The following is a 57671-nucleotide window of genomic DNA, read 5'->3' as shown; positions in this document are numbered from 1 at the left end:
TGGCGCGCATATTGCTTCGTGTCATCCGACCGACTTCATGCGGAGAGCGTCGACATGTGCACAATGATTTCTGCCGCCGCGACATCCGGCGTCCTACAGCATGACTTTCCAGATGCAGAAGAAGAAAGAGGCCGTGATCGTCACGTGTGATCGGGCGTTGAGAATTCCCTGATTGTAGGCATCGAAGATCCCTTATTGGCGCGGACGCCGACTCTGGAATCGGTCACCCGACCAGTTCCTGGATGTTCTCAAGGAACTCTCTGTGATGATGACTGCGGCCCTGCTGCACCCGCCTGGAGGCTCTCCTCCAAGGCGACTCTCGGCGGTGCTGCGGACCGGCGTGAGAAGCCAAATCCAAAATGCGTATTCCGAAAACCGAAAGAAGTAAGAGACATGGACGAGATTGGCGCTTTGACCCTCGGGCTACTGGTTCAGCGGGCATCGGGATCGGCAACCACTCAGACGCTGCCCAACGGTTCGAACGGTGCACATTCCCCGCCAGCGCCGGCCGATTTTGAGCGGGCACTTAACATAAACGACCGCTATAGCGGACTCACTGTCAATCTCCCAGAAATGCCTTTCTGGCTGACGGGGGGTGAAGCCTTCGTCTACCGCCTGACTAGCCACGGCAAGCGCCAGTTCATGCTGGTCGATGTCGCCACGGGCGTGAAGCGGCCGCCCTTCGATCAGGCCCGTCTGGCGGCGGCGCTAAACGGGGCGAGCCATAAGCGGTATCAGGCCGACGATCTTCCCTTCGAGCGTTTCGACCTGACCGAGGATGGTCGCAGGCTCGACTTCCAGATTGAAGACACCTGGTGGAGCTGCGACCTTGTAAGCTATGACTGTACCAGCACCACATTGGATTCGGACGACCCGGAACTTTGGCCGCTCGGCCACCTATACACGCCGCCGGCGCAGAACGACCCCGACAACTGCAGCGCGTCGCCCGACGGCAAATGGATCGCCTATATCAAGAACCACAATGTTTTCCTGCGCAGCAATGACGGATTGCAGAATGTTGCGCTGAGCCGGGATGGATCAGAGGGCAATTACTACGACTTTTCGACACTGAGCTGGTCGCCGGACTCGCGCCACCTCGCGGCCTACCGTGTTCGTCCCGGCTTCAAGCGGGAGCTCCACTACCTCGATTCGTCGACGGACCAGTTGCAGCGCGAACATTCAACACTGGTCTATCCCAAGCCGGGCGATGTCCTTCCGCTACCCCAGCCGGTCCTGTTCGAGATTGCCGGCCAGCGCCAGGTCGCGATTGACGACGCCCTGTTCTCGAACCCCTTCGAACTTTCCCCTCCCCGGTGGTGGGCGGACGGTCGCGGCTTTACTTTCGAATATAACCAGCGCGGGCATCAGCTCTATCGGCTGGTCGAGGTAGACGCCCGCACAGGGCGCGCACGCTCGCTGATCGAAGAGACCAGCACGACCTTCGTTGATTACCGGCTGCTGGTGATGAACCAGCACGGTACCGGGAAAGTCTTTCGTTACGATGTCGACGACGGGAAGGAGATCATCTGGGCGTCCGAGCGCAATGGGCATGAGCACCTGTATCTGTTCGACGGCCAGACGGGCGCGCTCAAGAACCAGATCACCTTCGGTGAGTGGGTGGTCCGGGGGGTCAACCATGTCGATCCGGTCAAGCGCCAGATCTGGTTCGAGGCGAGCGGGATGCACCCGGGGGAGGATCCCTACTTCGTCCATGGCTACCGCATCGGCTTCGACGGGAAGGGGCTGACTGAGCTCACGCCCGAGCCGGCCAATCACCATATCGAGTTCTCTCCCGACGGCCGCTATTACGTCGATCTCTGGTCACGCATCGATCTACCGCCCCGCATGACGCTCTACCGCGCCGGCGACAATGCCAAGCTCATGCAGGTGGAGACCGCCGACATGTCCGAGCTCGTCGCCGCCGGCTGGCAGCCTCCACTCAGCTTCCACGCCAAGGGGCGCGACGGCAAGACTGACATCTGGGGCGTGATCCACCTGCCCGCCAATTTCGATCCGAAGAAGAAGTACCCGGTGGTGGAGAATATCTATGCCGGGCCCCAGGGCTCCTTTGTCCCAAAATCCTTCTCAAGGCGGACAGAGCCGCTCACGCAGCTGGGCTTCGTCGTTGTGCAGATCGATGGCATGGGTACCAACAACCGCTCGCGCGCCTTTCATGACGTTGCCTGGAAAAATCTGAATGACGCAGGCTTTCCCGATCGCATCCTATGGCACAAGGCGGCCGCCGCGAGGTATCCGTGGTACGATATCTCCAATGTCGGCATTTTCGGCGGGTCCGCAGGCGGCCAGAGCGCGGTGGGCGCGCTGCTCTTCCATCCCGAATTCTATAAGGTCGCGGTCGCCAACAGCGGCTGCTACGACAACCGGATAGACAAGATATGGTGGAACGAACAGTGGATGGGGTGGCCAGTCGGCATTGAATATTCCCAATCCTCCGCCATCGACAATGCTTACAGGCTGCAGGGTAGGCTGATGCTCGTCGTCGGCGAAATGGACCACAATGTCGACCCGTCCTCCACGTTCCAGCTTGCCGACCGGCTCATCAAGGCGGGCAAAGATTTCGACATGGTCTATGTGCCTGGTGCCGATCACGGCGCGCCAGGCATCTATACTAAGCGCAAACTCCTGGACTTCTTCGTTCGCAACATTCTCAGGCAGACCCCACCCGACTGGAACGCCACACCAGTCGAGCTCGAATAAGACAAATCGTTACGATCGATGGCGCCGGTAGCTTGTGCCTCTTGCAATTGTTCGCTCGCCTTCATGGCTGTAATCAGGGGGACGCGCGAGCAGATCGTCCCCGCTCGACGAGCGTGTGCGTCTAACACTTGCGCTGCGTAGCGAGGATAGGCTCGCCGCGACAATATCGACGCGTTGGGTCGGCAGCACAATCTATCTGGGCAATACAGCACGTGGTTTGCCGAAGCATTCACAGCACTACACGCGACTTTGCCAGGCTCTCGTCCCGGCGACGCGGACCCTCAGGAGAGCCGTTCGGCTCGCACAAATCCTCATCTCCTATGCCATCACTGGCAGCCTTGCTGAACGGAATTCGGTAGCTTCCACCGACATGCGATGGAGCACGATGCCCAACTAGCGGGCAAGGGCCACCTTGGCGCGCTCCATGCGCCCGACGTTTCGCCACGGAGAGCGCCCAGTCTTTCAGGCTCGAGAAGCGGGTTGCCCGCTTTGAGCATGATGTGCGCCGCTTCAAAGCGCCCGGTTCGCACCATGGTATCGCCGACCTTGCTACACCACCGTCTCGATCGGTTTCACCGGATTGATATTTTGGGCGTAAGCCCGAAGTAGGCTCCGACCGTATTGGATTTTCCAAAGCGCATCCGGTCGTCCACCGCCGCGCGATAGGTCAGTGCGACCAAGGCGCCGACGCGCCAGGTGTGCGCTATCAGCGCGCAATCTTCAGCGGTCGGAGAGGTCAGTCGTGGAAAGTTTGAGGCGCGCATCCTGGAACCAACGGCAGGGCATGTCCAAAAGCTGACAGCGACAAAAAAACATGTCTGGTCCAAAAAAACCGGCCGCCTTGGGCGAGAGGTTTCTCGAAGCCTACTCATGCAGTTGCTGCGGCTAACCGCGCTGGCACGGCCTTTGCTGGAGATGCGGCACCATTGAGTGGGGGCTGACCGCATGAGAACGCGCGAGACGATTGATGGTCTGCTACGCCATCTCGGCGGCGCGCCCGCTCAACGGTCACTGCTACACCTTTGGCAATGGCTGACGCGCGACATTGCGGTTGCGCCGCGCTGCCGCGCCGATGTGCCCAAAGTTCGTTGATAGTTCGCTCGGCAGATTGAGGAAGCCGGCCGTTGACTGCTGCCCAGTCGGAGATGGCTGGGTTCATTCGGAACGTATTGACCGTCGGTGTCATGAAGCCAAAGACACCATGCTGGACGTTATGCATGACCAGACGAGTGGGAGTCAGTAGCAAATGATTTTACCGGAACTGCGCTCTGCTATCCCAGCCGGCAGAGTTTTGGAGATAACGACGACCACAGGATGCATCGTGGGATGTTCATATTGTCCGCAGGACAAGTTCGCTGACCGGCAAAGAAAAGTATCTGATACGAAGTATCTTAGTCTTGGAGATTTCAAGCGCTGTCTGGCGCGCGTACCAACCTCCGTCGACATTAGTTTTGCCGGGTATTCTGAGCCATGGCTCAATCCGGATTGCACCGAAATGGTCGAGCACGCTTCCGCTAAAGGCCATGGCATCAGGATTTTCACGACACTTGTGGGAATGAAGGGGCGGGATCTACAACGCTTGCAGGCGCTGCGGTTGGGGGTATTCGTGGTTCATGTTTTTGATGATGGCGCCCACATGAATAGCCGCCTTGTTGGAGACAAGTATCGCGATTTTGTTGGGCAACTCGTCGACGCCGACATCCCATCAATTCGATTCGTGGTTTTGGGCGAGGCCCATCCCGATATCGCCGACATTATCCCTGCCGAAGCCCTAGTTCGCGCGCGACCGGTGAGCAGCAGGGGTGGAAGCGTAGATCCTAAGATTGTAGAACCACGGCAGCCAGTCGTCGGAGGGCTGATATGCGTGGACGAACGACAGTATCGGAATGTTCTCCTTCCAAACGGCGAGGTTACTCTCTGCTCCATGGATTTCGAGCGGCGTCACGTACTGGGCAACCTTCTATGCGACGAATACGGCGATCTCTTTAAAAGCGCAGTCTTTTGCGAAATCGTCGATCGCATGAACGGAGCGGATGGTTTTCTGCTCTGTAGGATGTGTGAATTTGCCGATCCAAACGACCGGGTGCTGACTGGGTGCCGGCCGACCGCCTGAGAGAGGCGGGCCGGCGAATGCTGCTTTGGACTGCAAATGCCCGGCGAAATCACTGCGTTTTTCGAGTCACGCGAGCGTGATCCCGTACGCGCGGGAGTCGGCCTCGATCATTTACGAGGCGAGCTCATCGAAAGTAGTCGTCGGCTTCCAATCGAGCTTGATGGCCGCCTTGAAGGCATCACCGATCAGCAGGTCAACCTCGAATGGCCCGAAACAACGTTTGTCTATTTGGATCAGCGCCTGGTTATTCCGGCGTTCGCGGCCCAACTCGTCAACACCTGCGCGCCTTCCCAGAATATCTCCTTCCCGACCCGCCTGGAGGCAGCCTCGACAAGGCTGCGGACCGAATGCGTCTCACTGGTCGCGAGCACCGTCAGGCTCGTGGTGCTGCAGGATGGGGCACGGCCTCGACATAGCTGTGTGACCGTCTTTAGCTGGATTCTGCGTCTCAAAATCCGGATCTCGCCTCCATCTTCCGCAAGACGGGAGAGACCTCCTGCGGCCCCCGGCTTCCGAAGGCGTCTTTTCAGATTTCCGCCGCGAGGAGTGGCAAGAGCCTTTTTCCGCGCCACAGTCCATGAACCTGGGTTGCTGGCCGTCCTAAGAGAAAATTCCGATGCGGAGCTGCCCTATTAGCTACCGGCTCCTGGCGAGAGGACGGCGACGCGGCAAATCGACCACCGGCGCAAGGTTTCCCCCTCATTGTCGGATACCCGACAGGATCACAAACCCGCTAACCGTTGTTTCATGAAAGTTTCCTTCTGGCACGTTTGATGCAGAGGATCTTCCGAACACATCAGCGGATGCCCTCCTATGAGCAGGCTCAGGGAAAAATGCTGTCGCCGCATTCGAGACCGCGCCCTCGCTGATAGCCAAGTCGGTCAAAGGTCGGCGCATCATGGTGGAGGCGGGCGACTTCGCCCGATTAAAACACGGAATAACGTCGGAAAGCATCTCGCTGACTGAGACGCGATCATCCAAGGCGGGCGGAGATACGTCGATCCCGTCCACGCTCACAAGTCGTGGACATGAGTGTCGATCTCATCACTTGGCCGGGATCCATGGTGCTTCATACCCGACAATACGAAAGCGCGATCAAACTCTAGCAAATCCAGCAGCACCGAGGTCGAGAATGCCCGCATGGACAGTAAGCCCAATGGCCATGGCCGATATTCGCCGTGAACATCGCCTAATTGGGAAACACCTATAGGAGCAAGGCAAGTGGAACTCTCTTGCGTTGGAGTGGGGGCTGGGCCGTCTAATTTGAGCCTTGCGTGCCAGATGCACGAGCAAATTGGGCAAGGGGCACTGTTCTTGGATCGGCAAGTCGACTTCCGCTGGCACCCAGGCAGCGCATTCGATTTCTCGGAGCTCCAGGTCAGCCACTTCAAGGATTTGGTCACGCTGGTAAACCCGCGATCAGCCTACACTTTCGTGAACTACCTGCATGAGAACGGGCGTCTGTACCACTTCCTGAATGCACAGTTCGAAGCCGTGCTCAGAGCTGAGTTCGAGCAATACCTGAACTGGGCCTTCTACAGGAACCCGCTTGTCCGCGGCGGCGAGACGGTGCGCGAAATCCGCTTTGACGGCGAGTTTCGGGTGCGCACCGATAAGGCGATTCTCGGCGCCAGAAACGTCGTGGTCGGCATTGGCAAGCAGGCGCATATTCCGCCGCAGTTTCAGGGCTGGACTGGACGCAATCTGTTCCACTCATCTGAATTGCTGCACATTCATCCTGAGGTGCACAAAAAGCATGTCTGCGTGGTCGGCGGGGGACAGTCCGGAGCCGAGGTGCTGTTGCACCTTGTTGGTCTGCCAAAAGAACGGCGGCCTGTCTCGATAACCTGGGTCTCGCAGCGCGAAAACTACCTGCCCATCGACAACAGCCCGTTCACAAACGAGTTGTTCATGCCCTGCTTTTCGGATCGTTTCTCGGCAATGAGCGAGCCGCAGCGCAAGCTGTTCCTGCGGCGCTTCGTGCTTGCTTCGGACGGCATTTCGGAAAGCATGTTGCGCGCGATCTATCAGGCGCTATACCGCCACGCGTTTCTAGAGCCAAACCGATGCGATCTCACACTGCGGCCGGGCTGCACTGTCTCGCACTGCATCAACGCCGGCGCGGGCCACAGACTCACCCTGCAGCACGGCATGGAGGAGGTCGAAGAAGTCACGGCCGAGATCGTCATCCTGGCCACCGGTTACGAGAGCGCGGTGCCAGGCTTCTTGGAACCGATGGCGAACCGGCTGGAAAAGAGCGACAACGAATTGGCTATTCGCGAAGATTTTTCGGTGTGCTGGGACGGACCGCGTGACAGACGCATCTTCGTACAAAACGCGAGCCTAGGACAGCGTGGGCTGGCTGATCCGAATCTAAGCCTGCTGGCCTGGCGAGCGCGTCGCATCCTCGACAGCCTTCTGGGGCGCGCGCCGCGCGCCAACCCCGAGCATCCCAGTTTCATCAGCCCTACCTCTGTAAAGAGCTGGTCCGACACCGTAGCAGAAGAGATGGGCAGCGGGATATGACGGACGGCGGATCATTGGCGGTGGCATCCAAGTAGTGATTCTGGCTTCGCTGCAGCGAAGGCCAGCCTTCTCCCAAGTCTCATGACTGAACCGGCGCACTGCATAATTCTGCGAGGGTGCATTTGCGCTACGGCGGTAAAGGCCGTGTTACGTTGCTCACTCCGAATTGCGCAGTGGTCTTGACGCCCATGGATGGGTCGGTGGAGTGAAGGGCTCCCGCCCGTGGCGATGCGTGTCGTGTTTGGATCGGGTGAGGCAAGTGATTGGGACTAGTTCAAGGAAACTCGGAACCCGGCTCGGGGCGCTGACCGTTCCTGCGGGAGCAGAGGCGAATGCCTGAACTGCGTACCACCTACCAGAAACCTTCCCAAGCTCGCTCACGAAAAATATGGGACGTGCATGCGGCGTCCGACGTCTAGGCAAACAGCTTACGCAGCACCCGCGGCAGCTCGAACTCGATGGCCTGGCCCTCATGACCCCGGCGCTAGGAGAAGAGGTCAGCCATGAGCCGGCCGGCAGGCAGTCGCATGCGCGAGCCAGTCGTGGGGTTACCAGCTCTTCGAGCCGGGCGCCGAAGTGCTGCTGCTCCACTAGGCGAGGCCAATCTTACAGTCGGCAATACAGCGGACGTCTTCGCTGTCCTAAAGCGACTGACACATGAGTGATGCGTGTCCAAAAGCTTACAGCCGGCTGAAAACATGTCGGGTTCGAAACATCGCCGTGTTGGGCCTGTTGGACTTTTGAAGCCAATAAAGCATTTGCTGCGCGCCAGGCGTGCTGGCACGGCCTTTGCTAGTTGAGGTGCGGCGATGGTGGGTGAGCTGACCCGCATGAGAATAAGCAACACGAGTGATGGGCTCAGGTGTGTTCCGTTCCTGAGGGTAGAGTCAGATTGCTCATAGACGCCAACAAGGTGTGGGAAAAGCTTTGGAGAATAACATGGTGTTGCGGATTGAATCCCCCGCTCCTCCGATCAAAGTCAAAGGCTGGCTGCGTGGCAAGCCCCTCACCAACTTTCAACCCGGCAAGGTGTACCTTGTTGAGTTTTGGGCGACTGCGTGCGGACCTTGTGTGGCGGCGATGCCCCATTTGATGCAGCTACAGGACAAATATCAAACCAGCGGATTTGCGGTCGTCGGAGTCGCGGCTACCCCCTTGCTCCAAGCCTTGGCCAACTACACGGGTGAGAACGCCTGTTCCGCGGATCTTTGCGTGGTTCCGCAAAATAAGGCTCCGGAAAGTCAAAGCGCAGCCGCCTGATGAGCAAAGATCACAAAGGAACCACACCTGGAATTGAACCCTCAATCCCAGTTTTCTGCGGCGGCGCGCCCGCAGGAAGTATGCCCAGGCAGCAGAGGGGGGGATCGTTTGCTGCAAGTAAAGGCTCAGACATTAGTGACCAACAAGCGGATACGGCGCGGAGGAGAAGTTCGAGCCGAATTTGGCATGTCTTGGAAGTCAACACAGTCCAGGAAGTGTTCGAGATCGGCCACGAAGACGTCAATTGCGTGGAATGGGGCCTCCCACGCCAGCCCGCGGTTGCGCAGGTGTGCCCGAACCCGGCGTACCCGAAAGCAGAAATCCTCGGTTGCGGACGAGGATTGGAATTGAGGAAACGAAATCTCTCACGCAGCGCCTGGCCTGCCGTAAACAAGGACGGCGAGCGTCTTGCCCCTGTTTGACCAATGCCTCCTGCGGCTTATCCGATGCTAAATCGGGGACCGAGCTGCTGGCGGCTTTACCGTCACCAAGGAACTGCGGCGTGAGATCCAATCATGTGCGATCCGGATCGGGACGTGATGGAGGCTCTACGTTTTCACCGCAGCAGGGTTTGCTCAGGCCTGATGAAGTGCCCGCAAGGTGAAAGTTTCTGGGCTTCGGGCGCGTGCTTTTCGCGGGCAGGCAGTTGCTCATTCTGTCGAGGCGTCCGCCGCTTGGGCCTCGAGACTTTCCGGAACTGCGGATTCCGGAACCAAACTGGTCGATGACGCGACTGCAGCTATGCCTATTGCCATGTCGTGCGAGCGTGAAAAGACCGATTTTCAAGGAAGGATCATGTCAAACTTGGATCAGATGGTGAAAAAGGTCCGAAAGCTTCAACTGCGCGCAGCAATTGCTAAGACGAACTTGCGCGACCTTGCCGAGGGTCTTCCGGTGAAATGGACTGAGATAGAGGAAGTGGCCGAGAAAGCGCACGCCGTTTATGCGGAGTTGCATGGTGCCAGGAGAGAGCTCGCGAAAATGAAGACTTTACGATGAAGGGCGAATTCATCACCCGCGACGGCTCCAGATGGGTGCCGGAATATCTGATGACTATAGATGGCAAGATCTGCATCGGCTGCGGGCGCTGTTTCAAGGTCTGCTCGCGGGAGGTCATGCACCTTTACGCCGTAGATGACGCGGGTGAAATCCTCGGCGCCTGCGACGGCGGTGACGACGACTTCGATGGTGAGCTCAATCGCATGATTATGGTGGTGGACCATGCTGGCCGATGCATTGGCTGCGGAGCCTGCGGCCGTGTCTGCCCAAAGAACTGCCAGACTCATGTCGCGGCCGACCAGATCTCGGCCTGAGCTGCATGATTGACGAGAGAAATCAGGAGAACGGCATTGCGCTTAATCATCTTTTGTCGGCTCCTGGGGATGGTCCTATGCGGCAACGCTGTGACGGTTTACTTAGCGTCGGATTCCATCCGTCTGGCCGTCTTCACGACGCTAGCCTTTTGGCTGGTTCTCCAGGTGGCCTATTTTGCAAACCTTCTATTTCTAATCTGGCGGTCCAGCGGCGTTCGCGGCGAGCAAAGGGCTGAGCTTTTCGTTAGCTCCCAGAAAGTTCAATTCCGGTCATCAGACAGTGATGAGGTGAGGAATGAATCTTCAGATGTGCGCCAGCGCAATCTAATGCTCGGCATGGCAATGCTCCTTCCTTGAGGCGCCGTGACAAGATAAAGCACAGGTTCCTATAACTTCGGGGCAACCATTATCGAGGTGATCATCGCGTGCGACAATCGGATGCGACCGCGTTCTGGTGATGACCGGCATCGAAGCAGGTTTCGCTCCATAGCTATCGTTCGGACCACAACAGCGCCCGGGTGCTTCGTCTCGACCGCGAACGAGGCGCCGGATAGCATTAACAGCGGCCTCTTTTGAAAACATCCGAACGTGCCGGCTCACAGTCAAACGCATCTCTTAGAAGCGCTCGTGCACCGCTAGTTTCCGGGCAATCACGTACCACTGGAGAAAATATGCTGAAACGGTTCGCACGCTACCCGCTCACCTTCGGACCCACCCCCGTCGAGAAGCTCGACCGGCTCGGCAAGCATCTGGGCGGCAAGGTGGAAATCTACGCCAAGCGCGAGGACTGCAACTCTGGTCTCGCATTCGGCGGAAACAAGCTGCGCAAGCTTGAATACATCATCCCCGATGCGATCGCGTCAGATGCGGACACGCTCGTCACCGTCGGCGGCGTGCAGTCCAACCACACCCGGATGGTGGCAGCGGTCGCCGCCAAGGTCGGCATGAAATGCCTCCTGGTTCAGGGGAGCTGGGTTCCACATGACGATGCCGTCTACGACCGGGTCGGCAATATTCTCTTGAGCCGCATCTTGGGCGCAGAGGTGCACCTGGTCGACGAGGGCTTTGACATCGGCATCCGCCAAAGTTGGGAAAAAGCCCTTGATGAGGTCAAGGCAAGGGGCGGCAGGCCCTATGGGATACCTGCCGGTGCCTCTGTCCACAAATACGGCGGCCTTGGTTATGTGGGGTTCGCCGAGGAGGTGCGTGCGCAAGAGAAACAGCTTGGGTTTGCCTTCGACTACATTGTCGTTTGCACGGTCACCGGTTCAACGCATGCCGGCATGATCGTCGGGTTCGCCGCGGACGGTCGACAGCGCAAGGTGATCGGTGTCGATGCCTCTGCGACTCCCGCCAAGACAAAGGCGCAGGTGCTTGGCATAGCACAACGTACAGCGCTGCTCGTCGAGCTCGGAACGGAACTCATCGAGGCTGACGTCATATTAATCGAGGACTACGCGTACCCGCGCTATGGCATTCCATCCGAGGAAACGAAGGAGGCAATCCGGCTGTGCGCGCGGCTCGAGGGCATGATTACCGATCCCGTCTATGAGGGCAAATCAATGCATGGAATGATCGACCTCGTGAAGAGAGGCTTCTTTCCAGAGGGGTCTAAGATCCTCTACGCGCATCTCGGCGGAGCGCCTGCGATCAACGGGTACGGTTACGCCTTCCGCAATGGCTGACGCGCGACAGACGCGCTACGCCATGCTGCCCTGTGGGCGATATGAACCAACTGGAATTCCCATAAGCTAACGTGGCAGCGTTCAGGAAGCGCCGTCGGGTGTGCGAGCAGCGATGCCTGATGGCGCGCGCACTAGACAGCTCTCGGCTCCCGCTCGAACACGGTAAGCAACTGCCGCAAAGTCCGGCGTTCGCCGGCCCTGTTTCGAACCCCATTGTCGAAGCCGGAATGCGGAACCGGCGCTTGAACTCCAGTTGATCTACCATCTTGCGGACCGACTTGACGCCGGCGACGTCGGGTCGATTTGGATGGCGTGCAGCGGCAGCTAGGCATGTTTTCACGCAACTGCCTGGCGCAGACTCTCGATCAGTTCCGTGCCGAAGCAGTCGGCCCGGGCCTTTTTGGTCGTCCTAGCCACCGCTAATTGCGTTCTTCTGTTCGGGCGTCCGCTCTGCCGTGGGGCGTTTGCGTGGGCACAGATCATGGTCGCCACTCCTGTGACAGCATGAGGTCAACGGCCCGCAAACCGCTATGCCTGCCCCTTCCGGGATAGCAAAAGCGCATCTTCCGTAAGGCCACCGGCTTGATGCTGCAAGACCATCGCCACGGTCTGCCCGATACCAGAGCCGACTTGAGGAGTTCTCGCACGGCAAATGCGTCAACTACCAGATGCCGTAGTTTCGGCGTTCAGCCGAAAACCTTAGACAAGATCGCGTCAACCCACTCTCTCATTGACGCTCGCCTAGATCAGGGACTCATCATGAATACCGACGCTTTCGCCACGTATGAATCTAACGTTCGTCGTTATTGCCGGTCGTTTCCGACAGTATTTACGAAAGCTCTCGGGGCGACAATCTGGGACGAGTCCGGTAAGCCTCATATCGACTTTATTGTTGGGTCTGGCGCACTTAACTACGGACATAACAACCCAACTATCATTGCCCCAGCAATAGAATATATGATCGGTGAGAACATTCTTCTGTCGCTTGACATGTATACGGCGGCAAAGCGTGACTTCATTGAAGCGTTTGTTGAATCGATCCTGAAGCCCAGAGGCCTTTCGTACAAGATACAGTTTCCTGGGCCGACCGGCACAAACGCCAATGAAGCGGCACTGGCCCTGGCGCGAAAATATACCGGTCGCTCGAGTGTCATGGCCTTCACAAACTCATACCACGGCATGTCGCTTGGCTCTCTGGCGGTGTCGGGCTCGGCGTCTACGAGAGAGCTGGGAGGCGTCGCACGCCACGATGTGATCCGTGTGCCTTATGACGGCTATGCAAACCAGGCTTTCGATTCTGCCAGTTACATCGACCGCGTTTTGGGCGATCCGGGAAGCGGCATAGAAAAACCTGCCGCAATCATTTTGGAGCCTATCCAGGCAGAAGGCGGCATGAACACCGCATCCGCAGCTTGGCTCACAGAAATTCAGCGCATCTGCCGCAAGCACGGTATGGTTTTCATCGTTGACGACATTCAGGCAGGATCGGGTCGGACCGGTGATTTCTTCTCGTTCGAGTTCGCAAAAATCGAACCTGATATAGTGACTCTTTCCAAGTCCCTAAGCGGTTCAGGTAGTCCGTTGTCCATCGTTCTGATTAGACCCGACCTGGACATATGGAAACCCGGAGAACATAGCGGGACTTTCAGAGGCAACAATTTCGCCTTTGTGACGGCAGGGGCCATGTGCAAAATGTGGTCGGACCTCCGGTTTACTGATGGCGTCGAGCGGACAGCGGTCAAGCTGCAAGCGCACCTTGACCGCCTTGTCGCTAAGTTTCCCAAGTGCATTGAACAGAAGCGCGGCCGCGGTCTGATGGCCGGCCTCAAGTGCAGTTCATCGGCCGCTGCGAGCCGTGTACACGATATCGCGTTCGAAAACGGTCTGCTTATCGAATCCTCAGGGCCAGATCGCGACGTTATCAAAGTTCTCCCGCCGATAACCATCACCGATGACGAGCTCGATCATGGCATCGCCGTCCTTGATCACGCACTACAGGAGCAAGACAATGTCTAGTCAGATATCTCAACCGCCGGCCATCTCCCCAGTTACTGTCAGAGAACGCACTGGCTCCATCAGCACTGCTGACATCATCTCAGTCATGAAAGGCGAGACCACCGCTCTGCACATGAAGCAAGCTTTCAGCACTGAGGTCGCCGAGGAGATCACCGCCAACTTCAGTGGCAGCACCGGTCTCAAGGAGCGAAAAGATGGAGTGCCCGGACAATATGTCGGCGCATCGCACTACAGGAAGGACGCAGCCACGTATTTCGCAGAGGCCGAAAATGCGCGACCGTACGTGGAGGCCCTGTTTAAGAATTTGGTTGACCCGGTCCGAGCAATATTCGGCGCGTTGAAGCGCGAGCTTGACAACCAAGGCGTTGAATTGCGACTGGCCCGTTCAGAACACGGTCAGGCCAATGTTTGTCGTGCTATCAGCTGGTCCGGCAGCGGCACATTTTCCTTGGATCCCCACGACGATGTCGCTCAAGTCTTGCGTGCTGGGGACGGCTATGAGCTTTCTTCGGTGGCGCAAAACACTGTCGCAGCACTCAACTTCTATCCCAGCATGCCGGAGGAAGGCGGCAATCTGAGGCTCTGGAGCCATAAACCGACAGTTGCGGACCGAATAGCGCAGGGTGTGGAGACCACTGGCTATCCCTATTCAGCAGCCTATCTCGATGGCCTTCCTTGTCGCGAATTTGAGATCAAAGCGGGGGATATCGCCCTGATCGATGGCGGCTTCGTTCACGGGGTCACCGGTCAATCAGGTAACGGAAAGCGACGCCTTGTGCTGAACAGCTTTTTCGGCTTTGCGCGACCGGATCTTGTTGTCTGGTGGACCTGAAGTGGGGTGTCACAGCTATGCTGCCTGGCTCCGCGCCGCCTCGTCGGAGGCTGGGGCGGTTGCCGCGATGACGCAGCCTGGGATCGTTGGTTTCCTAGAGCGCGACCGACTGCCTGAAGGCGACATCGCGGCGAAGTTCCTGAACTCGGTTCTGGCCCGGCCTAAGGTGAAGAAGCTTCTGTCCACGGAGCACTTGTCGGTCAACGGATACTGATCGAGGCGTGAACGCCGATGAACGGCGTCAAGCCGAAGGACGGCCCAAGCGGTGGTCATGGCGAACCGCCGGCAAACGGGCGGGCGCAATACGGAGGCAGACTTCTGCGGCCACAGCGCTCGGAAGAGACGCATGCCTCGATCACCGACCCCGAAGCCAGGCTCTACCGCAAGGGCGGGGCAAGGAGGCTATGCTGTGCTTCATGGGACATGATGGAGAACCCGTCATGGCCAGCATTGGCGCGAAACGATTCTGAGCGCATCCGTCAACTACGAGTCTCCGCAGTATCGTTGCTTGCCAAAAAGTCTACGAGCACTGCAGAGCGCAGTAAGGTGACATCGAATGCAGTGCAGTGGGACACCCCCAGAAAGTATTTCTGCGTGGCAGACGAGCTGTGGCTCGGATCGGACACATTCGAATGTGCGAAGATTCCATCGCTAGCCAAAGTCTTTCAGGTAGCTTCTATTCGAGTCCGCAGCACGGGAGTCAAATTGATGGGCCCACCAAGATTGAATTTCAGCTTGGAAGAATATTCAACGCGGCTCCGCAAAACGCGTTCTGAAATGCGGAGGCGGGGCATTGATACCCTGTTCGTTAGCGAACCTGCGAACATGGCTTGGCTGACCGGCTATGACGCTTGGTCCTTCTACGTCCACCAGGGGGTCATCGTCCCCCCTGAGGGTAACCCGATCTGGTGGGGTCGAAACTCGGATGAGAACGGGGTAAAGCGAACGGTCTATTTCTCCCATGACAATATTGCCACCTATGCTGAGAAGTACGTCCAGACGCCCGACTGTCACCCGATGGAACAGCTTTGTAGGCTCCTTGTCAGCCGCAAGCTCGACAAGGGCGTCATCGGTGTCGAAAAAGACAACTACTGGTTCTCCGCGGCTGCCTGTGAGAGGTTGATCGCAGGACTGCCGAATGCCAAATTCGTAGATGCGACGGTGCTCGTGAACTGGCAGCGAGCGGTCAAGAGCCCGCAAGAAGTTGAGTACATGCGCAAGGCGGGACAGATCGTGACTCTCATGCATGAACGAATCTTCGAAAAGATGGAACCTGGCATACGCAAGTGTGACCTTGTTGCGGAGATCTACGATGCATCACTTCGTGGGACCGCCGAGTTCGGAGGCGATTACCCGTCTGCAGTGCCGATGCTTCCTTCAGGCGACCAAACATCCGTGTGCCATTTCACGTGGGACGATCAGCCCCTTCGGAACAATGAGGGAACCTACTTCGAGATCGCCGGTGTCTACAAGCGCTACCATGTCCCGACGGCGCGGACCGTTTTCCTGGGCAAGGTGCCGCAGCAGATCTTGGATGCGGAGATGGCCACGCTTGAGGGTATGGAAGCGGGCCTCGATGTTGCCAAGCCAGGCGCAACTTGCGAAGAGTGGGCCGTGGCCTTCTTTGATGTCTTTGAAAAATATGGACTGAAAAAAGATACCCGGACGGGCTATTCGGTTGGGCTCTCCTACCCCCCAGATTGGGGCGAACACACGATGAGCTTGCGGCGCGGGGACAGGACCGTTCTTGAGCCCGGGATGACTTTCCACTTCATGACTGGCCTCTGGCATGACGACTGGGGCATCGAAATCACCGAGACAGTTCTCATCGCACCGGACGGGAACGAGTGCCTGTCAAAGGTACCAAGGAAGCTTTTCGTCAAGGACTAGCATCCACCGACTGGTTTGCACTGCTCCGATCCCTGAAAACCGGATCGTTCGAAAGTGGAGCTTTCCGCGGTAACATCCCTTGGCTCGGAGGAGCGTAGACGATGAAGGATCGAAGTTCTCGGGCGCAGAAGGCGTTCATTCTGAAGCAGGGATCGGACGGAATCCCGTCGCGGAGGTCTGTCGTGAGCCTCCGATTGAAGCGCTTTCGCGCGCAATAACTGCTCTTCTGCTGTCGAGGCCAATGAGATGGAACCAGGTCTTACCGACATGCCAAATCTCCTCCATTTTGCCGCACCGGCTCTAATAGCGCGGCGCTCGTGGGGCGGACCATCCCACTAAACGGAGATGAAGCGGCTGAAGCAGCTTGAAGACGAGAACGGCAAGCTGAGGAAGCTGGTGGCCGATCTCTCCTTGGACAAGCAGATGCTGCAGGACGTCATTCGCCGAAACTGTGAGGCCCGGTCGCAAACGCGAGCTGACGGCGGAGACGTATGATGAGTGGAACGTGTCGATCCGGGGGGCATGCAGGTTCTGGAGTTCGACACGTCCGACCTATCACTACAAGCCCGCCGCCGTGACCAGGCCGGCATCGAAGCTCGGATCAAGAACATCTGCGCCACACGGGTCCGCTACGCAGATTAGCGAGCACGTCCTCGCCCACCGGATCCATCAGGGGCAGGAACGAGCAGGATTGCGTCTTGCTGTAACGGACACGGATGGCTTTCGGTCCGCCAATCGATATCTTCGATCCGCAGGTTGCGGATTTCTCCAGCCCGCAGTCCATTGGTGGCAAGGATTTGCAAGATCGCGTGGTCACGCAGCCTTGCCTGCGCATTGTCCGTCCTCGCGGTTCCCAGCACCACGGCGATCTAACCCCTCTCCAGGATCGAGGCACTCCTTCGTAGGGGTAGAGCAGTGGCGTGATGATACGTGGTGACTGGTCGGTCGCAATGTGGCCTGTCCTGTGGAGATACCGCAACAACGAGCGAAGCCGCTCCGCTACAGATTTCAGCGAGCAGCGCGTCAGCTTCAAGGCACGCAGGTCCATATAGCGGTCGATGTCGCCGATGCTTAGGTCCATCAGGCCTTCGACACCGCATTCTTCGAGTTGCCAGGCAAGGAAGTGTCGAGCCTCCCATAAGAACGCGTCGATCGTGGCCGGGCAAAGCCCCGCTCCTCGTGACGCCAGGTCTCGTATTCGTTGCAGATCGTACATCGCAGTGCATTGGCGGCGCAGGTCGCCTTCGGGGCTGGTGGCCACTGCCCCTGCACAAGCCGAAGCAGCGCGTGATGCCGGCGCACGGAATCTGATGCCAGCGCGGACCAGGACGCTGCCGGAAAAGGGTCGAACGCGCAGACATCGCTCCACTGGGGCTTCGGTCACATCCGTGACCAGGATATTCGCCGCGCAAGATGGTCGAGGAACCCGCGCGCATAAGCACAATAGTTTCCTACCACCACTGGGCTGTATTGTTGGCTGGTCAGTACGGCTTTGAGCTCGGTGATCAGTTCGCAATCGGATCTCGACATCAATGGCTCCTCTGCTGGTCAAACGACCGCAGAGTTCGCCGGATAATAAAGCGGAGCAAATCCCTCGACGAACGGCAGAATTGTGCGGATTTCACGCGTTCCTTCACATTCCTGCGACCTCGCGATTTTGCAGAGCGGGTGGCGAGAGCGCGCTGAGGTGGATCGCGACGGTGAGCTAAAACGTGTTGGACTAAGCCGCCGGCACGGGGGGCCACCATGGGTTTTCAATTGGGGCCGCACCCCTGAACAGGCATCGCGCGGCGGTGCGGATGCGGTCGCGACGCGACGCTTGAAGGCGTGGCGTGCGCTGAAAGCGGCACGGATATCGTTCCGCATGTCAGGATCGGCGCTGCGCCCTGCCTGGAAAAGGTTGCCGGTGATGAGGGTACAAGGCACGCCCCTGCTTCATGACGTGTCCTCTATGGCGGGCGTCCGGCGACGCCTCGAATGTTTCGATGATGATCATCTGCCCGCGATGGCACGCCGGGCATTGCCTGAGGGAATGCCCGGTGAAGGTCCTCATAGCGGTCGCGATAATCCTTTTCGGATCGGCCTGCCGGCTCGGGAACCGGCATGCCGAGCAGGTCGCGGCACTGGGCGAGCTTTTGCGCGCGATAGCGATTGCCGAGGAAGCCGTAGTAGCGGATGCGATGGAAACCCTCGGGCAGGACGTGTAGCAGGAAGCGGCGAATGAACTCGTCGGCCGCGACGGTCATGACCTTCTGCCGACTGTCGTGCCGATAGTCTTTCCAGAAAGGCAGGCGATTGTTGGAAATGGCAATGCGGTGCGCATAGCGGCCGACGTAGTCGAGAACCTGTTCGGGTCCGGCGAATGGCGGCTTGGCATAGATGACCCACTCGGCCTTTCGTAGCGGCGCAAATTAGCGTCGGAAGGCATCGCGCTCGCTCAAGGCCTGCAAGTCGGAGAAGAACTTCAACTGGCTGGCGTCGAAGGCTTTACAAGGTGTTCCAGGAACAGTCGTCGGAACAAGCGCGAGAGCACCCGGACGGGCAAGAAGAAGGGCTTGCAAGCGATCCATCGATGGCCGTCGCGGGACAAGCCTCCGCCGGCGACGACGCAATGCAGATGCGGATGATGAAGCAGGGTTCGGCCCCAGGTGTGCAACACGGCGAAAAAGCCGATCTCGCCCAAGTGCTTGGGATCGGCGGCGATGATGCGCAGGGTCTCGGCGGTGGCGCGGAAAGCAGGCAATAGACGAGTGCCTTGTTCTGATGGGCAATGGCGGCAATGGGCTCCGGCAGGGTGAAGACGACGTGAACGTATTGGGTGTCGAGAAGCTCGGCGCGACGATCCTCCAGCCATTGTGCGCGGGCCAGCGATTGGCAGCGGGGGCAATGCTGTCGCGGCAGCTGTTGAAGGCGATGCGCCGGTGGCCGCATTGATCGCATACTTCGACGTGCCCGCCGAGCGCGGCGGTCCGGCACAGTTCGATCGCCGTCATGACGCGGCGCTGGGCGGTCGACAGCGATGCGTCATGCTGGGCGCGATAGGCTTCGCCGTAGCAGCGGAAGATAGACGTCTGGCTCAAACTGGCCAAAGGTCATGCAGCATTTTTGGAGTGGCGGCCTTGGCGTCTTCGACCCCTGCTGCACGCAAACGGTCCGCAATTTGGGCTAGGACTGAGCGGGCAACCTCTTCTGGATCCACCGCGGGGTCACCGTGGACGCCGTCGTGGATCCGCTCGAGAAACGAATTTCGGTTGCTGTTTATGGCGCGATGGCCGGGACGCCAGCCCTCGTAATAGAAGCCGCGCAGCAGGGCTGGCAGCTGTGCACCGATATAAACGGCCTCGTCGCGATCCAGGCAATCGCGGAGGGCGTGCAGCGTCGCAATCAGGGCTTGGTAGACTAGCTCGCGATCATGCCAGCGAAGTCTCCACGTCAGATCGCTGATCCGATTCTGAGTTGCTTGAATTGTCTTATTGAAATCATCGCTCGCGCACATGAGCATTCTCGATGGAGCTTGCCGGGATCGGCGCTTGCTTGAAAGGTAACCGCGTGAATCTCACGCGGCCACCATCCAAACAACGTGACAGCCTTTCATCCGACACGTGTTGCGGACCGCCTCGTTCTACGCGCGTGGCGCGACGATCAGCTTCTGAGAGAGTTCTTCCAGCGCACCGTGCCGAGGGGCGTTTCCGCACTTGAGAGAGAACTTACTGCAACTCTCCCGCGCGCCCGGCGCCTTTCCCGGTTTCCCAGATTGACTCCATATTGCGCAGAAGCATTTCCGCAACACTGAAGGCGTGCAGCCCCTGCCGCGAAGTCAGACGAGCGTCGATGTCGGGATAGACAAAGAAAGGTAACGAAATTCGGTCAGTAGGACCACTGTGCGCGACCTGATGTGGCGTACTCTTGAAGCGGTCGTCGCTCAAGGCCTGAAGCATGTCGCCCAAATTGACCACGAGACTGTCGGGCAGGCTCGGCACCGGCATCCAGCGCCCACGGAACCACACCTGCAGCGAGCGCGTGGGGAGTTCCTCTTGCAGCAGTAGCGTGAAGAAGCCATGGTCGGTGTGCTTGCCGGCCGTGCCGCCGGCCGGATACCGGATCACGCGGTGCAGGAGCGTCGGCGGGCTGAAATGGCGTTGGAACCAGCCCTCTTCCATATCGATCAGGTCAGCAAGTGCGTTCCCGAGCTGCGGGACAACCGCGTTGAGCACGGTTGCCTGCAAAGCAAGCAGGCTTCGCGCGAAGCCAGGAGCCACGACGTCATCCGGAAAGCGCGTGGTTCCGGCAAACGGACGCCGGTCGCCTTTGTTCTCCATTCCGAGGTCGAACACTTCCTTTGGATCGTGGCCCGCCTCTGGATGTAGCATTTCGCCCTGCAACGGACTGTATCCACGGGCGGTAGTGGGGTACACGTCTTGAAAAGCGTGACCGTAGCGCTCCTTGACCGACTGTGGCAGCGCGAAGAAGCGCTTGGAAGCCTCAATGGCTTGTGCGATCTGTTCCTTTGGAATGCCGTGCTCGACAAGGTAGAAGAACCCGTACTCCTGGCAGGCCATGTTCAAGCGCTGGCGCTCTTCGCGTTGCGTTGCATCGTCTGCCAACTTCGCCAGTGAAATTTGCGGTAGCGTTGTCATATTCGTTCATCCCTTAGTGCTTTGGCCTTGTGAGGCTCTTAGAAAACTTAGGCCTGCTTGTCCGCGATGTACCTGCCGTCGTTGAGACAGTATGCCGGCACAGGGATGCCCGACATCCTGCAGACGCCGCATCTCGCACGACAATGCAATCGTGCCGCGAGCCAGCGCGCGAGCCCTCCGGGCGGACCTGCCCAAGCGGGAAGACGCCGCAGAGAACAATGATGTCACAGTTCGCGCAGGAGTCTTCGGCGAGAGGCCAGGTAAGGTCGATCTTGCCGGGAGGTGACGACAAAGGCGGACTTGCCGGACCTTAACTCTCATCTCCTGCACGACGGCTCCTACAGCTTTTGAGACAGACACGTGACTTCCTCTGCAATCAAATCCATGATGTGGCAGGCCCACTTCTGGAGAGAATTAGCTAAACATCTAGTACAATTTATTGTTGGTAGCAATTCAGAATAGAATAAGAATACGTGACGAAAATGTTAAATTGAGCCAACTTATTTCCAGTTTTGACGAAACACTCATTTTTACATTGCGGGGACAACAGTCAATACGGCGTCCGCGCCAGTTGAGCGGATGAGCGCACGCAGCACGAGCGGATTGCTTAGGCACTCGCGCGCCTTTCGGATTGCATCTGAAGGGCACATTGCCTTGGCCGCTTCGTGCCGCCGGTTACGACGCTGGTCGCTTGGCTGGCCTGCTGCCACAGAAAGCCCAGCAGGTTCTCGATACTTGCTATCGGAGCACCACAAATGGGGCTGAGGACGTCGCTGACGAAATGAACTTCATCAGATGCGCACCCTGGCCGTTACGATGTCATGTCCGCCGGCTCACCCAACCGTTGCTCAAAAGTCTCTGTGGGTTAGGCTCGGCTTAAGCCGCGCAATATGGCTCGTCTCGAGAGACTTCACTTGCTCGCACCTTTTGCTTTCCTCGGGATCTTGCCCTGCCAATCAACAATGCAGGCATTGGAGCATTTCAGTGACACATCAATCCCCGGCAGAATAGTCCACGTTCGTGGATCCTTGATGCTTCGTGCTGGCCTAGGCCATGGCGCTGCCGTTCCCGCCCTCTAAGAGAGGACCGCCTCGACGAAACGCCTTAGTCGCCGGCACCAGAGGCCTGTAACTCGTCTGCGCCATGTCAACTACCACCCTAGATAGTATCCTCTATGATGACCGTCTTTTACCATTTAGAGGGAATTATTAACTTGCGGAGGTAGCTGGGTGAATTGCAAGAATTTGACAAGTCTTGATGTGTCGAGGTACATTAGCTCATTTGATGAGATGGCAACCAGACATGGTATTCGATTTATAATTGGGGAGGATTTCGAAGCGTACATTAATATTACTGAAACTCTTCCTGGGAAGACGCCGAGTTCTCCGAATTTCCGACCGGATTGTTCCTGGCTTGAACCAGGCCGCGCATTCTGGATAGTCGGGCAAGATCAATCTGGCCAGGTAGCGCATGTTCAGGCGCTCCGTGTGGACGATCTCAGAACGACCTGCTTGGCCGAACACCTGGAGTCACTGAACGCCTGCTACGCACATCCAAAGAGCCTGGCCGGCCCCGATTCATCATGTGCTTGCTACGCACCAACCGCTCGGGAAATAACAGGGATCGTAGCTTATCACGGCGACTTATGGCTTCGAAGTGATTTCAGGGCACACGGGTTTCCGAGGATGCTGGCAGGCATTGCTTTTGGCCTGGCGTGGGCGAAATGGTCACCCGACTTCATTTACGCCCTTGTTCCGACGTGGATCATCGAAAAGGGAGTAGCCGATCAGTATGGTTATCTTCACAGAGAATCGCAGGGCTCGATTTTGAGCTTACCGGACCGAGGAATCAAGGATGATGATTGGCTTGTTTGGCTAACGCAGGGCGAACTGTCCGAACTCATTAAGCGCACGGTGAGTGACACAATGGTGCCGAGCCCTTTTTGATTTTCCCACGCCACGCTTGCCGAACTTGATCGTCAGCGTAGGCTTGCCTGACGCGGGCCGTCCGAAGTGTTGGCACGATCAGCTCTTAGCGTATTTATTGGCACGCAAGACTAACGCGATACTGCCGAGGGCTCCAGCAGCCGGCGATCGCTGGCAGTTGACTCATTCCAGCGCGGTCGAGCGGGCAAGGTGCGGCCTTGTCGCTTACTGTGGTGCGGATCGGCTTGCCGCGGATCGCCCCTTCAAGGCCCATCTCCGCCATCAGCCGGGAGACGGTGCAGCGGGCAACGTCGAAGCCTTCAGCCGCAATTCCGCCAGACCTGCGCACGCCATAGACGCGGAAAATTCTCCTCGAAAACGCGCCGCAGTTCGACCTTGCGCGCCTCGACCCGCTTCGCCGGGAAGGTAGTCGAAAGGGATCGCGCCTTGGCGACAAGGTCGTGGTAGTCGACCGGGCGAATCGGCAGCGCGTTGCAGATCGGCTCGACCCCATGCTCCTCGCGCTGATGGTCGATGAACGCGATCATAGCTTCAACCGGCGGTCGAGCTCCGCCTGGGCAAAATACGCGGGCGCCTTGCGCGGGATCTCGTTGGCCTTCCTCAGATCCCGGTTCTCTCGCTCAAAGATTTTCAGCTTCTCGGCGACCGCGGTGGGAAGGCCGGCGCGGATGCCGCTATCCACCTCCGCTCTTCTTCACCCACTCATTGAGCGTCTGCGCCGTGCAGCCGATCTTGGTATCCAAGACACCGCCGCCCAGCGCGCGCTGTCCAAGCCAACGACGTGGAAGATGTTCTCGCCGATATCGAAGCCATAGACGGCCGCAGGGCGCGGCGCACTGTGTGGGGACATTGCAACCTCCTTTGCTTGACTGACGGATGATTAGAGGTGAGGACGGGGCGGACCATCCCATTAATGATGGCCGAGGAAACTGTGGCGGTGAGAATTTCGTTGAGTCTTTCAGAATGCGGTCCGATCCGCCTGGTGCGTCGCATTGGAGCCGCCGGGCTCAGAAGACGCCGGTCCTGGATCGCATCGTCGAACTCCCATGCCTGCCCCAGCCTCGGCCCCTTGAAGCGACGCGACACGGCAGACCGGGAAAGGCCAATATTCGAGCAGGCGCTGCACTGGACCTGGCTGGCATTCTCGACGCTGGCAAGGGTTCCGCGGACTCAAGCCGCACAAAGCAATGCCGATCTTCAAGGTTACTCTCGGCACGCGAATCAGCCGCCCCGATTGCCGCTCGGAACAGAACAATGGTGATTTGGCGCGGCGTTACTGATGACGCTCCCTACAAATGGATAATTCCGAAGTTTACAGCTTTTATGGCCGCGACCGTTCTGCTACCTGTGTCCAATTTTCGCATCACGTTTTTTATGTGGAAATTAACTGTATTCATAGAAATGCCCAAAATATGTCCTATTTCCCACGACGATTTCCCTCTTGCTATCCACAGTAGACATTCTTTTTCTCTTGCGGAAAAGTCAGGAGCTTCCTCGATGCCACTCGAATTCGCGAATCTCAGATGGAAATGAAACGCGGCAAGTTCCAAGTATGTGACTGTTCTGCTTTGGAATTCGCGGTTTCCGGGTTGAGCAAAGCTCATGATCGCAAAGTTACCATCGGGACCATGCAATGGAACGCTGATGCCTGACCTTAAGCCGAACGTCGCAGCCTCATCGAAAACGCGCCGTTCGTCGTCAGTCGTGCTTGCGTCGTTGTACACCTCGCTCCATCGAAAGGCGCCTGCGCGCTTCCGACTGGTCTTGATGATCGGGTCTATTTTGTCATAACTCATTTCGAAATAGCGCTCCTGCCATTCATCAGGATAATTCAGCATGACCGTTGGATCGCGTCGGACCGGCTTAAAAATTCTTTGGTCAGGGGTAAAGGAGCCATAGGCTATCCATTGGCAATCAAAATTCAGGGCAAAACTAGATAACAGGTCGAACAACTGCTCAGATTGAGCGATGCCATCAGTCTGGCCGAGATATCGGCCGAACTCGACGGCAAACGCCTCCCCGGCTGTCGTCGGGAAATGCAGCGACGGAACCAACGAAAACTGGTCGGACGCTCTGATTGCCAGCCGTCGAAGTTGAGAGACCGCAGTCATCCGCGGGCGTTCCATAGTCTCCCTCCGTAGCCTTTTGCGCTGAATGTGGTCACTGGCACCGTAAAGCCGCCGGTTGCTAGGCTCCCCTAGCCTTCATCGGCAGATCAGCATCGCCAAAGATCTATCACTTGGTCGCAGTGCAGAAAGTTATTTTGGGTTAAGAAAACGTTGCACCATATTAGGTACAATTTAACATTATAAAAGCCATTCTAGAATATTTCGTCGGCTGACTCGCTGAAAAATGCCCATATCTGTGTGCCTTCTCCAGACTGCGTCAGTTAGTTTGGAGAGGTTCCGGCGGTTTTGGACGGTGGCCGCAAGGTGGAACTCGCCGCGGGCACCGCTAGGGTCCTGGTACTCGGCGTGGATCGAACTTCAGAATGCGTCTGAATTGCGCAAAATAGCATTCCGACTTTTCCGCTCGCGGCGAGATGAGATTAGGCCTCGGCGGCGATGTCCCGTGCCAAGTGGCCCGCGCCTCATGGAAGCATCGCAGAATATTGGGGCAGCACTGCGTTCAGCATCAGCCGTCGCCCCTACGAGATCAATGACTCGATTCGGTTCAGCTCGCTGAACGCCTGGCCCCTTTTCGGATCATGACGTTTGTCTGATGCTCAGAGCCGACCTGGCAAGAGGAGATCGGCATGAGCGTTTATGCAGGGCTGGATACTTCACTCGACGCTGTAGCTATTTGCGTTGTCGCCGAGACCGGCGAAATGCTGTGGCAGGGGAAGTGCTCGGTGACTCGCATGCCATGACGGCTGCACTTCAGCGATGGCGGGACGATCTCGTTCGCGCAAGGCTGCCGTCAGGGCGGTCACTGCCAACGAGTAGGTCATCCGAGGCTTGTTGCGTCCCCTCAGGCTAAAGATTGGCGCCGTCACAGGCGTACGTTTCGAGGCAAGGGTTCGACAGCTGGTCGGAGCGGATCGGCTGTTGCTGGGTATCTTTGAACCGCTCTTGCAGATGCACAGGTGTCTGCGCGAGAACCTGGCGGATCTGTACCGGCTCGTCCTGAGAGCGGTTCGAGTGGATCCCATCTGCCGTCGCCTCATGACCAATGCCTGGCAGAGGTGCAACAACTTCATAATGCCGCTATCAATCGGGTGAAGCGATTACCCGCTATCGATTTCATCCCCGTTACGGGGAAGCGGTTATTGTTGCCGGGCGCAATCGCCATGGTGACGAGGTCGCTCTGATCATCCGCCAGCCTGACGGTACCCTGGTGCAGTTGCCGATCTGGAGGACGGAGGATCGTGCGGAGGCGATGATGGTGACGGAGAGTTCCCGTCTGTCACTGACGAATCTGCGCGAACTTCGCCTGAAGCTCGAAGCATCGCGTCACCGCCAACTCGATCTCTTCGTGGCCAAGACCCACCGGCACCGATAGCACCGGCCGAGCATACGAAGCTGTTGCCATTGGTGAGTGCGCTGCTGTCGGAAGCACACGCGGCGCGCGGACGGAGGCCGGCGATGAAGATCACGTCTGGCCACCTAGCGCGCGGCGCCCTTATCTACCTCCGACAATCGACCGTCGACCAGCTTGCCAACAATCATGAGAGCCGGCGTCAATATGGTCTTGCCGAGCGTGCCGTGCTCTTGGCTGGACGGATGTGACAGTTATCGAGGGCGACCTTGGCCGCTCGGGTTCGGGCGTCAGTCGTCCGGGCTTCGAGAAGCTGCTGTCGGCGATCTGTGAAAGCCGTGTCGGTGCTGTGTTCGCAATCGAAGTGTCGCGTCTGGCGCGCAACGGACGCGACTGGCACACGCTGATCGAATTTTGCGGCCTGGTTGGCGCGGTGATCGTCGATGAGGATGGCATCTACGAACCCCGCCATCCAAACGATCGGTTATTGCTGGGCATGAAAGGGACGATGAGGAGCTCGAACTGTCGCTCCTGCGGGCCCGTTCGATGGAAGCCTTGAAGCAGAAAGCACGACGGGGCGAGCCCTTCTTCACGGTCGCCGTCGGCTATGTGAAAGTGGGCCGTGACGAAATCGAAAGGGATCCCGATCTGCGCTGCGCGAGGCGATTGGGTTGGTCTTAAAATGCAAAGCATCCGCCAAGTGTTCTTATCGCTTCGCAGTGACCAGATAGCGCTGCCGTACAACCCCAGGATCTCAGGACAGCAGCAAGTGCTATGGAAACCTCTGGTCTACACGAGGGTGAGCACCCTTCTCACCAATCCGATGCTGGGGCTTATGCCTTTGGCCGAACCGGAAGTCGGACGATAATCGAAAAATGGCCGCAAGGGAATCGTGCGCGGCCGTCGCAAAGCTTGCTCAGATTGGGCAGTCTTGCTCGTTGATCATCACGAAGGCTATTCGCCCTGGGCAGACTTTGAAGGGAATCAACGGCTGATTACTGACAATGCCAACGGCAAGGGCATGATGGTGCGCGGGCCGATGCGCAAGGGAGAGGCCTTGCTCGCCGCGCTATGCGTTGCGATCATTGCGGTCGCCGGCTGCTTGTTGTCAGCGGCCGGCCGCTTTGAGGGCCGAGGAGCGCCAGCGCCTATTGCAAATGGGGCCGACCTGGAAGCCGCGTGGCATCATCCGGCGGCCACTGCCATCATGCGTAAGCGCATCATGAGGGTGACCTCCATGACGACCGCAAAGCCACCGCTCGCTCGCTTGTATGGGGTGATCTTGTCAATGTGATCTTTCAGTCGTTCCGTCTCCTTGTTCAGCCGTGGAGCCCATTTGTTCCTGCTTTGGCTCCGGGGTCCATTGGGCGCCGCGCGCAGTGACGGTCAAGGGTCGGCCTTTGGCCATCGCGAAGCGGCTTGCCCTTGATGGTCACGAGCACTGCGGCAGCGTTGCATCGAGCCGGCAGGTGCTGTTTGTAGAGGTCTACAACTCAAACCGAGGGGGAGCGCGCCCTCAGGCGCCCGTAAACGCGCCGCAATCTTGTATGCGGTTGATCCTCGCGGATCAAAAACCATGATGCAGCCATACGCATCGGCGGCGAAGCTCCGGGCGGTGGGCCCATTCTACAGCGCGGCGTCGTAAGCCATGTGAGCGACCGGGATCACCACCCCCTCGGATCGTTATCGGCAGACGCTATTGCAGCTGCCAAACCTCAATCTCGTCCTGTCGAACGCTCCTCCATGTTTTATACCGGACGCAGGGCTACTCCCGTCGGGCTCTCGCCGGTTGTGACAAGGCGCCAGAATGCAATCAGTAGCTTGCGCGCCAAAACCACGATCATTGTCTTGCGCGTACCGCCACGGCCATCGGCGGTTCTCGCGAAAAACCAGTGCGCCAGCGCGCTGTCCTTTTGGAATTGGAGGAACTGCCAAGCCAACAGGATCATGCCGTGAGCCAGTGTACCGTGGCACCTGTCAGAGATGATCGCGGCGGACGCATTCCGAGAGGATGAGCAGCGGCTTATCAACTATCAGATAAGGTAGTTTCGCTGCCTGCGCGGAAACTGTAGCAACTTTGTTGTTTCACGCTCCGACTAGGAGGAATAGGCATGCAGAGCAAAATGACCAGGCTGGAGTATCAAGGTACATCAGTGCAGCAGACGAGCTTTATATCTGTGCGTCAGACGAAATGGAGTGCTAGTTCGGTCACAACACTGCTAATGCGCGACAGTTTTGAGAAGCATATCGAGATCACGAAAACAACATTATCGTCACTTCTTCGCACGTTATTATCGGTATCCCCCTTCGACGGCTACCCGAACCAGTTTTTCGATTCCGTGAGTAGTAACATCTACTACTTTCTGGCGACAGAGGAAGCAGTCGGCGCAAGGAGGGCACTGTCTGAACTAGCGTATTAACACCTGCGCCCCTGTAGGGGCATACGGATGGGAAGGGGCATTGCCTTGGTTTTCGACTATATCATCGTCGGTGGCGGTTCCTCTGGATGCGTCATGGCGAGCAGGCTCTCCGCCAATGCAAATCGCGTGCTGCTCATCGAAGCCGGTCCTGATACGCCGCCGAATGCCGTCCCTGACGACATCCTCGACGGCAATCCAACGCGCGCTTATTTCAACCCTGATTACCAGTGGCAGTCACTCGACGCGACCACGGTACGCGACGGCCGGAAGCCCATTCATTACGAGCAGGCCCGGGTCATGGGCGGCGGCTCCAGCATAAATGCCCAGGTAGCCAACCGCGGTGGTCCCGAAGACTACAATGAGTGGGCCTCAGGCGGTGCAACGGGCTGGGGTTGGCACGAAGTTCTACCCTACTTCCGCCGCCTCGAATGCGATCTGGATTTCGATGGCGAATTTCACGGCAAGAGCGGCCCCCTGCCGATAAGACGTGTGCGGCAATCAGACTGGTCCGGCTTTATCCGAGCGGTATCGAGAGCTTATGAAGATACCGGTATTCATTTCAGGCCGGACTTCAATGGTGCATTTGGCGACGGGTATTCCGTTGTTCCGTTGACCAACCGCAAAGGTCGCCGGGTTTCCGCTGCGATGGCCTACTTGTCCGAAAGTGTCCGCTCTCGGCCCAATTTGACAATCCTGTCGGAAACGACGGTTGTGCGGCTGACCTTTTCAGGATGCGCCATAGCGGGCGCCGAGACGGAAAATAAGGCCGGTCGGCAGTCGTTTCATGCTTCGACCGTGATCCTCTGCGCCGGAACCATCCATTCGCCGACCATATTGATGCGGTCCGGAATCGGCCCGGCCGAGCAACTGAGAAAGCTTGGTATTCCAGTTGTCAGAGACTTGAAAGGTGTGGGCCAGAACCTTCAGGAGCACCCGGCGATCTGCATTTCGGCTTATTTGAGGCGGGGGGATCGCATGGCACACAATGTGAGCGGCCATATCCAGATGCATGCTCGTTACTCGTCGGGCTACGATGGGTGCCCTTCGACGGATATGGCAATGTCGGTGGTTGCCAAATCAGCCTGGCACCCACTCGGCAAGCGCCTCGGGTCCCTCTGTTTGTGGGTCAACCGCACTTATTCGACAGGAACCATCGTGCTCAAGGATCGCTCTCACGCGATAGAGCCGGAGGTGGATTTCAACTGGTTGAGCGACAAGCGGGACGCCGAGCGATTGAAGCAGGGCTTCCGTTTCATGGCTTGCCTCCTGCAGCACGCTTCACTGTCGGCGGTGGCACTCGACCCGTTCCCGTCAGCTTGGAACGGACGAGCGAAGCAGGTTAGCAAGGTCAATCCCATTAATTACGGGCTTACCTCGGCGCTGGCCGTGCTCATGGACAGCTCTCCGCGCCTGCGCCGCGGGCTCATTAAGCACGTCATAACCGATGGTCATAGCATTTCAGATCTGATTTATGACGAGGAGCATTTGGACCGGTTTGTCCGCCAGAACGTGATCGCCAGTTGGCATCCGACGTCGAGCTGCAGGATGGGGGTAGCCTCCGATCCTGCCGTGGTGACGGATCCGTCGGGCCGCGTTCGTGGCGTTTCCGGCTTGAGGATCGCCGACGCTTCGGTAATGCCTTTCTGCCCCCGGGCCAACACAAACATTCCAACGATCATGGTGGCTGAGAAGATGGCTGACGCGATTTTGAAAGAAGACCGGAATGGCTAACGAAGAAGAGGTCCTCAAAAGCTTCATCGACGGGGAGTGGCAGGATTCGTCTTCCGGCAGGCGGATCGAGGTCGATGACCCGTCAAATGCCGAGACGATTTCCATCGTCGCGGAGGCAGGGCCCGAAGAGATCGAGCTTGCCGTTGCTTCCGCTCACCGGGTTTTTCGGGATCGCGTCCTTATAGACATGCATCCGTACGATCGTGGACGCATGCTTTTCCGCGTGGCCGACGCACTGGAGGCGCGTAGCGATGAGCTGGCGGCTGTCGTGTGCACGGACACGGGCAAGGCGATAGGTCTCGCCCATGAAGAGGTTCGGACCGGGATCCGATACCTGAGGTACTACGCGGGCCTTGCTGACAAGCTTGAAGGCCGCTCGATTCCCCGTGGCGCCAATCTCGTCGATTACACTGTCAGGAGCCCATTTGGGGTTTCCGCCCAGATCGTGCCCTGGAACTTCCCGCTGGAACTGACCGCCCGTTCGCTCGCCTGCGCTATCGCGACCGGCAACTCGGTGGTGGTGAAATCGCCGGAGCTGGCGCCCCTGTCGGGAATTGAAATAGCCCGCGCCTGCGAGACAGCGGGGCTGCCAGCAGGAGCAGTCAATATTCTCACCGGCTATGGCCAGTCGGCAGGTCAGGCGCTGATTGAAAATTCCGACGTTCGCCAAATCGTCTTCACAGGCTCGATGGCTACTGGCCGCGGAGTTCTCAAAACCGCGTCGGAGCGCATCGTGCCCTGCATCATGGAATTGGGCGGCAAGTCGGCTGCAGTGGTCTATGCCGATGCGGATTTTGATTGCGTCGTGGACGCAGTGCGCAGCGGTTCATTTCTGAATGCGGGCCAGAGCTGCAACGGCCTTTCACGCCTCCTTGTGGAGCGACCCATCGCGGACGAACTCATTGAACGGATAAAGACTTGCGTCGAAGGGCTTTCCGTCGGACCTGGACGTGAGAACTGCGACATCACTCCGCTTATCTCCCAAAAGCGACGGTTAGGTGTGGAGCAGGCCTGCCAGATGGCACAGTCGCAGGGTGCGCGGCTCATGGTTGGTGGAGCAGCACTTTCCGAATTGGCCGGCTATTTCATGGCGCCGACGCTGTTTGTCAGCGTCGGACGGGACAGCGATCTTTTCCAGACGGAAGTATTCGGGCCGGTTCTGGCCATCACGACGTTCGACAATCCTGCGATGGCGGTCGAGCTCGCAAACAGCACCGAGAAGGGCCTGGCTGCGGGCGTGTTCACAAGGGATTTAGATATGGCCCTGTGGACCGCCGATCGCCTCTGGGCTGGCCAAATTTATGTCAATGGCTGGTTTGTCGGCGGCGTGGAAACTCCGTTCGGGGGGGTTAGGCAGTCCGGCTACGGCAGGGAGAAGGGACAGGAAGCCCTTGACGGCTACGTCCAGACCAGAAACGTCGGCATCCGAATTTCGCAGCCACCGTCGAGCTCCATTAAAAATAAGCAAGCTTGAGGGGACTGTTATCGCAGCGGAGGCAGTATTAGGGTTAGCCGCGTTTGCGATAGTTGCCGTCAGCTGAAGTGCATTCGTTTTGAGGTGCATCCGTTGACAACCCGTCGGTAGGGCGAGGTTGTCTTCACAAACGTCAGTAGCGCATTGACTCAGCTAGAAAGTTCGGCGATGGGTTTGACGACGCAGATCATTAGGCAGGTTCTCCACTCTCGTGTCCAGACAATACCTAAGCAGGCGATTGAACGTGCGAAGCTCTCCATTCTCGACACGCTTGCCAGCGCGATCGGCGGATCGGATGACCCGATCGCGCACTTTGCTCGCCAACTGGGCGCCTTATCCGGTGGCAAGGCGGAATGCACGGTGTGGGTTTCCGGAGAAAAGCTTCCGGCCTGCTTGACGGCCCTTGTCAACGCCACGACAGCTAGGGCCATCGACTTCGACGATACCTACGAGCTTTGTATTAACGGCTGCCACGCAAGCGCGTATGACGTGCCGCCGGCGCTGGCACTCGCCGAACGCGATCCCTCTATCACCGGAAGCGAATTGCTGGCCGCCCTGGCGATGGCTATGGATCTGCATATGCGTCTTGCGCGTAGCGTGACTACCCATTCTCTAAAAACTGGCCGCGACAATATGGTCGCTGTCTGGGGGACGACCGCGGTTAGTACCAAGTTGCTACGGCTCGACGAAGAGAAAACCCGGAATGCGTTCGGTATCGCTTACGCCCACGCCGCCGGGGAAGTACAGATGTACGAAGAAAGCGCCCACACCGTGTCGCTGCAGCAGGGATTGCGCGCCCGATCTGGGCTGGAGTCGGCGCTTTCAGCCATGGTGGGCCTCAACGGGCCGCAGGAACCCTTCTTTGGGAAGTATGGCTTCTACAAAGCCTTTGAACCTGATTACGACCTGGATCTGCTTATGGACGGACTAGGTTCCAACTATGTGAACACTTCGATTAGTTTCAAAGCCTGGCCGACCTGCAGGGCTATGCATCCGGGAATCGACGGACTGCTGCAATTGCGCGAAAAGTACAACTTCACGGGCGAGGATATTGTTTCACTTGAGCTCGGGGTGAATCATCTCGTCGCTGAGAGTTATGTGGTTAAACCGCGAGAGAAAAAGTGGAACCCAAAGGACCCGGTCGTAGCGCGATTCAGCCTGCCTTATGTCATCTCTGTCGCGGCGCAACACGGAAGAGTCGCAATCGGCGATTTTCGTCCCGAAGCACTTGAGGACCCTGCCGTGCGGCGAATTATGGCTGCCACCAAGATCGAAGTAGATCCCGACATCGATCGGACCCACGGTCTGTATCAAAATTCGCCGACAGCAGTTAAAGTAAAGCTGAAAGATGGAGCAGAGCATTTCATTCGTATCGACAAGCCGTTCGGACATCCGGAGAACCCGGCGTCGCTTGTCGATGGCATGCAAAAACTTAGAGCTTGCGCCGAAATGTCTATGTTGCCGTTCTCAGATAGACAGCTGGGATTGATTGGGGAGTTCGTATGCGATCTTGATAAGCGACCCACGCTGGCACCGCTATTCGAGCTCCTTGTTGGCGGTAAGTAGTGGCATCCCAACAATCCTCCCATCTTGGCTCAGCCATTGTTAAGCGCGAAGCTGAGGCCGTTCAGCGCTGGTAGTTCGATGGCAGAGAGCGTCATATCGGGCCTGGGTAGGCCAGGCGTGCGGATCGACCTGATTCATCTTGGCGCTGGCCAGCAGCCTGGCATTTACCCATGTCCGTCAGCCGCCGTCGCTGCCAGCGAAGCGGCTATTCTTTCGGTAATTGTCTGCGGCCCGATGCTCCCTCGACGGTGTTGGACCCGAGCTCTATGCGGCCGTCGGTGAGAAGCGCTCGATTGCGGCACAACGCAAAGAGAGCGGCGGACGATGATGGCGGATTTCTCCTGACGCGCCGTCACCCAGGCTGCAAGGTCGTATGTCCGCTTCTGCCGGTGAGGTGGCTCGCCCTACACTGTGCGTCCGAGGGTTACTCGGGCGGGCCGAGCCGATCCTCATCACAGGAGGACGAGCCCTGGCAGATTACAGGGAAGCATTTGTCGGAATTGATGTTGGGAAGCAGAGGAATGCCGTCGCAATTGCGGAAGCCGGCCGGGAAGGAGAGGCTCGCTTCTTCGGGAAGGTCGACGCATCGGATAGAAGCAGGCGCCGTGTTATCCAGCGGATCGCCGCCAAGTCCGATCGGATCCACCTTTGCTACGAGGCAGGCCTAACCGGCTATGGCCTCTATCGGCGGATCCATTTCCCTAGGCCACGAATGCACTGTGGTGCGCCGTCGGCGATCCGCTAAGCTCGGCGTGTCGCACGTCAAAATCCGCCGCTTCCGCCGAGCAGGTCATGCGCGGCGCGCTCTACCAGATCCGCGCTAGCGACCTCGAAGACGAACGGATCAAGGCCGATTTGGCGCGCAATACTCCGCGTATCATCCACGACGACAACCAGGAATCGCTGTCTTCCGCCATTTGAAATAGAGGTGCATAATGAATCGGTCTTCGCAATCGGCCGGATCGATCGCTCGACGACATTGCTGTCGGTCTCGATGCGAACCATCGTCAAGGAAGCGCGTGAGCCCTTCCCAACGGGAGAGCGTGTAGCGGATGGCCTCGGCTAGCTTGGTCTTCTGGCTGGTCAGACCGAGCTTCTCGCGCAGCCACGGATCGAGTTCGGCGATCATCGGCCGGCTCCTATTCTAGCGGATGGCACGGCGCTGCTCGGCCGATCGTCCACGGACGTTGTCCTCTATTCTGTAGAGATCCGCGATCCGGTGGAGCGCCTCGCTGGCGATCGGCACGGGACCGGCCGCAGCGAGTTCGTAGAAGCGCCGGCGCACATGCGCCAGCAGAAGGCGAGCACGACGCCGCTCTTGTCGGCCAGCACACGATAGCGCCATAGCCGTCGACCTGCAGGATTCGTTGGAGCCGGCAAGATGGGCAATCGGTCGCTCGGCCTTTCGGTTCGGCGCATAAACATAGGCGATGCCAGGTGGGTCGTTCCCTGCCAGAGCCGGTCATCGCGCGCGTAGGCCCAGAGTTGGCCTCTCTTCGCCTTGCCGCGGCCCGGATCGAGCACCGGTGCCGTGGTCTCGTCGGCAAGAGCTTGGGCGAGGCCTTCAGCTTCTTCAGCAACCGGCGTGAACGGGCCACAGATGCCAAGCGGCGCGGCCGACCCAGTCGGCGAGTGTCGATGCCGGCTCAATACTCCCCAGAAGTGCCGTTTGAATCTTCCCAGTTTAGCGCTGTCGCCGGTCTTCCGGAGGCGCGCTCCGGGAGACTGGCGCGCGTGATCGTTGATGCTTCTCCTGATGGTCGGGAGTGGGATTTCGGTGATCAAGATCGGGGAGATGATGATGATACTGGATTTGCATCGGCAGGCCTTTAGGTGTCGGCGATCGCCAGGGAGAGCGGGATCCACCGCAAGACGGTGCGCAAATACATTGCGCGCGGGCTCGAGGCTCCGGCCAACGGACCGCGCAAGCCGCGTCAGGCGGTGATCGATCCATTCGCAGCCTATCTTCGCGAACGCGTCACGCGATATCCGGGCTCACCGGCAGCCGGCTTTTCCGCGAACTGAAGGACCTCGGCTATGGCGGCGGCTACACACCGTTACCGACTTCCTGCGCGACGTCCGTCCTGCCGCGGCGGAGCGTGGATACGAAGTTCACATCGAGACCCTGCCCGGCGAGCAGGCGCAGGTCGACTTCGCCCAGTTCAATGTCGTCTTTGCCGATGAGCCGACCACGCCGAGAATCGTCTGGCTATTCTCCATGGTGCTTGGCTTCAGTCGCCTTATCTGGGCACGCTTCGTCGTCAACCAGGATCTGCCGACTGTCTTGCGCTGCCGTGCTGGGGCTTTCGAGGCGCTGGGCGGCGCTCCTCGCGAAGTGCTTTACCACCAGCAGGCCGGGAGAAGAAGCGAATGCGTTCCTGCAGGCGGCCTTTGCGTTCGGCCCTTCTGCTCTGCTCGTTGGGCTGGGCAACCCGAAGCAACATGTCGACGTCAACCTTCGCGTAATGGGCGGTCGTGTCGACCGACCGATGGCGCAGCACAGTTCCGATTACGTGTGGCACCGGCCCGCAGCATGCTGGTGGCTGCCGAGTGCCGGAGCAGATTGGCGCCCCGGGAAGGCGCGTTGTCGATGCCCCCCTCGCAAGCGCGAGGCTGACGATGATTGAGACACTCGCGCTTGCCAATGGCCGAAATGGTGCAACGGTCCGCAGGAAAATCTGCTCACAGGCGGCAGGCGGACGGGCGTCTCGCAGATAGTCGATAATCGCCTCACCAGCATCCTGGGGCAGCGGAAGCTGGACCTCGCGGCGTCCTTTGCCGTGGACACGCAAGAGGCGCGCGCCCGAAATGTCGCCAGCGCGCCGCCCAAGGCGGGCAAATAGCAGCAGCACCGCGCGGTCGCAGATCCCCGGGGGGCGTCGTGACGTCGCACGACGCAATCACCCGGTCGACCTCCGCGGTGGCGCGATGTAGCGCGGCAATGCCGACAGTCGCCAATGGGGAACCGTAGGTATGGCCTGATCGAGCCCCGGGCGGCCAGGTACTTGAGATAACCGAGCAGCGCCATCGTCATCGTCTTGAGGTCTGCCCACGAACTGCGCTGCGCTTCCCCCAGGATCACTTGCCGAATAAGACCGGCATCGTAGGGCTTCGGATCAGGGCCCAAAATGGGAAGCAGCCGCATGACCATTCGGCCATGGCGACCGACGGTGCGCTTAGAGATGCCTCGGTGCCGTCTCAGCCAAGTCTGGAATGAAATGACTTGGTCACGTGGGCGCGCGACCATCCTGCGTCAAGGGCGCACGACCCCACATTCCGCCAGAAAGCTCACGAACCGCCGCGCCCGGTTCACGTATTTGGCCAACAGGCGATCGGCTCGTCTGGCGCCGGGACAGCGGCATCGATGCCGCGCAAAGCGGCGAACCGTATACATGTTGATCTCCGCGACAGGGATATTCGTCTTTGCAGCCGGTCTCGAAGTGACGAGCCGAGGCTTCGTAGCCTGACACCGTCAGGCCAACGTATCCTAGGCTTAACAGTCGGCTCGTGAATGCTTCCACAAACGGGGGCAAGGTCGCCCGGGCCCATCAATTGACTGTATTCGAGCAGAACTTCCTCGACTTTGACACGTTTGGTCCCTCTCGAGGTCAAATAAAGGTCGAGAGATGACAACAATCATGTCGAGCAAGAAAGTGGGTTGATAGTTGTGAGTTATTGAAGTCAAAGACCACGTTGCTTTGATTGTTGCCTACTCACAATCCGGCGTTCCACATAATTGCGGTAGTCGACCGGCTTCGTCGCCACCATGACCGTGACCGCTCCCTTTGGCCCGATCACCACGTGCCCTCAGTGCGGGGATCACCGCAGCAAACCTCTTCGAATCCGCCCCACGACCCACCCGCATTGCGATGCCGTCGATTCGAGCTCGATCACACCAGCATATCAAGCCAGCTCCCCCTTCCTTAGCTGTGGCGGATGCTTCGCGGCCGGCTTCGGAGGCGCCGCCGTCACCACCGCCGGCACGAATCGCCCAATATGCCTGCGCTGAGTACGCTGCACGACTTGCCGCATCGCATCCAGCCGAGCATGAGCCGGGTAGGCAACCCTTATGAGATGCCAAGGCTGAGGGCTTCATGCGAACGCTGTAGGACGAAGAAGTTGATGGCCGAGAGCAATGACGGGAATTTAATTCTGTTTCACCCGTCCCGTTCTCTCAATTGGACCGATCTTCAGCGTCGATCACCTGCGCTGGTACGGAAAGGTCAGAGCCTGCTGATTCCCGTTCGATGGGAAATGGTACGATTGACCAATCAATTAAGTCTACGGCACGCTGAAGTATCATCTCGGTCCGAGCACGGCTGGGGGAAACCGCCAGGACATATCCTATCGAGTCTCTGTAATCGCCTTTCCTGATGATCGGCGTGTTGAGTTTTACATGCAATTTGACCTCGGCGACTCCTGGTAGAGCAGCTGCCCGTCTGTCTCCACTGATCCAATCGAGGATGCCATCGCGATCAGGAAGGAGGTACCGCCAAGCCGTGACATGCGAACGGCTTCTGCGCAAATTCCATTCGCCCCCGATGACAAGCTTGGTGTGTTCGGTTACAAGATCGATACCGTAAGCCAGTAGAAGCGGTCGAGGAATGCCAGTAAGGCGCGGATTGGCTTCAATGACGACTGGCCCACGCTTGGTCCACCGGAGTTCGACAGTCGTTGGTCCCCAACCAAGGCCGAGAGCTCGCAAACAGCTTAGCGAAACATCGGCGACACGGTTATACTCGTCATCAGTCAGCGGGGCCGGGAAGATGCCCTCACGAAAGACGAAATGCGGCGGCGGGCCGAAGTCAGCGGCCGCAACCCCGAGGACCTTATTTTGCATAGTATAAACAGCATAAAAAGGGCCCTGCGCGAATTCTTCGACCAGTATCCTTGGCGAAGACTGCCCGCAAAACAGATGTGTCGTATGTTCGGCCAGCTCATCGACAGTGCGGCACAATCGCACACCGATGCTGCCGCTGCCAACCGCCGGCTTAAGGACTACCGGTAAACCGATCTCTGCGGCAGAGCTTTCAACCTCTCTCGCATTCTCTGCCGCACGATAAGCAGGCACTGGAACGCCGGCTTCGGCGAGAAGCTGACGTTGAACGAATTTGTCGCAGCATCGTTCAACCGATGCGGGGTTCGGTCCCGGCAGATCGAAGTGCCGGCAGAGCTTACCAACTGTCACAGAGACGGACTCATCGTCGCCCGCAAAGCCGGTAATGCCAGCAATACCATACGAAGCACGCAGTCGGGAACATTCGCGGATCAGCGCATCGAGATTGGCTGTGTCAATACGAATTACCTCAACGCTTTGCGCCTGGAGATATTCGTACCGAGTCGGGTCAGCCGATAGGGTAATTGGTTGAAGGCCAAAACGCTCAGCTGCTTGGATGTAATGCGGGCCGTTACCCATATGCCCTTCAATTAGAATAAGTGCTCTTCCTGCCATAGGCTTTACTCCGACGCTGTTTGTCGTTCAGATCCGGTCGTAAGCAGGCACCAGCGGTTATGGCGTGCCACCTCGGACTACCTGTCAACGTAACATCGTCGGTGATGGCCAGTCGCAAATGTTCTGTAAATTTTGTTTGAACGATCTGTTGCGGCGCGGGTAGTGTGCTGAGAGTTCTGCAAATTCGCTGAGTGAGGGCGGTCATGGCAGGCTAGTGGTGTTCAACGTCATAGATTCCCGCGAAGGAACGCCACCATGACCAAGACAAAAAGTAAGACCGCCAGCGCCGCCGTCAAAGACATTCTGCTTTCGAACCCGGATGGGCTGGACCAAGTGATCCGTGGGGTGATGCAGGAGGCGCTGGAGGCTGAGGTCGCCCAGGACGGTATCGTGCTCACCGAAGAGCCAATGGCGGCGCTGTAAAAGGCCAAAGCTGGATAAGGAGGCGCAGAGTGAGTTCGAGAGTGAATGCCCGGGCTATTGCGGCCAGGACACCTTCTATGTCGGCAACATGAAGGAGGTCGGACGCATCTACCAGCAAACCTCCCTCAATACCTATTCGAAGGTCGCCTTCGCCAAGCTCTATGACCGCAAGACGCCGATCACCGCCGCCGATCTCCTCAACGACCGCGTGGTGCCGGTCATGGGCCATGTCGGCTTAACGCCACAGGCGGTCAATCGTCGCCGCGTGGCGTCGCGAAGGCGGGAGGATCGCCGTGGTGCCAACGACAGGCGTCCTGCACGAGGGCCATCTCAGCTTAGTGCGCGCTGAAGCCATGCTCGAAGCGGCTGAGCGACTGGCCAAGGGGTGCCGGCAGGAGCCGTGATTGCCGAGGCCACGCAATGCATCCTCAGCGCTGTTACCAGCGTGTCGAGTACCTCGAACTGCGGGCCGAGATCTTTCACCACTTGACCCCGCGGATAGATCGGCTCGTCTGCTTGCTGCCGCATGGCTGGGCAATGTCCGCTTATTGAGAATGTGAGCGTCAGTCCGCGGCAAGGTGCTGTTCAAATCGCCAAACGGGGTCGGCCAGCTGAGGATTGTGTCTCCGGCCCAAACGCAAGGTCTGTCTACCAGAGCTGGAATTGCTGGAAAACTCCTATCTCGCGGGTGTTGGATGGAGAACTTGGGAGGGGCCTCGGCTTGCAAACGGAGCAAGTTTGCAGCTCGAGAGGCGATCTGCTCGGAATGATTGCCAGTGTGAATAGCTGAATAGCACTCGCTGTGTTCAGGATGGGGTAGCCGCGTAGGGAATTTCGCAGAATCGTACTGCTGAGAGTTCTGCAAATTCGCTGAGAGGGTCCCCTGAGCGTGACCGCCCTTGAATTACTCTTCATTTCTCGATTGAAGACCGTCCATGCGAGCGTGGTGCCAGCTTGGGTCAGCCTATTGCGGGGCGGTGCCGTAGTAGCTTAGTTTCGATCTTGAGGCTTGGGCAAGGTTCAGAGCTGACAAGTCTCATCGGGGGTGCCAAGTCGTCTCAAGTGAGCGGGCCGAACACGTGGATAATCAGATCGACCTTCGCGCCCTAAGGCATTTCATCCGAGTGTCCGAACTTGGCAGCATCAGCCGAGCTGCGGTCGAGCTGCGCATAGCGCAACCTGCCTTATCCAGGCAAATGCGTCGCCTGGAGGAAACGCTCGGGGTGCAATTGTTCATTCGGGATGGCCGCGGAGTGACGTTGACGGAAACTGGCGCCAAGCTCCGCGACGAAGTTGCGAATGTCTTGCTGCGGCTGGAAAATGCTTGCCTTCAAGCTCGGATCGATGAAGGGAGTCCCTCCGGTGTCATTCGCTTGGGAGTTCTGCCCAACCTGGGCCCAACCTTCATGGCGGAGCTTATTTTGGGCTGTCGTGAACAATTCCCCCGTGTTAAGCTGAAATTGCTTGAGGGGTTCACCCATCAAACCGCGAACTGGATCCAGAGTAAGCAGATTGATCTAGGCTTCGCTTACGATGTTGATAGTTATCGCCATCTCAGCCCCGAATTCCTCTTCAAAGAAAAAGTTTATCTGGTTGGGTCAACAAAGAATTGGTCCTTCGGAGAGAGGGTCTTGATGTCTGAATTGGAGGGCCTTCCGCTGATCATTCCGGCGCCGCCAAGTTACACGCGGCAACGTCTGGAGGCAGCCGCGCACGAGCAAAAGGTGGAATTGACATTCAAGTACGAGATCGACTCTATACCTCTCATTAAGCGAATGATTGCGCTGGATGAAGGCTACGGGATATTCAGTCGTGCGTGCTTGTGGGAGGATCTCGAAGGTCCGAAGCTGTCTGTCGCGTCGATTGAGCGGTCTTCACTGAGCTTTGAATTGGCGCTAACAACCGCATATGGAACAATACTGCCGCCCGCCGCACGGCACATCATATCGTTCCTTGAGCAGATGGTTCGACGTTACGTCGCGCTCGGGCGCTGGTCGGGCGAGCTCGTCACTGGCGGCACGAGTTCATCGACCAACACTTGAACCGGCTGGGGCAGTATTGGCCCGTTGCCGAGCTTCGGAGGGCACAGCTGCGCTACTGGAGCTTCTTTTAAAAGTTTAAACTTTATCGTACGCCTCCGGCGAAGGCCGCCTTGCGAGAAGATGGCACGATAGCGAGGCTGCGCTCTTAAGGTCGTCCTTACGAGCGTAGTTAGCAGCACAGCATGAGCCATGTGACGTTATTGACGGTGCCGGAGTGTCGTCGTCGTTGGAGTGAAGCGGATCAGCGCCGGATACTGGCCGCGGCATTCGCGCCCGGGTCCACAGTGGCGGCGGTGGCGCGTCAGTACGATGTCGCGACCAGCCTGATCTATAAGTGGCGCCGCACGGTCAGAGCCCGCGAGACGGGCTTTGCCGAAGTTGTCGTGGCTCCCGACGAGCCTGTCGCCGTTTCGCGACCGGCGGCATCCCCAGCGGTGATCGAGCTGGAGATCGCCGGCAAGGTGCGGTTGCGGATTCCGCTGAGCACACCGCCGACACTGGCGGCGGCGATGGTGAAGCGCTGGGCGTTTCATGATCCCGGTCCCGAGCCAGGTGCGGATCTGGTTGGCGGTCGGCCGGACCGATATGCGTCGCGGGATGCAAGGCCTCGCTCTGCAGGTTCAGGAGACGTTGGGCCGGGACCCGCATGCCGGCGATCCTTATGTCTTCCGCGGCCGCAGCGGCAATCTGATCAAGATCATCTGGCATGATGGGCTCGGCATGTCGCTGTATGCAAAACGGCTCGAGAAGGGGCGGTTCCTATGGCCGTCGCCGGCGGACGGTACGGTTTCCATATCACCGGCGCAGCTCGCCTACATGCTCGACGGCATCGATTGGCGCAACCCGCGTCACACGTTCCGCCCCCAGCGCGCGGGCTGAGTTTTTGTTTGGGTTTGCGGCATTTTCCGCGAGTCAGCGGACGCGTTTTATGATTCACTCCAGGGCATGGTTGCCACCGCCCAGGATGCTGTTCCGGACGATATCGGCGCGCTGAGAGCAGCGCTGACCGCGGCGCTGGCCAGAGCCGAAGACGAGGCGGCGCGCGCTGCGCTGGTCGAGGCCGAACTGGCGGTCGCTAGGGCCAAGGCATCGGATGATGCGGCGCTGATCGCGCATCAGCATCTGACGATCCGGAAGCTGCAGCGGGCGCTGCATGGTCAGAGTTCTGAACGCTCAGCCCCGCCTGCACGACCAAATGGAGCTCACCTTCGAGGAGCTCGAGAGCACGGCGACGGAAGACGAGATCGCCGCCGAACAGGCCGCAGCTCGCACCACCGAGGTGGCGCCTTATGTGCGCAAACGACCGGCGCGCCAGCCATTTCCCGAGCATCTGCCACGCGAACGCGTGGTCGAGCCGGCGCCGACAGCTTGCCACTGCTGCGGCGGTGATCGGCTGCGCAAGCTCGGTGAGGACATCACCGAGACGCTAGAGGTGGTGCCGCGGAAATGGAAGGTGATCCAACACGTGCGGGAGAAGTTCACCTGCCGCGACTGCGAGCGATCAGCCAGGCTCCGGCGCCTTTCCACGCCACCCCGCGCGGCTGGGCCGGTCCCGGCCTGCTGGCGATGATCCTGTTCGAGAAGTTCGGACAGCATCAGCCGCTCAACCGCCAGGCTGAACGCTATGCGCGCGAAGGCGTGCCGCTCAGCCTGTCGACGCTCGCCGACCAGGTCGGCGCCGGCGCCGCGGCGCTGATGCTGCTGTTCAAGCGGCTCGAAGCCCATGTGCTGGCCGCTTCACGTCTGCACGGCGACGACACGACGGTTCCGGTCCTGGCCAAGGGCAAGACCGATACCGGCCGATTATGGACGTATGTGCGCGATGACCGACTGTTCGGCGGCGCCGATCCGCCGGCGGCGGTGTTCTATTATTCCCGCGATCGTCGAGGGGAACATCCCGCGGCGCATCTCGCCGGCTGGAGCGGTATTCTGCAGGCCGGTGCCTTTGGCGGTTATGGCGAGCTCTATGCGACGGGTCGTCAGCCGACGCCTGTTTTGGAAGCCAGCTGTTGGGCTCACAGCCGGCGCAAAGTGTTCGAGCTGGCTGATATCGAAGCGGCGGCGCAAGAAGGCGCGCGGCGACAAGCCCAATCTGGTCTATCCGCTAGCGGTGGAAGCCGTGAAGCGCATCGATGCCCTGTTCGATATCGAGCGCGCGATCAACGGCCTGTCGCCGGCCCAACGCCACGCCGTGCGCCAGGAGCGGAGCGTGCCGCTGGTCACCGAGCTCGAGCGCTGGATGATCGAGACGCGCGACAAGCTCTCGCGCGGGCACGACCTGACCAAGGCCTTCAACTACATGCTGCGCCGCTGGTCATCCTTCATCCGGTTCCTCGACGATGGCCGGATTTGCCTATCGAACAATGCAGCCGAGCGAGCCCTGCGCGGCATCGCTCTCGGCAGAAAGTCCTGGCTGTTCTGCGGTTCCGATCGCGGCGGACAGCGCGCTGCCATTCTCTACAGCCTGATCGTCAGCGCCAAGATGAATGATATCGACCCTCAGGTTTGGCTCGCCGACGTCCTCGCCCGACTGCCCGCCTATCCGGCTCATCACATCGATGACTTGCTGCCGTGGAATTGGAGATCCGCAAAACTGCGGCCCCAACCAGCGGCGGCCTGATCATGCAGCGCAATAAGGTGCATCACGTCTACACCGTCGAACGTGTCGCCAGGGACCTCGGCGTCAGCGAAGCGCTCATTCAGGAACTGACCCTCGGTCTCGAGCCCGAGGACGGCGTCATCTGGGTGTACGGCGCCCAATGATGACGACGGGATCTTGGCATTCACCGATGAAGGCATCGAGGAAGTCAAACTCCTCCTCGAAGAATATCATCGCGTCTCCCCATCGAGCTCTTGACCCCAGCACCGCGGTGCTCAGGTGCTCATGGCCGCCGGATACGCACGTCTGCGATCTTCACCGGACGCGTACACTTTATCTGACAGACGGTGTCGTGGTGGATTGATTCCAACACTTGGTGCCCGCGTTTGACTGCTGCGATGATCTCACCGGGATCTGCTTTCCAGACGAACGGCCGCGGGTCGTGAAGCGGTTGATGCCGCCTGCAGGTCGACGACGGAATGGAAGACGCCGTGTTTGTCTCCTTCGTGTCAGTTTGGCGAAGAAGCCCCCGACAGCGTTGAGCCATGAACATGACGTTGGAACGAAGTCGAAGGTCCATCGCGGATGTCTTGCCAGCCGGGCGCGGGCCTTCGGCGCTTATGGGTCGCGTAGTTGTCGAGAATGACGTGGACTGCCCTATCCTTCGGCAGTCGCGCCTCAATCACGTTGAGGAAACGGATGAACTCCTGATGCCGGTGTCGCTGCATGTTGCGGCCGATCACCGAGCCGTCGAGAACATTGAGAGCAGCAAACAGGCGGTGGTCCCGTGGCGCTTGTAATCATGGGTCATCATGCCACCCCGCCCCTGGATCTGGCTTTTTTCATCGACGGAAAGAACAATGGCATGGCCGGCGGCGAGACGAAGAGCCCAACGACATCATGCAGTTTCTCCGCAAAGGCCTTGTCATTCGACAGTTTGAACCTGCGCCAGCGGTGCGCTGCAAGACCATGCTCGTGCCATATCTTGACGACGAAGAGGCTGCGATCCCCACCGCCTTTGCCGTCGCGCGAACGGTCCAGTGTGTGGCCTCGTGCTTGGGCGTTTCCAGCGTCAGCGCGATCACCTGATCGCACCAGTTCGGGATTCGGTGGCGCAATGCCTGGCGGGCGGCTCTTGTGCGCAAAGGCCATCCACGCCTTCGGCCATAAAGCGCTCCTGCCATCGCCACACGCAGGTCTTCGATTTGCCGGTAGCCTCCATAATGACCACAGTCCCAACCCGTCATAGCTCATCAGAATGATCTTCGCCGCCACGCATGCTTCTGCGGCGAACCGCGCTCTGCCACAATGGCTTCGAGCCGGATCCTGTCGTTGCAGTGGCGTCAAATGGAATACCGATGCGCATGCCCAATCGTTGCACATGCGAAACCCGATGGGAATCCAACATCGGACTCCTTTGTATCGACCAATTCACTAGGCTGAAGCTTGAGCCGAGGCCGGGCGGAGTGGTCAGGGATCGCAGCGCACGGCCTCGGCGTTGGAAAGGACCCTAACATGACCAAGGACCAAAAGATCATCCGCGCCAAGGTGGGGCTGCTGGAGCTGGCCAAACAGCTCGGCAATGTCAGCCTGGCCTGCATGATGATGGGCTGTTCGCGCGACAGCTTCCACCGCTTCAAGGAGCTTTACGAGACCGGCGGCGAACTGGCACTGCAGGAACTGACGCGCTGGAAGCCGCCGTTGGCCAACCGCACGCCGCCCGAGGTCGAGGTGATCATTCTCGAGCTGACGCTGGAATATCCCGCGTATGGGGTAGACCCGCATCGCCAACGAGATGCGCAAGCTCGGGCACTCGGTCTCGCCGTCGGGCGTCCGCCGGGTGTGGCAGCGTCACGATCTGGAGAAGATGAAGAGGCGGCTGAAGGCGCTGGAGGCCAAGGTCGCCCAGGACGGTATCGTGCTCACCGAGGGCCAATTGGCGGCGCTGGAAAAGGCCAAGCTGGACAAGGCGGCGCATGGTGAGTTCGAGAGTGAATGCCGGGGCTGTTGCGGCGGCCAGGACACTGCAAGACGCCGATCAGCGCCGCCGATCTCCTCAACGACCGCGTGGTGCCGTTCTTCGACGCCCACGAGGTGAAGCTAAGCCGGGTGCTGACCCACCGCGGCACCGAATATTGCGGCAATCCCGAACATCACGAGTACGAGCTCTATCTGGTGGTCGAGGACGTGGATCACTCCCGCACCAAGACCAAGAACCTGGACCAATGGCATCGTTGAACGCTTCCACAAGACGGTGCTGGACGAGTTCTACGGGTTCCCCTTCAGGAAGAAGATCTACGGCTCGATCGAGGAGCTGCAGGCCGATCTGGATGAACGGGTCAGAAGTTACAATGAGCAGCGCCCACATCAGGGCCGCTGGTGCTTCGGCAAGACGCCGATGCAGACCTTCCTTGACACCGCCCCGGTGGGGAAGGACAAAATGATCGCTGCCTGATCCTATCGGACAGGCAAAACCGACCATTCTCATACGCCAACTGTCGATCAAGTGCAAACTTCTATACTCTATTCTATTCGTCAATTGGCAGAGCCAATGATGCCTTGATTCGATCCATTACGACCATCGTTTTAAAGCCCTTGATATCGGGGTGCTCATGAAAAAAGCGACGGGTAAATGCCTCGTACTCAACCATGTCACGCACGGAAATTGCGAGCACAAAATCGGCCTCACCTGTCACGTAATATCCGTTCATAATCTCGGGCGTGCGCCGGATCGCTTGTTTGAAACGATCGATGATATCAGCGCGATCACGCTCTAAAGTGATAGAGGCTAGCATGAGCATTGGCCTACCGATCGCTTCTGGCGAGATAACAGCGACATCTGCCTGAATCACACGCGCATCTCGAAGTCGCTTCAATCGCCGCTGACATGCGGTTGCCGAAAGGCCTGCAAGTTCGCCCAATTCCTCGGTGGTAAGGCGGTTGTTACGCTGCACGGCAATAAGGAGTTTCCGATCAATTCGGTCCAAGTCTGGCGGCGGTATATGCAACATCAGGGGCTCCTCGCAGGAAAACTGCATGTTCTTGCTAATATTAGCCCAACTTCTGCGAGGTCTCGCTTATACCAATTCCATATATCTGTTATGCGCTGGCGATCTCCGGGTCGGCTGGCCAGGACGCGGACGCCCGTTCGACCCGGTGGCGGTGAGCGCGACCTGATCTTGGCCGGATTCTGCCGGTGAGGCCGTCCTTCGCCCTTGAAAAGGGATCATTTCAACTTCTCCGGATTCGCGCGTCATCGGATGGATCCACGCGAATGGATCGAAGCTTCCGCTAAGTTGCCCGGATCTTCGTTGGCAGTGGCGAAGGAGGTTGCGGTGATAGGCTGATGCCGAGGCTCGAAGTGGGTGCGCCGGTGCCCTTGGGCTCCTTCTAAGTTGCTTTGTCAGTCCGCAGTTCACACTGGCGCTCCGCGAGCTTCCCTACTTCCACCGATGCTGGCGGGCGGCATTCGACACGGTACTACGATGCTGACGTACGGCGCCCAGCACTACCCTCTCACCGAATTGCAGAACTCTAGGCGCACCGCCAGCAGATGGCCGTGCCGTCCTAGCAAACAATCAGAAAGGGCCTCACATTGCAGTGCCTGCCTTTTCAGTTCCTCTGATCCTGTCCAGCAGAGGGACAGTGCATGCAAGGTACCAAAAACGCCGGTTTCCTGCGCGACAAAGGAAACTTTGCGCAACTCGGTGACCTCTGGCTTGCTAGGGTGGAGCGCTTGCGGGCAAGGCTGAAGTTTCGCATTGACTCAAAAGGACTGCTGCTAAGTCTTATTCCAAGGAAAAAGATGATCTGTGAAAGCAAATACTGCAACGCCGTGTTGCGCAGCTGCGCAATCCGTTTTTCTGAGAAGAGATATGCAGAACAGCCTGCTGGTCGATCAATCAAAGCTGATTGGGGAACGCACGCTATGGCAATCTCGACCGCAGGCGCAGAGGCGGGGTCGTCACATATTTCGCTCGTTTATTAATTGGGGGGTTGGCGATGGATTTGATGGCGCAACTCATTAGGCACGTTATTAAATCGCGCACCGAGATAATACCTAAGGAGGCGATTGAACGCGCGAAGCTCTCCATCCTCGACACGCTTGCCAGCGCGATCGGCGGATCGGATGACCAGATCGCGCACTTCGCTCGTCGGCTGGGCGGCTTGTCCGGTGGCAAGGCAGAATGCACCGTCTGGGTTTCTGGAGAAAAGCTTCCTGCCTGCTTGGCCGTCCTTGTCAACGCCACGACGGCTAGAGCCATCGACTTTGATGATACCTACGAGCTTTGTATCAACGGCTGCCACGCCAGCGCGTACAATGTGCCGCCGGCGCTGGCGCTCGCGGAACGCGATCCTTCTATTACCGGAAGCGATTTGCTGGTCGCACTAGCGACGGCTATGGATCTGCACATGCGTCTTGCGCGTAGCGTGACGACCCATTCTTTGAAAACTGGCCGCGACAATATGGTCGCAGTCTGGGGCACCACCGCGGTTAGCACAAAATTGCTGCGGCTCGACGAACAGAAAACCAGGAATGCATTCGGCATCGCTTACGCCCACGCTGCCGGGGAAGTACAGATGTATGAGGAAGGCGCGCACACTGTGTCGCTGCAACAAGGATTGCGGGCTCGCTCGGGGGTGGAATCGGCCCTGTCAGCTATGGTGGGTTTCAACGGTCCGCGGGAGCCGTTCTTTGGTAAGTACGGCTTCTACAGAGCCTTCGAACCTAGCTACGACGTCGATTTGCTTATGGAGAAACTTGGTCAGGACTATGTGAACACTGAGATAAGCTTCAAAGCTTGGCCGGCCTGCAGGGCTATGCATCCCGGGATCGATGGACTGAAGCAATTGCGCGACAAGCACGGCTTCAAGGGGGAGGATATTGTCTCACTTGAGCTCGGGGTGAACCGTCTCGTCGCTGAGAGTTATGTGGTACAGCCGCGCGACCAAAAGTGGAACCCAAAGGACCCGGTCGTCGCGCGCTTCAGCCTGCCTTACGTCATCTCTGTCGCGGCGCAACACGGCAGAGTAGGAATCAGCGATTTCCGTCCGGAAGCATTTGAGGATCCGGCTGTGCGCCGGATCATGGCTGTCACGAAGATTGAAGTTGATCCAGAGATTGATCGTACTCACGGTCTGCATCAAAATTCGCCGACAGCAGTTACTGTGAAGCTAAGGGGCGGCGCAGAACATTTCATTCGGATTGACAAGCCATTTGGCCATCCGGACAATCCGGCTTCGCTCGTCGATGGCATGCGTAAACTCAAAACTTGCGCCGAAACGTCCATGTTGCCGTTCTCCGATACACAGATCGAGTTGATTGGGGAATTCGTCGACGACCTTGATAAGCGGCCCAAGTTGGCACCGCTATTCGAGCTGCTTGTTGGCGGTAAGTAGTCACGAACGTGCGAAATCAATGCTGGGTCTCGACCGCACTGGCTGCGCGCTTGCGATAATGGAGTTGCTAGCCGACGAAGCCAAGCGCAACCGCTCGCGGCCTCAGCACGGCATCGTCTTCGCTGAGAGTATCGTATTCAGAAAGCCGCTTAACCGAAGGTCGATCGGACGGACTTGAAGGTGCTGAAGAGATTCAACTCGACGTATGCGGGGCGACGGTTGCGCGTTTGAAGCCTACCCCGCAGTCGTCTGCTACTCCAGACGCAAGTTGCAATTCAATGAACTCATTATTCGTGTGGGCGCGATCAATGCTTCCTGGCCCGAGAACGATACCCAGATGCGATGGAAGAACCGTCGTCAATTCCAGGCCACCCTCGATAAGACTTACCGTCAAAGTTGGAGGGCTGACCAAAGGCTGGGTGCGCGAAGCGAGACTCTCGCCGTGTTCGTTGAGCGCCAAGATCATCTTTGCCATGCCTGAGATTGCATTGACTCCGAGGTGCGGCTTCGAAGTGTGAGCAGGGATACCCTGAACCTCGATTTGCCAGCGGACCGACCCTTTGTGGGCGACTACAAGCTCTAGCTCGGTTGGTTCACCAACAACCGCGGCATCATACGACTTACCGGAGAGAGCGATGGCGCGAGCCGATCTTGCGGTACTCTTCATCAATGCTGGCGGCAACGACAATTGTGGCATTCGGCTGACGGTCACCTAAGGTACTCAGGGCGATCATCATTGCAGAGAGGGAACCCTTTGTGTCGCAACTTCCCCTGCCGTAGAGTCGATTATCCTTCGATTCAGGAGAAAATGGATCGGAAGCCCAATTGTCAGTGGGCACCGTGTCCATGTGGGCCACAACGACTAGGGTCTTTGCCAGAGATCCAGCTCAAGAAATTTCGAGCGCCCGTCGACAACGTGCTGGAGTTCATAAGGCAAGTTTCGGTCCCGGCAAAACCTTTAAAGATATTCGGCGACCGCTGTTCTCCGCTGCCCCTGGGCGAAAGCGAAGGGGTCTACGCTTTCGATTTTGACAAGGTCTTGAAGAGCGCCACGGTATCTGAGCTTGGCGATGTCATAAACTCTCCTATCTGCTCGTGATCTGGCGCAGCTACTTCGACCATTTCTTGACCAGATCGACAACTTGGTCGACTTCCTCATCGCTGTTGTACAGATGGAGCGAGAACCGAAGGAGTCCTCGTCGCGTTGATGCAACGACTTTGTTTTCCGCGAGGTAGTTGTGTAGCGACGGAATGTAGGCGGCGACTTCTTGCGCTCCGCCGAGCGCATCGATGTCACCCACCGCTACAATACTCCCAGTGTGCTTGCCGGGAGGACCGCCACAGACAGGCAGTCCGGCTTGTAACAGCCCTGAAGCCAGTCGAGTTGCCAAGGATGTTACGTGCTTGTCGATTGCTTCAGTTCCGATCTCCAGCAGCTGCCCCAAGGACGCGTGGGCGGCAATCATGCCTGGGAAGTTGTAATGCCCGATGTCAAAACGAGGCGCCCCAGCCCGCAGCTTGGCGGCGTTGAGAATGGGAGCCGATTCTGGTGCGTTCCCGAGATCCACGCTAAAGCGAGCCAGGTAGGCTGGCTTTAGCTGATCTGCCCACTCCCGGCGGCAGTAGAGAAATCCCGATCCGTAGAGGCCCATCAATCCCTTCACAGTCGAGACGGCCAAACCATCTACTTCCAACCGGTTGACATCGGTATGGAGTATTCCGACCGACTGAGTCCCGTCCGCCAAAAGGAAGGCGCCATGACGCCTGCAGGCCTCCGCGATAGGTTGCGTGACTGTCCGGAAACCAGGAACCATCGTTGCGGTTGACAACGCCACAACGCGAGTGCTGGAATCAAGCGCATTGACAATCGCGTCTACGGGGATCGCGCCATTATCCGGCTCGATTACTTTGAGATCAATATCATGTAGAGCTTTGACTTGGAGCCACGGCAGGATGTTGTTTGCATGCTCAAGTCGAGGGCATAAGACAACGCTGTCGCCAGGTCGCCAGTCAATCGCGTTGGCAATTATGTTGATTCCCTCTGATGCGTTCTTTGTGATAGCAATTTCATCTTTATCTGCTCCAATAAATTGAGCAAATCTGGCGCGTGTCTTCTCGATGTCCGCCAGCTGGCTAAGCTCATCGTTTACACCGTGCAATCTGTTATTCAGATGATCCTCGAACGATCTTCTTGTAGTTCGAGATATCAGTCCTTGATTGGAAACGTCCATGTAAATAAAATCTCGCGTCGCTGGGAAATCGTCACGGATGCTGTTTAATGGAAGCATACTGCCGTTCATAATCATCGAGCCCGTCAATTGCGGTTTACCTTCGTCCAAACGCCGCGAACAGACTCCAAGCGCGAACGCGGCTAGCGACAGCGGGGAACTAGCTTCGTGTCTGCAGGGTTCATCATATCCGTCAGACGGCGGGAAATTCCCCCGATTTCTCGCCCATGTTGAGGATTTTCTGCATAGATGCGAATTGCATGCAGATTTTCGAGCCGGGAGGGAGCAGCCAATCGTGCGCGCAGGCACTTTGCATCGGGAGCCCGGGCCGCCAGTGCCTCGAGACAGTGGACCCGATGCCAGGCGGTGACGGCAGCCGCATTCATACCCGATCACAAGCTTGCCATCGCAACTGGCAGAACACTCCGACGCCCCCGCACTCGAGGCCGTGGCTGCCGGGTCCGAAGTGATCTAAGCCGGCGAGGGTCCAGGCTCCGGACTCGGGCACAACCCTCGCGCAGATTTCAGGCCCGCCGCACGTTTGCTAGACGTTTGGATCGTTGGGGGGTGGCTGCCGATGCAACAGCAATGTTGACGAGGACGGAGGCTTTTGAGCAATCAAGGCCAACTCAACGCAGGTTTCCTGCGCAAACTCGGAAACGATGGCAACGTTGTGCGCAGATCAGATGCTACGATACGCCGTCCAGCGCGAGGCGCGCCTCTTTATTCCGAAGGGCTCTTATGAAAGTTTCCGGCATAGACACCGTAAAGGTAGAAAAAGACCTGGGTGTTACTATCCAAGAGTATCAAAGAAGGCTCAAGGCGGTCCGCGAAGGCATTGCAGCCCGGGATCTGGACATCCTCGTGGTGACCATCCCCGAGAACATGCTTTACCTAAGCGGTTACAACACGCTCGGTTATGCCTCCGCCCAGTATCTGCTTATCCCGCTGCATGGGGAGCCCCTCCATATCACCCGTGGCATTGAAGAGGTGAATGTCCGGGGCTATTCGTGGATAGATAACAGTATCAGCTACATGGACCACGAGGCCCCGCTCGAGCTGCTCGCGGAAAGGCTGCGTAACCTGGGTTTTGCCAAGGCGAAGGTAGGGCTCGAGAAAAAGTCGTGGTTCTTCTCGATCGCCGATTATGAAGCACTCAAGACGCTTCTCCCTGACGTCCGTTTCGAAGATGGCTCGATGATTGTGGAGGCGGTCCGCGTCGTCAAATCCGATGTCGAAATAGACTATATCCGGCAGGCAGCGCGGATCGCTGAGGCCGGCATCGAAGCGTGCATCAACCAGATAAGGGCCGGCGTGAACGAGAATGAGATCGCCGCCGAAACCCAGCGCGTGTTCACGCTCAAGGGAAGTGAATACCCCGGCTACCCGCCTTTTGTGACGTCAGGCGTGCGCACGAGCTATGCGCATGGGACGTGGTTGGGCCGGCAGATTCAGCCGGGTGATCCTGTCTTCCTCGAATTGTCCGGCACTGTCCGCCGCTATAGTGCCGCGATCATGCGGGCTTCGGTGGTCAGTCCATCCAACCGTGAACTGGAGAAAATGGAGGACGTGGCAGGCATGCGCTGGAAAACATGCTCGACGGCATTCGTCCCGATCGCCCCCTCAGTGAGATCTGGGCCATCTGGTCGCAGACCGTCAACGATGGAGGCTATGAGGTCGTTTCAAGCGCACGGGGTATTCCATCGGCATCAGCTACCCGCCGGATTGGGGCGAAGGGCACATCCTGTCGTTTAAGCGAGGGGAAACGCGGATCCTCAAGCCCAATATGGTGTTCCATATCCCCTCGATGGTCAAGGCTTTCGGCTTTGCGGACGTCGGCACCAGCGAGACTGTTCGCGTGAGCGAAACTGGTTGCGAGATTGTGACGAACTACAAACGTCAGCTTTACGTCCGCTAAAACCAGACGCAGACTTCTAACCTTGTACCAGGCTGGGCCGATTGAGAACAACATCGGCGTGTTCCGATTGCGGCCCGGTTCGCTGCCAAGCCAGTAGACGCGTAATGTTGTTGCACCTCCAAACGTCGCTTCGTCCAACACTGCAGCAGTTGGCGAACGTGCGCGTGGTCCCGGTAAGTGCTTATGTCAGTCGGTTCTCCATCGCCCAAGTGAAACCTTTTTCACGGGCGGTGTGGCCTAGAGATCAAAGATAGGCCTGATGAGGGCTGAATTTCAGAAAATTAGCGATCTGCCGCCAAGTCGCGAAGCCATTGGCAGAAGTCAAAGGAGCATTTTGATGTCTCAGGAATTCGAAGATCTCAACCTCCGCGTTGCAGGCCAATCACAGTCCGATCCCGAGTCGTGGCAGCTCGATCCGACGCTGGGTGCGCCAATGATCCCAGCCGACGAGTGGTCTTTTTGGCCTTATAGCAAATGGACATACTCGCACGTAAGCGAATCGACGCGAACCGCCCGGGTGTGGCGCGGGCCAGGACCGGTCCTGCCGCTTCCAAGCCGGATCAGGGAGGATATCGGTGACATCGAAGTTGCGTCGAGCGACGGCCAGCGCGCCACGATCCGCGAATATCTCGAGCAGGACTATACTGACGGGTTTCTGATTTTGCACCAGGGCGAGATCGTGTTGCATGAATGGCATGGAACCGCATTCTCAACACATCGCCAGATCGGGTTCCAAGTCCATCACCGGGACGGTGTTCGGGATTCTAGTGCACCGTGGGCTTATTGACCCTGAAAGTCTGGTAACACGGTATCTGCCGGAACTGCAGGCGACCGCCTATCGCGGCGCCACGGTGCAGCACTTGCTGGACATGACTACGGGCGCGACGTACAAGGGGTCATGGTGCGTGCCACATACTGATTACTTCAACTACAGCGTAGCTTCAGGATATTTTGGCCCGCCGGAAGGACATCCAGATGCTCCAGCTAACATATGGCAGGCCATTCTGCGGATAACCGAGCAGGAGGCACCGCACGGCGCACGTTTCAAGTACTTTGACCCTAACATCGACGTGCTGGGGCTAATCATGCAGCGCGTATCCGGCAAGTTTCTGCCGGAGCTGTACAGCAGCGAATTGTGGGCTCCGATGGGGGCGGAGGAAGACGCCCGCCAAATCGTAGACAAATCCCGTTTTTCCCTGTCGTCCGGTGGATTTCAGGCCACACTTCGTGATTTTGCGCGCTTCGCGCTGCTGCATCTGCGCGGCGGCAGGCTCAACGGCAGGCAGATCGTTCCATCCGAATGGATCGAGGCTACAAGACGCCCTAAACCTCTTCTATTCGACATGTTTTTGCCCAACGGTTCTTATGCCGATGCCAGTGCAGACCTGCCCAATGGCGCTTACCACAATACTTTCTGGATTGAAGACCAAGAGAGAGGTGCCTACATCGCCTGGGGGTATGGTGGCCAGGTCATCTATATTGATCCGCAGGCGGACTTCGCAGCGGTGAAGCTCTCACACCAGCCTGGGCAATCACCGGTGAAGCGGGCACAGTGGCCTGACGAAGTTTACAGGCCCCCAAAGCCCTTCCGTTTGACGCGTTCGGAGCGATTCGCGCCATCCGAGATGCACTGTAAAGTTAAGATTTGTGTGACCGGTGCAGACCGTAGCGGTCCGGCGTGCAGCACCGCGGGTGGGGCAGGGTTCCCCACGAAGGTGAGCGGATTTTACCGATCGAGATCTAGCGCGGCCTAGACTGGTTATGACAGCCGTTGTTGCTGCCGGACTCCAGACAAGGGCGGTCCACCGGCAATGCGATGGACTCCGTGGAGGCGGCCAAATGCGTGGCGAAGGCCGCGCCTGGATAGTGTTTGGCGAGATTCTGCCCGATGCGCTGTGGCCGCCCGAAGTCGGCCCGCCCATTTCCTTCCCCGACCTCTTCCTGTCTGCCCTGTCCTTCCTTGGTTTTGCTGTGCAGCCCGCCATAAGCCGACCGCGGCAGAATGGTGAAAGAGAACAAAGATGGAATTGCTTTCGGCACTTCCGCTGCCCTTATCCCGGACCACCTCTCGCAGGGGAGGGGATGGCAATGCCAAAGGCCGTGATTACGCCCTTGTGACGGAAGCAGCCCCGTTACTGCAACAGGAATCTGCGGATCGAAGCAACCTTCTACTCGCCCGATTCAGGCGATTGCACAAAGTGCGCGGCAACAAAGTCTGTTGTGTCGCGCAGACGGCACTTCAGCCAGCGGGGCTTTGCTTGCAAACGAGGTCAATCGTCCTGGAGCCCGCGACAATGCTTTTAGCGGGCCAGCTGGCTTCGCCGGCGCAACACCGGGTGCGGGCGCAATCTCCTTGCCTGTAGAGCCTTGATGGGCCGCCAGCGATGCGCTGGGACCATGGCCGTTCCGCATTGCGAACGCGAAGCAGCACCTTGCTTGGACGGCCGCGCCATGCTGCTGCGAGGTAACCAGACTCACTACCGCTCAGTTGCATTGTCCACCCGTGACAAGAGAGCGCCCGCGGGCGCCTTGGCCGCATGGCGTCAGAATGGCCTGAATGTCCGTCCTGCCGACCGTGCGGTGCCTTCATGTTATCTGACGCTTGGTGCGTGCCGCCCTTGCAAAGGCGGACTGGTTTATCGTGACGCTATTTGTCAATCCGAAGCAGTTCAACAGCGGAGCGATCGCGCGGCCTACCCGCGAGCATCGCGACGCCGCCAAGCTCGACCTGCTCGGCGCCCATCTGCTCTACGCCCCGAACGGAGCGGACCTGTATCCGAAAGGTTTCGCCACCACGATCTCGTGGCGTGAAGTGAGTACGGGTTTATGCGGTGCATTCCGTCCCTGCCATTCCGAAGACGTGGCCATAGTTGCAAAACTCTTCCTGCAGACCGGCGCCGATGTCGCCCCTTTTTGCTTTCCAGCAGCTGCAGGTGGTACGCCGCATGGCGCACGAGTCTGCATTCCGCAACATCGTTGGTTGCCCTACTTTCGTGAACCTGGCGCTGGCTCGCGAAACGTGCGCATATCTCCGTCAGAGCGGTACGAAGCACCAGGTTTGCCGCCATTTCTTCTTCGAGGCCGCCGCACGCGTCGCCTTCGGAGTCCCGTCGAAGCGGCGCTCCGACGAGGCGCGGTCTGCGATTGCTGCGGCAGGCTCCGGCCGAATCGTATCTCGAACTCTCGGCTGGGGAGAGGACATTGCGCCGATGCAGGCGATGACAGCTGCTCGCGGCTACGTCGCCGGGCGACTAGCAGCTGATCGACAATGTCGAGATGCCTGGCCGGCTAGAAGGCTAGAAGTCAATCGCGCACGACGGAATGTGCAGCATGAGCCTGAGCTCGGCTTGCTGAGTCCGCCTCGGAACAGCCCGCGAGCCATCGTCGGCACCTTCACCATGTCACAGCGGCTGAAGAGAATTCCAAGGCCGTGCGCCCGACCGCGTGAGATTAAAAGCGAGGCAGTGCTTGGACTCCAACCCACCACGTCTTTATCACGCGCCGCGCGGGGGCCATCCACCGAGCAAACGTTGCTGTCGCTAGCGGCATGATCCCGGCCTTCTGGGCAGGCCGCCGTCGATTGATGCGTGGCCGGGATAGTGACTGAAGCCGCGGACGGCCTCACGCCGTCTTCTGCGTCACCAGTCCCAGTTCCTCGACCATCGCCTCGCGCATCAAAAACTTCTGCGGCTTGCCGGTCACCGTCATCGGCAATTCAGTGCGGAAGCGGATGTGGCGCGGGATCTTGTAATGGGCGATCTGGCCGGCGCAAAAGGCCTTGATCTCCTGCTCGGTGGCGGTCTGGCCCGGCTTGAGCACGATCCAGGCACAAAGCTCCTCGCCAAATTTCGGATCGGGGATGCCGAACACCTGCACTTCCCTGACCTTGGGGTGGCGGTAGAGAAATTCCTCGACCTCGCGCGGATAGACGTTCTCGCCGCCGCGGATGACCATATCCTTGACCCGGCCGACGATGTTGCAATAACCCTCGGCGTCGATGGTGGC

38 protein-coding genes, 17 pseudogenes and 1 other annotated feature are annotated in these 57671 nt (G+C 58.5%); of the genes and pseudogenes, 39 read left to right on the top strand and 16 right to left on the bottom strand.

Annotated elements, in window-relative coordinates; all coding sequences use genetic code 11:
* The first annotated feature begins 393 nt into the window (after positions 1-393).
* Positions 394-2718, top strand: coding sequence for a S9 family peptidase (locus AC0L28_RS23895; RefSeq protein WP_473480720.1), 2325 nt, complete (start codon positions 394-396; stop codon positions 2716-2718).
* A 396-nt stretch (positions 2719-3114) separates the two neighbouring features.
* On the opposite strand, the pseudogene AC0L28_RS23890 reads toward AC0L28_RS23895, so the two are convergent.
* A pseudogene (locus AC0L28_RS23890) lies at positions 3115-3407 on the bottom strand (transposase); the annotation flags it as partial.
* A gap of 557 nt (positions 3408-3964) precedes the next feature.
* Between AC0L28_RS23890 and AC0L28_RS23885 the strand changes: the two are divergent.
* The 12 genes and pseudogenes from AC0L28_RS23885 to AC0L28_RS23830 form a co-directional block, all read left to right on the top strand.
* A complete protein-coding gene (locus AC0L28_RS23885; protein ID WP_065012182.1) occupies positions 3965-4831 on the top strand; it encodes a radical SAM/SPASM domain-containing protein in 867 nt (288 codons plus the stop codon).
* 36 nt (positions 4832-4867) lie between these two features.
* Complete coding sequence (locus tag AC0L28_RS23880; protein ID WP_473480566.1) at positions 4868-5467, top strand: hypothetical protein; 600 nt, start codon at positions 4868-4870, stop codon at positions 5465-5467.
* 645 nt (positions 5468-6112) lie between these two features.
* Complete coding sequence (locus AC0L28_RS23875; RefSeq protein WP_473480564.1) at positions 6113-7357, top strand: lysine N(6)-hydroxylase/L-ornithine N(5)-oxygenase family protein; 1245 nt, start codon at positions 6113-6115, stop codon at positions 7355-7357.
* Positions 7358-8296: 939 nt separating this feature from the next.
* A pseudogene (locus AC0L28_RS23870) lies at positions 8297-8509 on the top strand (TlpA disulfide reductase family protein); the annotation flags it as partial.
* Positions 8510-9217: 708 nt separating this feature from the next.
* The gene (locus AC0L28_RS23865; protein ID WP_473480562.1) at positions 9218-9616 is read left to right on the top strand and encodes a CCE_0567 family metalloprotein; all 399 of its coding nucleotides are present in this window, start codon (positions 9218-9220) and stop codon (positions 9614-9616) included.
* A complete protein-coding gene (gene fdxB, locus AC0L28_RS23860; protein ID WP_473480560.1) occupies positions 9613-9930 on the top strand; it encodes a ferredoxin III, nif-specific in 318 nt (105 codons plus the stop codon). The genes AC0L28_RS23865 and fdxB overlap by 4 nt, the downstream gene beginning before the upstream one ends.
* A 671-nt stretch (positions 9931-10601) precedes the next feature.
* Positions 10602-11615 (top strand): 1-aminocyclopropane-1-carboxylate deaminase, encoded by a 1014-nt coding sequence (locus AC0L28_RS23855; protein ID WP_473480558.1) that lies wholly within the window; start codon positions 10602-10604, stop codon positions 11613-11615.
* Between the two features lie 759 nt (positions 11616-12374).
* Positions 12375-13631 (top strand): diaminobutyrate--2-oxoglutarate transaminase, encoded by a 1257-nt coding sequence (ectB, locus tag AC0L28_RS23850; protein WP_473480556.1) that lies wholly within the window; start codon positions 12375-12377, stop codon positions 13629-13631.
* Positions 13624-14463: a 2OG-Fe(II)-dependent halogenase WelO5 family protein gene (locus AC0L28_RS23845; protein ID WP_473480554.1), complete on the top strand. Its 840-nt coding sequence runs from the start codon at positions 13624-13626 to the stop codon at positions 14461-14463. Before ectB ends, AC0L28_RS23845 begins: the two co-directional genes overlap by 8 nt.
* A gap of 66 nt (positions 14464-14529) precedes the next feature.
* Positions 14530-14888, top strand: a pseudogene (locus AC0L28_RS23840) (IS5/IS1182 family transposase); the annotation flags it as partial.
* Between the two features lie 283 nt (positions 14889-15171).
* The gene (gene doeA, locus AC0L28_RS23835; protein WP_473480552.1) at positions 15172-16353 is read left to right on the top strand and encodes an ectoine hydrolase DoeA; all 1182 of its coding nucleotides are present in this window, start codon (positions 15172-15174) and stop codon (positions 16351-16353) included.
* Positions 16354-16692: 339 nt separating this feature from the next.
* A pseudogene (locus AC0L28_RS23830) lies at positions 16693-16986 on the top strand (IS3 family transposase); the annotation flags it as partial.
* Positions 16987-18220: 1234 nt separating this feature from the next.
* Here AC0L28_RS23830 and AC0L28_RS23825 read toward each other — a convergent pair.
* The 3 genes and pseudogenes from AC0L28_RS23825 to AC0L28_RS23815 all read right to left on the bottom strand — a co-directional run bounded on the left by AC0L28_RS23825 (position 18221) and on the right by AC0L28_RS23815 (position 20990).
* A pseudogene (locus tag AC0L28_RS23825) lies at positions 18221-19442 on the bottom strand (IS91 family transposase).
* The gene (locus AC0L28_RS23820; RefSeq protein ID WP_473480550.1) at positions 19430-19849 is read right to left on the bottom strand and encodes a DUF2267 domain-containing protein; all 420 of its coding nucleotides are present in this window, start codon (positions 19847-19849) and stop codon (positions 19430-19432) included. Before AC0L28_RS23820 ends, AC0L28_RS23825 begins: the two are co-directional and overlap by 13 nt.
* Before the next feature lie 211 nt (positions 19850-20060).
* The gene (locus AC0L28_RS23815) at positions 20061-20990 is read right to left on the bottom strand and encodes an isopenicillin N synthase family dioxygenase (protein WP_473480548.1); all 930 of its coding nucleotides are present in this window, start codon (positions 20988-20990) and stop codon (positions 20061-20063) included.
* Positions 20991-22675: 1685 nt separating this feature from the next.
* Here AC0L28_RS23815 and AC0L28_RS23810 point away from each other — a divergent pair.
* The gene (locus tag AC0L28_RS23810; RefSeq protein WP_473480546.1) at positions 22676-22936 is read left to right on the top strand and encodes a hypothetical protein; all 261 of its coding nucleotides are present in this window, start codon (positions 22676-22678) and stop codon (positions 22934-22936) included.
* A gap of 172 nt (positions 22937-23108) precedes the next feature.
* On the opposite strand, the pseudogene AC0L28_RS23805 reads toward AC0L28_RS23810, so the two are convergent.
* Both AC0L28_RS23805 and AC0L28_RS23800 read right to left on the bottom strand, forming a co-directional pair.
* Positions 23109-23814, bottom strand: a pseudogene (locus tag AC0L28_RS23805) (IS3 family transposase); the annotation flags it as partial.
* Positions 23388-23505, bottom strand: a sequence feature (AL1L pseudoknot). It overlaps the preceding pseudogene by 118 nt.
* Before the next feature lie 411 nt (positions 23815-24225).
* The gene (locus tag AC0L28_RS23800) at positions 24226-25062 is read right to left on the bottom strand and encodes a LuxR family transcriptional regulator (protein ID WP_473480544.1); all 837 of its coding nucleotides are present in this window, start codon (positions 25060-25062) and stop codon (positions 24226-24228) included.
* Between the two features lie 1458 nt (positions 25063-26520).
* Between AC0L28_RS23800 and AC0L28_RS23795 the strand changes: the two genes are divergently transcribed.
* From AC0L28_RS23795 to AC0L28_RS23785, 3 genes are all read left to right on the top strand, one after another.
* Positions 26521-26664: a hypothetical protein gene (locus tag AC0L28_RS23795; protein WP_473480542.1), complete on the top strand. Its 144-nt coding sequence runs from the start codon at positions 26521-26523 to the stop codon at positions 26662-26664.
* On the top strand, positions 26661-26972 hold the full coding sequence (locus AC0L28_RS23790; protein ID WP_473480540.1) for a recombinase family protein: 312 nt from the start codon (positions 26661-26663) through the stop codon (positions 26970-26972). The genes AC0L28_RS23795 and AC0L28_RS23790 overlap by 4 nt, the downstream gene beginning before the upstream one ends.
* A 372-nt stretch (positions 26973-27344) precedes the next feature.
* Positions 27345-27707 carry a hypothetical protein gene (locus AC0L28_RS23785; RefSeq protein WP_473480538.1) on the top strand — a complete coding sequence of 121 codons (363 nt, stop codon included), beginning with the start codon at positions 27345-27347 and terminating at the stop codon, positions 27705-27707.
* 454 nt (positions 27708-28161) lie between these two features.
* Here the strand turns inward: AC0L28_RS23785 and AC0L28_RS23780 are convergent.
* Positions 28162-28365 (bottom strand): annotated as a pseudogene (locus AC0L28_RS23780) (IS110 family RNA-guided transposase); the annotation flags it as partial.
* 513 nt (positions 28366-28878) lie between these two features.
* On the opposite strand from AC0L28_RS23780, the gene AC0L28_RS23775 reads away from it, so the two are divergent.
* From AC0L28_RS23775 to AC0L28_RS23760, 4 genes and pseudogenes are all read left to right on the top strand, one after another.
* Positions 28879-30564, top strand: a complete 1686-nt coding sequence (locus tag AC0L28_RS23775) for a GMC family oxidoreductase (protein ID WP_473480536.1) — start codon at positions 28879-28881, stop codon at positions 30562-30564.
* Positions 30557-32038: an aldehyde dehydrogenase family protein gene (locus AC0L28_RS23770; protein ID WP_473480534.1), complete on the top strand. Its 1482-nt coding sequence runs from the start codon at positions 30557-30559 to the stop codon at positions 32036-32038. The genes AC0L28_RS23775 and AC0L28_RS23770 overlap by 8 nt, the downstream gene beginning before the upstream one ends.
* Before the next feature lie 168 nt (positions 32039-32206).
* On the top strand, positions 32207-33604 hold the full coding sequence (locus tag AC0L28_RS23765; protein WP_473480532.1) for an MmgE/PrpD family protein: 1398 nt from the start codon (positions 32207-32209) through the stop codon (positions 33602-33604).
* Between the two features lie 469 nt (positions 33605-34073).
* Positions 34074-34329 (top strand): annotated as a pseudogene (locus AC0L28_RS23760) (IS110 family transposase); the annotation flags it as partial.
* A 152-nt stretch (positions 34330-34481) separates the two neighbouring features.
* Here the strand turns inward: AC0L28_RS23760 and AC0L28_RS23755 are convergent.
* Positions 34482-34994, bottom strand: a pseudogene (locus tag AC0L28_RS23755) (IS66 family transposase).
* A gap of 387 nt (positions 34995-35381) precedes the next feature.
* On the opposite strand from AC0L28_RS23755, the pseudogene AC0L28_RS23750 reads away from it, so the two are divergent.
* Positions 35382-35948, top strand: a pseudogene (locus tag AC0L28_RS23750) (transposase); the annotation flags it as partial.
* A 1830-nt stretch (positions 35949-37778) separates the two neighbouring features.
* Here the strand turns inward: AC0L28_RS23750 and AC0L28_RS23745 are convergent.
* Positions 37779-39056 carry an ATP-grasp domain-containing protein gene (locus AC0L28_RS23745; protein WP_473480530.1) on the bottom strand — a complete coding sequence of 426 codons (1278 nt, stop codon included), beginning with the start codon at positions 39054-39056 and terminating at the stop codon, positions 37779-37781.
* 255 nt (positions 39057-39311) lie between these two features.
* On the opposite strand from AC0L28_RS23745, the pseudogene AC0L28_RS23740 reads away from it, so the two are divergent.
* The 5 genes and pseudogenes from AC0L28_RS23740 to tnpB all read left to right on the top strand — a co-directional run.
* Positions 39312-39696 (top strand): annotated as a pseudogene (locus AC0L28_RS23740) (hypothetical protein); the annotation flags it as partial.
* Between the two features lie 37 nt (positions 39697-39733).
* Positions 39734-39853 (top strand): annotated as a pseudogene (locus AC0L28_RS23735) (pantoate--beta-alanine ligase); the annotation flags it as partial.
* A 705-nt stretch (positions 39854-40558) separates the two neighbouring features.
* The gene (locus AC0L28_RS23730; RefSeq protein WP_473480528.1) at positions 40559-41521 is read left to right on the top strand and encodes a LysR family transcriptional regulator; all 963 of its coding nucleotides are present in this window, start codon (positions 40559-40561) and stop codon (positions 41519-41521) included.
* Between the two features lie 182 nt (positions 41522-41703).
* Positions 41704-42027 (top strand): annotated as a pseudogene (tnpA, locus tag AC0L28_RS23725) (IS66-like element accessory protein TnpA); the annotation flags it as partial.
* Between the two features lie 58 nt (positions 42028-42085).
* The gene (gene tnpB, locus AC0L28_RS23720) at positions 42086-42400 is read left to right on the top strand and encodes an IS66 family insertion sequence element accessory protein TnpB (RefSeq protein ID WP_473480526.1); all 315 of its coding nucleotides are present in this window, start codon (positions 42086-42088) and stop codon (positions 42398-42400) included.
* Between the two features lie 54 nt (positions 42401-42454).
* Here tnpB and AC0L28_RS23715 read toward each other — a convergent pair whose 3' ends face one another.
* Positions 42455-42676 carry a hypothetical protein gene (locus AC0L28_RS23715; protein WP_473480524.1) on the bottom strand — a complete coding sequence of 74 codons (222 nt, stop codon included), beginning with the start codon at positions 42674-42676 and terminating at the stop codon, positions 42455-42457.
* On the opposite strand from AC0L28_RS23715, the gene AC0L28_RS23710 reads away from it, so the two are divergent.
* The 4 genes and pseudogenes from AC0L28_RS23710 (at position 42675) to AC0L28_RS23695 (ending at position 44284) form a co-directional block, all read left to right on the top strand.
* Entirely contained in the window at positions 42675-43091 is a 417-nt protein-coding gene (locus AC0L28_RS23710) for a transposase domain-containing protein (RefSeq protein WP_473480521.1), read from the top strand. The two genes, AC0L28_RS23715 and AC0L28_RS23710, sit on opposite strands and share 2 nt — an antisense overlap.
* Positions 43004-43618 (top strand): annotated as a pseudogene (gene tnpC, locus AC0L28_RS23705) (IS66 family transposase); the annotation flags it as partial. The gene AC0L28_RS23710 and the pseudogene tnpC, both read left to right, overlap by 88 nt.
* Before the next feature lie 13 nt (positions 43619-43631).
* A complete protein-coding gene (locus AC0L28_RS23700) occupies positions 43632-44141 on the top strand; it encodes an IS66 family transposase (protein WP_473480716.1) in 510 nt (169 codons plus the stop codon).
* A 2-nt stretch (positions 44142-44143) separates the two neighbouring features.
* Positions 44144-44284, top strand: coding sequence for a hypothetical protein (locus AC0L28_RS23695; protein WP_473480519.1), 141 nt, complete (start codon positions 44144-44146; stop codon positions 44282-44284).
* 194 nt (positions 44285-44478) lie between these two features.
* Here AC0L28_RS23695 and AC0L28_RS23690 read toward each other — a convergent pair.
* Positions 44479-45486, bottom strand: a pseudogene (locus tag AC0L28_RS23690) (IS630 family transposase); the annotation flags it as partial.
* Positions 45487-45635: 149 nt separating this feature from the next.
* On the opposite strand from AC0L28_RS23690, the pseudogene AC0L28_RS23685 reads away from it, so the two are divergent.
* Positions 45636-46575, top strand: a pseudogene (locus tag AC0L28_RS23685) (integrase core domain-containing protein).
* Positions 46576-46648: 73 nt separating this feature from the next.
* Here the strand turns inward: AC0L28_RS23685 and AC0L28_RS23680 are convergent.
* The gene (locus AC0L28_RS23680) at positions 46649-47131 is read right to left on the bottom strand and encodes an Lrp/AsnC family transcriptional regulator (protein ID WP_473480517.1); all 483 of its coding nucleotides are present in this window, start codon (positions 47129-47131) and stop codon (positions 46649-46651) included.
* Between the two features lie 638 nt (positions 47132-47769).
* Between AC0L28_RS23680 and AC0L28_RS23675 the strand changes: the two genes are divergently transcribed.
* A complete protein-coding gene (locus tag AC0L28_RS23675; RefSeq protein WP_473480515.1) occupies positions 47770-48108 on the top strand; it encodes a hypothetical protein in 339 nt (112 codons plus the stop codon).
* A gap of 14 nt (positions 48109-48122) precedes the next feature.
* Positions 48123-49520: an MmgE/PrpD family protein gene (locus AC0L28_RS23670; protein WP_473480513.1), complete on the top strand. Its 1398-nt coding sequence runs from the start codon at positions 48123-48125 to the stop codon at positions 49518-49520.
* 193 nt (positions 49521-49713) lie between these two features.
* Here AC0L28_RS23670 and AC0L28_RS23665 read toward each other — a convergent pair whose 3' ends face one another.
* The 3 genes from AC0L28_RS23665 to AC0L28_RS23655 form a co-directional block, all read right to left on the bottom strand.
* Positions 49714-50232 (bottom strand): peptidase dimerization domain-containing protein, encoded by a 519-nt coding sequence (locus AC0L28_RS23665; RefSeq protein ID WP_473480511.1) that lies wholly within the window; start codon positions 50230-50232, stop codon positions 49714-49716.
* On the bottom strand, positions 50141-50368 hold the full coding sequence (locus tag AC0L28_RS23660; RefSeq protein ID WP_473480509.1) for a M20/M25/M40 family metallo-hydrolase: 228 nt from the start codon (positions 50366-50368) through the stop codon (positions 50141-50143). The genes AC0L28_RS23665 and AC0L28_RS23660 overlap by 92 nt, the downstream gene beginning before the upstream one ends.
* A 261-nt stretch (positions 50369-50629) precedes the next feature.
* The gene (locus AC0L28_RS23655; RefSeq protein ID WP_473480507.1) at positions 50630-51859 is read right to left on the bottom strand and encodes an aminotransferase class V-fold PLP-dependent enzyme; all 1230 of its coding nucleotides are present in this window, start codon (positions 51857-51859) and stop codon (positions 50630-50632) included.
* Between the two features lie 630 nt (positions 51860-52489).
* Here AC0L28_RS23655 and AC0L28_RS23650 point away from each other — a divergent pair.
* The 5 genes and pseudogenes from AC0L28_RS23650 (at position 52490) to AC0L28_RS23630 (ending at position 56928) form a co-directional block, all read left to right on the top strand.
* Positions 52490-53503, top strand: coding sequence for a M24 family metallopeptidase (locus AC0L28_RS23650; RefSeq protein WP_473480505.1), 1014 nt, complete (start codon positions 52490-52492; stop codon positions 53501-53503).
* A 422-nt stretch (positions 53504-53925) separates the two neighbouring features.
* A complete protein-coding gene (locus AC0L28_RS23645; RefSeq protein WP_473480503.1) occupies positions 53926-54453 on the top strand; it encodes a hypothetical protein in 528 nt (175 codons plus the stop codon).
* On the top strand, positions 54353-55420 hold the full coding sequence (locus AC0L28_RS23640; RefSeq protein WP_473480501.1) for a serine hydrolase domain-containing protein: 1068 nt from the start codon (positions 54353-54355) through the stop codon (positions 55418-55420). Before AC0L28_RS23645 ends, AC0L28_RS23640 begins: the two co-directional genes overlap by 101 nt.
* A 62-nt stretch (positions 55421-55482) precedes the next feature.
* Positions 55483-55725: pseudogene (locus tag AC0L28_RS23635) on the top strand (ABC transporter permease); the annotation flags it as partial.
* Between the two features lie 546 nt (positions 55726-56271).
* Positions 56272-56928, top strand: coding sequence for a pantoate--beta-alanine ligase (locus AC0L28_RS23630; protein ID WP_473480713.1), 657 nt, complete (start codon positions 56272-56274; stop codon positions 56926-56928).
* A 359-nt stretch (positions 56929-57287) separates the two neighbouring features.
* On the opposite strand, the gene AC0L28_RS23625 is transcribed toward AC0L28_RS23630, so the two are convergent.
* On the bottom strand, positions 57288-57671 hold a 384-nt coding region (locus AC0L28_RS23625; protein WP_473480499.1), incomplete at its 5' end, for an AMP-binding enzyme.

The sequence above is a fragment of the Mesorhizobium sp. WSM4847 genome (assembly GCF_055811335.1).
The sequence above is the reverse complement of the archived record's forward strand: the minus strand, read 5'-3'. Positions and strand labels throughout refer to the sequence as shown.

Excerpts from the sequence above, each read along its gene's own strand:
- AC0L28_RS23810 (WP_473480546.1), top strand. The coding sequence starts at position 22,676 with ATGCTGGCAGGCATTGCTTTTGGCCTGGCGTGGGCGAAATGGTCACCC.
- AC0L28_RS23660 (WP_473480509.1), bottom strand. The coding sequence starts at position 50,368 with ATGGACACGGTGCCCACTGACAATTGGGCTTCCGATCCATTTTCTCCT.
- AC0L28_RS23715 (WP_473480524.1), bottom strand. The coding sequence starts at position 42,676 with ATGCAGCGCCCGCTGCAGCTTCCGGATCGTCAGATGCTGATGCGCGAT.
- AC0L28_RS23855 (WP_473480558.1), top strand. The coding sequence starts at position 10,602 with ATGCTGAAACGGTTCGCACGCTACCCGCTCACCTTCGGACCCACCCCC.
- AC0L28_RS23880 (WP_473480566.1), top strand. The coding sequence starts at position 4,868 with ATGCCCGGCGAAATCACTGCGTTTTTCGAGTCACGCGAGCGTGATCCC.
- AC0L28_RS23745 (WP_473480530.1), bottom strand. The coding sequence starts at position 39,056 with ATGGCAGGAAGAGCACTTATTCTAATTGAAGGGCATATGGGTAACGGC.
- AC0L28_RS23845 (WP_473480554.1), top strand. The coding sequence starts at position 13,624 with ATGTCTAGTCAGATATCTCAACCGCCGGCCATCTCCCCAGTTACTGTC.
- AC0L28_RS23770 (WP_473480534.1), top strand. The coding sequence starts at position 30,557 with ATGGCTAACGAAGAAGAGGTCCTCAAAAGCTTCATCGACGGGGAGTGG.
- AC0L28_RS23820 (WP_473480550.1), bottom strand. The coding sequence starts at position 19,849 with ATGTGCGCGAGCGATGATTTCAATAAGACAATTCAAGCAACTCAGAAT.
- AC0L28_RS23650 (WP_473480505.1), top strand. The coding sequence starts at position 52,490 with ATGAAAGTTTCCGGCATAGACACCGTAAAGGTAGAAAAAGACCTGGGT.
- doeA (WP_473480552.1), top strand. The coding sequence starts at position 15,172 with ATGGGCCCACCAAGATTGAATTTCAGCTTGGAAGAATATTCAACGCGG.
- fdxB (WP_473480560.1), top strand. The coding sequence starts at position 9,613 with ATGAAGGGCGAATTCATCACCCGCGACGGCTCCAGATGGGTGCCGGAA.
- AC0L28_RS23680 (WP_473480517.1), bottom strand. The coding sequence starts at position 47,131 with ATGTTGCATATACCGCCGCCAGACTTGGACCGAATTGATCGGAAACTC.
- AC0L28_RS23710 (WP_473480521.1), top strand. The coding sequence starts at position 42,675 with ATGGTCAGAGTTCTGAACGCTCAGCCCCGCCTGCACGACCAAATGGAG.
- AC0L28_RS23765 (WP_473480532.1), top strand. The coding sequence starts at position 32,207 with ATGGGTTTGACGACGCAGATCATTAGGCAGGTTCTCCACTCTCGTGTC.
- AC0L28_RS23645 (WP_473480503.1), top strand. The coding sequence starts at position 53,926 with ATGAGGGCTGAATTTCAGAAAATTAGCGATCTGCCGCCAAGTCGCGAA.
- AC0L28_RS23695 (WP_473480519.1), top strand. The coding sequence starts at position 44,144 with ATGCAGCGCAATAAGGTGCATCACGTCTACACCGTCGAACGTGTCGCC.
- AC0L28_RS23795 (WP_473480542.1), top strand. The coding sequence starts at position 26,521 with ATGAAGATCACGTCTGGCCACCTAGCGCGCGGCGCCCTTATCTACCTC.
- AC0L28_RS23800 (WP_473480544.1), bottom strand. The coding sequence starts at position 25,062 with ATGGAACGCCCGCGGATGACTGCGGTCTCTCAACTTCGACGGCTGGCA.
- AC0L28_RS23875 (WP_473480564.1), top strand. The coding sequence starts at position 6,113 with ATGCACGAGCAAATTGGGCAAGGGGCACTGTTCTTGGATCGGCAAGTC.
- ectB (WP_473480556.1), top strand. The coding sequence starts at position 12,375 with ATGAATACCGACGCTTTCGCCACGTATGAATCTAACGTTCGTCGTTAT.
- AC0L28_RS23815 (WP_473480548.1), bottom strand. The coding sequence starts at position 20,990 with ATGACAACGCTACCGCAAATTTCACTGGCGAAGTTGGCAGACGATGCA.
- AC0L28_RS23670 (WP_473480513.1), top strand. The coding sequence starts at position 48,123 with ATGGATTTGATGGCGCAACTCATTAGGCACGTTATTAAATCGCGCACC.
- AC0L28_RS23885 (WP_065012182.1), top strand. The coding sequence starts at position 3,965 with ATGATTTTACCGGAACTGCGCTCTGCTATCCCAGCCGGCAGAGTTTTG.
- AC0L28_RS23675 (WP_473480515.1), top strand. The coding sequence starts at position 47,770 with ATGCAAGGTACCAAAAACGCCGGTTTCCTGCGCGACAAAGGAAACTTT.
- AC0L28_RS23640 (WP_473480501.1), top strand. The coding sequence starts at position 54,353 with ATGAATGGCATGGAACCGCATTCTCAACACATCGCCAGATCGGGTTCC.
- AC0L28_RS23895 (WP_473480720.1), top strand. The coding sequence starts at position 394 with ATGGACGAGATTGGCGCTTTGACCCTCGGGCTACTGGTTCAGCGGGCA.